Origin of the sequence: Colwellia sp. C2M11, assembly GCF_018860915.1 — a bacterium.
GTDB lineage: Bacteria > Pseudomonadota > Gammaproteobacteria > Enterobacterales > Alteromonadaceae > Colwellia.
The window spans coordinates 57,672-115,342 of the sequence record NZ_JAHKQD010000052.1 but is presented as its reverse complement, the minus strand read 5'-3'; the positions used below and the strand labels follow the sequence as shown (position 1 = coordinate 115,342).

General features: G+C 36.8%; 44 protein-coding genes (2 of these 44 cut by a window edge). 14 read left to right on the top strand and 30 right to left on the bottom strand.

The annotated features are described in order from the left end of the window. The 8 genes from KO509_RS15795 to KO509_RS15760 form a co-directional block, all read right to left on the bottom strand. A protein-coding gene (locus tag KO509_RS15795; protein WP_215974227.1) for an ammonium transporter crosses the window boundary here: on the bottom strand, positions 1–703 show its 5' portion. It extends 578 nt beyond the left edge of the window; only the first 703 of its 1,281 coding nucleotides appear in the window; the start codon lies at positions 701–703; its stop codon lies beyond the left edge, outside the window. Positions 704–849: 146 nt separating this feature from the next. Next, positions 850–1,188, bottom strand: a complete 339-nt coding sequence (gene glnK / locus KO509_RS15790) for a P-II family nitrogen regulator (protein ID WP_159817380.1) — start codon at positions 1,186–1,188, stop codon at positions 850–852. A gap of 198 nt (positions 1,189–1,386) precedes the next feature. Beyond that, entirely contained in the window at positions 1,387–3,549 is a 2,163-nt protein-coding gene (gene ovoA, locus KO509_RS15785) for a 5-histidylcysteine sulfoxide synthase (RefSeq protein ID WP_215974226.1), read from the bottom strand. A gap of 10 nt (positions 3,550–3,559) precedes the next feature. Further along, positions 3,560–4,750, bottom strand: a complete 1,191-nt coding sequence (locus KO509_RS15780) for a hypothetical protein (protein WP_215974225.1) — start codon at positions 4,748–4,750, stop codon at positions 3,560–3,562. Beyond that, positions 4,740–6,686 (bottom strand): diguanylate cyclase, encoded by a 1,947-nt coding sequence (locus KO509_RS15775; RefSeq protein ID WP_215974224.1) that lies wholly within the window; start codon positions 6,684–6,686, stop codon positions 4,740–4,742. Before KO509_RS15775 ends, KO509_RS15780 begins: the two co-directional genes overlap by 11 nt. 108 nt (positions 6,687–6,794) lie before the next feature. Continuing rightward, positions 6,795–7,022 (bottom strand): glutaredoxin family protein, encoded by a 228-nt coding sequence (locus KO509_RS15770; protein WP_215974223.1) that lies wholly within the window; start codon positions 7,020–7,022, stop codon positions 6,795–6,797. A gap of 94 nt (positions 7,023–7,116) precedes the next feature. Next, positions 7,117–7,788: a single-stranded DNA-binding protein gene (gene ssb, locus KO509_RS15765; RefSeq protein ID WP_215974222.1), complete on the bottom strand. Its 672-nt coding sequence runs from the start codon at positions 7,786–7,788 to the stop codon at positions 7,117–7,119. Positions 7,789–7,978: 190 nt separating this feature from the next. Further along, a complete protein-coding gene (locus KO509_RS15760) occupies positions 7,979–8,374 on the bottom strand; it encodes a thioesterase family protein (protein ID WP_215974221.1) in 396 nt (131 codons plus the stop codon). Positions 8,375–8,601: 227 nt separating this feature from the next. Between KO509_RS15760 and KO509_RS15755 the strand changes: the two genes are divergently transcribed. Further along, positions 8,602–10,236 carry a hypothetical protein gene (locus KO509_RS15755; RefSeq protein WP_215974220.1) on the top strand — a complete coding sequence of 545 codons (1,635 nt, stop codon included), beginning with the start codon at positions 8,602–8,604 and terminating at the stop codon, positions 10,234–10,236. Between the two features lie 17 nt (positions 10,237–10,253). Here the strand turns inward: KO509_RS15755 and pssA are convergent, their stop codons facing one another. Beyond that, positions 10,254–11,618, bottom strand: coding sequence for a CDP-diacylglycerol--serine O-phosphatidyltransferase (gene pssA, locus KO509_RS15750; RefSeq protein ID WP_252727644.1), 1,365 nt, complete (start codon positions 11,616–11,618; stop codon positions 10,254–10,256). Positions 11,619–11,916: 298 nt separating this feature from the next. Beyond that, positions 11,917–13,983 (bottom strand): NADPH-dependent 2,4-dienoyl-CoA reductase, encoded by a 2,067-nt coding sequence (locus tag KO509_RS15745; RefSeq protein WP_215974219.1) that lies wholly within the window; start codon positions 13,981–13,983, stop codon positions 11,917–11,919. A gap of 225 nt (positions 13,984–14,208) precedes the next feature. Between KO509_RS15745 and KO509_RS15740 the strand changes: the two genes are divergently transcribed. Then, the gene (locus KO509_RS15740) at positions 14,209–14,706 is read left to right on the top strand and encodes a GreA/GreB family elongation factor (RefSeq protein WP_215974218.1); all 498 of its coding nucleotides are present in this window, start codon (positions 14,209–14,211) and stop codon (positions 14,704–14,706) included. Positions 14,707–14,910: 204 nt separating this feature from the next. Here the strand turns inward: KO509_RS15740 and KO509_RS15735 are convergent, their stop codons facing one another. The 8 genes from KO509_RS15735 to KO509_RS15700 all read right to left on the bottom strand — a co-directional run bounded on the left by KO509_RS15735 (position 14,911) and on the right by KO509_RS15700 (position 28,832). Continuing rightward, complete coding sequence (locus KO509_RS15735; RefSeq protein ID WP_215974217.1) at positions 14,911–17,454, bottom strand: exo 1,3/1,4-beta-D-glucan glucohydrolase; 2,544 nt, start codon at positions 17,452–17,454, stop codon at positions 14,911–14,913. Further along, positions 17,441–18,730 (bottom strand): sugar MFS transporter, encoded by a 1,290-nt coding sequence (locus tag KO509_RS15730; protein ID WP_215974216.1) that lies wholly within the window; start codon positions 18,728–18,730, stop codon positions 17,441–17,443. The genes KO509_RS15735 and KO509_RS15730 overlap by 14 nt, the downstream gene beginning before the upstream one ends. A gap of 116 nt (positions 18,731–18,846) precedes the next feature. Continuing rightward, positions 18,847–21,813 (bottom strand): TonB-dependent receptor, encoded by a 2,967-nt coding sequence (locus tag KO509_RS15725; protein ID WP_215974215.1) that lies wholly within the window; start codon positions 21,811–21,813, stop codon positions 18,847–18,849. A 72-nt stretch (positions 21,814–21,885) separates the two neighbouring features. After that, positions 21,886–24,534 carry a glycoside hydrolase family 16 protein gene (locus KO509_RS15720; protein WP_215974214.1) on the bottom strand — a complete coding sequence of 883 codons (2,649 nt, stop codon included), beginning with the start codon at positions 24,532–24,534 and terminating at the stop codon, positions 21,886–21,888. A 294-nt stretch (positions 24,535–24,828) separates the two neighbouring features. Continuing rightward, complete coding sequence (locus KO509_RS15715) at positions 24,829–25,683, bottom strand: LytTR family DNA-binding domain-containing protein (protein WP_215974213.1); 855 nt, start codon at positions 25,681–25,683, stop codon at positions 24,829–24,831. A gap of 7 nt (positions 25,684–25,690) precedes the next feature. Beyond that, positions 25,691–26,797, bottom strand: coding sequence for a histidine kinase (locus KO509_RS15710; RefSeq protein WP_215974212.1), 1,107 nt, complete (start codon positions 26,795–26,797; stop codon positions 25,691–25,693). A 176-nt stretch (positions 26,798–26,973) separates the two neighbouring features. Next, positions 26,974–27,429: a cyclic nucleotide-binding domain-containing protein gene (locus KO509_RS15705; protein ID WP_215974211.1), complete on the bottom strand. Its 456-nt coding sequence runs from the start codon at positions 27,427–27,429 to the stop codon at positions 26,974–26,976. Then, entirely contained in the window at positions 27,429–28,832 is a 1,404-nt protein-coding gene (locus tag KO509_RS15700; RefSeq protein WP_215974210.1) for an MFS transporter, read from the bottom strand. The genes KO509_RS15705 and KO509_RS15700 overlap by 1 nt, the downstream gene beginning before the upstream one ends. A 503-nt stretch (positions 28,833–29,335) precedes the next feature. Between KO509_RS15700 and uvrA the strand changes: the two genes are divergently transcribed. Further along, positions 29,336–32,161: an excinuclease ABC subunit UvrA gene (uvrA, locus tag KO509_RS15695; RefSeq protein WP_215974209.1), complete on the top strand. Its 2,826-nt coding sequence runs from the start codon at positions 29,336–29,338 to the stop codon at positions 32,159–32,161. 178 nt (positions 32,162–32,339) lie between these two features. Here uvrA and KO509_RS15690 read toward each other — a convergent pair whose 3' ends face one another. Next, positions 32,340–33,104, bottom strand: coding sequence for a CPBP family intramembrane glutamic endopeptidase (locus KO509_RS15690; protein WP_215974208.1), 765 nt, complete (start codon positions 33,102–33,104; stop codon positions 32,340–32,342). A gap of 223 nt (positions 33,105–33,327) precedes the next feature. On the opposite strand from KO509_RS15690, the gene KO509_RS15685 reads away from it, so the two are divergent. From KO509_RS15685 to KO509_RS15660, 6 genes are all read left to right on the top strand, one after another. After that, positions 33,328–33,867 (top strand): GNAT family N-acetyltransferase, encoded by a 540-nt coding sequence (locus KO509_RS15685; protein WP_215974207.1) that lies wholly within the window; start codon positions 33,328–33,330, stop codon positions 33,865–33,867. 69 nt (positions 33,868–33,936) lie between these two features. Beyond that, positions 33,937–34,569 (top strand): fused MFS/spermidine synthase, encoded by a 633-nt coding sequence (locus KO509_RS15680; RefSeq protein WP_215974206.1) that lies wholly within the window; start codon positions 33,937–33,939, stop codon positions 34,567–34,569. A gap of 34 nt (positions 34,570–34,603) precedes the next feature. Then, positions 34,604–35,473 carry a fused MFS/spermidine synthase gene (locus KO509_RS15675; RefSeq protein ID WP_252727643.1) on the top strand — a complete coding sequence of 290 codons (870 nt, stop codon included), beginning with the start codon at positions 34,604–34,606 and terminating at the stop codon, positions 35,471–35,473. A gap of 87 nt (positions 35,474–35,560) precedes the next feature. Further along, complete coding sequence (locus KO509_RS15670; protein WP_215974204.1) at positions 35,561–37,456, top strand: propionyl-CoA synthetase; 1,896 nt, start codon at positions 35,561–35,563, stop codon at positions 37,454–37,456. Between the two features lie 428 nt (positions 37,457–37,884). Then, positions 37,885–38,253: a hypothetical protein gene (locus KO509_RS15665; RefSeq protein WP_215974203.1), complete on the top strand. Its 369-nt coding sequence runs from the start codon at positions 37,885–37,887 to the stop codon at positions 38,251–38,253. A gap of 13 nt (positions 38,254–38,266) precedes the next feature. Next, complete coding sequence (locus KO509_RS15660) at positions 38,267–39,649, top strand: class II fumarate hydratase (protein ID WP_215974202.1); 1,383 nt, start codon at positions 38,267–38,269, stop codon at positions 39,647–39,649. 169 nt (positions 39,650–39,818) lie between these two features. Here the strand turns inward: KO509_RS15660 and rluF are convergent, their stop codons facing one another. After that, positions 39,819–40,631 carry a 23S rRNA pseudouridine(2604) synthase RluF gene (gene rluF, locus KO509_RS15655; RefSeq protein WP_215974201.1) on the bottom strand — a complete coding sequence of 271 codons (813 nt, stop codon included), beginning with the start codon at positions 40,629–40,631 and terminating at the stop codon, positions 39,819–39,821. 121 nt (positions 40,632–40,752) lie between these two features. Between rluF and KO509_RS15650 the strand changes: the two genes are divergently transcribed. Then, complete coding sequence (locus KO509_RS15650; protein ID WP_215974200.1) at positions 40,753–41,445, top strand: glycerophosphodiester phosphodiesterase family protein; 693 nt, start codon at positions 40,753–40,755, stop codon at positions 41,443–41,445. 60 nt (positions 41,446–41,505) lie between these two features. Here the strand turns inward: KO509_RS15650 and KO509_RS15645 are convergent, their stop codons facing one another. From KO509_RS15645 to hutI, 4 genes are all read right to left on the bottom strand, one after another. Continuing rightward, a complete protein-coding gene (locus KO509_RS15645; protein ID WP_303495282.1) occupies positions 41,506–42,780 on the bottom strand; it encodes a hypothetical protein in 1,275 nt (424 codons plus the stop codon). After that, positions 42,777–45,131: an EAL domain-containing protein gene (locus KO509_RS15640; protein WP_215974199.1), complete on the bottom strand. Its 2,355-nt coding sequence runs from the start codon at positions 45,129–45,131 to the stop codon at positions 42,777–42,779. The genes KO509_RS15645 and KO509_RS15640 overlap by 4 nt, the downstream gene beginning before the upstream one ends. A gap of 16 nt (positions 45,132–45,147) precedes the next feature. Beyond that, a complete protein-coding gene (locus KO509_RS15635; protein ID WP_215974198.1) occupies positions 45,148–45,843 on the bottom strand; it encodes a hypothetical protein in 696 nt (231 codons plus the stop codon). A gap of 91 nt (positions 45,844–45,934) precedes the next feature. Then, positions 45,935–47,143, bottom strand: coding sequence for an imidazolonepropionase (gene hutI / locus KO509_RS15630; RefSeq protein ID WP_215974302.1), 1,209 nt, complete (start codon positions 47,141–47,143; stop codon positions 45,935–45,937). Positions 47,144–47,399: 256 nt separating this feature from the next. On the opposite strand from hutI, the gene hutC reads away from it, so the two are divergent. From hutC to hutH, 3 genes are read left to right on the top strand one after another with little or no spacing between them, the layout of a single operon-like run. Continuing rightward, positions 47,400–48,128, top strand: coding sequence for a histidine utilization repressor (gene hutC / locus KO509_RS15625; protein WP_215974197.1), 729 nt, complete (start codon positions 47,400–47,402; stop codon positions 48,126–48,128). A gap of 39 nt (positions 48,129–48,167) precedes the next feature. After that, complete coding sequence (gene hutU, locus KO509_RS15620; RefSeq protein ID WP_215974196.1) at positions 48,168–49,871, top strand: urocanate hydratase; 1,704 nt, start codon at positions 48,168–48,170, stop codon at positions 49,869–49,871. 1 nt (position 49,872) lies between these two features. After that, positions 49,873–51,417 carry a histidine ammonia-lyase gene (gene hutH, locus KO509_RS15615; RefSeq protein WP_215974195.1) on the top strand — a complete coding sequence of 515 codons (1,545 nt, stop codon included), beginning with the start codon at positions 49,873–49,875 and terminating at the stop codon, positions 51,415–51,417. A 75-nt stretch (positions 51,418–51,492) separates the two neighbouring features. On the opposite strand, the gene dusC is transcribed toward hutH, so the two are convergent. From dusC to KO509_RS15595, 4 genes are all read right to left on the bottom strand, one after another. After that, a complete protein-coding gene (gene dusC / locus KO509_RS15610) occupies positions 51,493–52,434 on the bottom strand; it encodes a tRNA dihydrouridine(16) synthase DusC (protein WP_215974194.1) in 942 nt (313 codons plus the stop codon). 371 nt (positions 52,435–52,805) lie between these two features. Next, positions 52,806–53,666, bottom strand: a complete 861-nt coding sequence (locus KO509_RS15605) for an NAD(P)-binding domain-containing protein (RefSeq protein WP_252727642.1) — start codon at positions 53,664–53,666, stop codon at positions 52,806–52,808. An 11-nt stretch (positions 53,667–53,677) separates the two neighbouring features. Beyond that, positions 53,678–54,160, bottom strand: coding sequence for a nuclear transport factor 2 family protein (locus KO509_RS15600; RefSeq protein WP_215974192.1), 483 nt, complete (start codon positions 54,158–54,160; stop codon positions 53,678–53,680). Then, on the bottom strand, positions 54,157–55,086 hold the full coding sequence (locus tag KO509_RS15595; protein ID WP_215974191.1) for a bifunctional GNAT family N-acetyltransferase/hotdog fold thioesterase: 930 nt from the start codon (positions 55,084–55,086) through the stop codon (positions 54,157–54,159). Before KO509_RS15595 ends, KO509_RS15600 begins: the two co-directional genes overlap by 4 nt. 61 nt (positions 55,087–55,147) lie before the next feature. Between KO509_RS15595 and KO509_RS15590 the strand changes: the two genes are divergently transcribed. Further along, positions 55,148–55,930, top strand: a complete 783-nt coding sequence (locus KO509_RS15590; RefSeq protein ID WP_215974190.1) for a hypothetical protein — start codon at positions 55,148–55,150, stop codon at positions 55,928–55,930. Between the two features lie 94 nt (positions 55,931–56,024). Here the strand turns inward: KO509_RS15590 and KO509_RS15585 are convergent, their stop codons facing one another. Then, complete coding sequence (locus KO509_RS15585) at positions 56,025–56,879, bottom strand: hypothetical protein (protein WP_215974189.1); 855 nt, start codon at positions 56,877–56,879, stop codon at positions 56,025–56,027. A gap of 210 nt (positions 56,880–57,089) precedes the next feature. Further along, positions 57,090–57,671, bottom strand: the 3' portion of a protein-coding gene (locus KO509_RS15580; protein WP_215974188.1) for a M3 family metallopeptidase. Its footprint extends 1,611 nt past the window's final position; 582 of the gene's 2,193 nt are visible here — the last part of the coding sequence; its start codon lies off the right edge, out of view; the stop codon is at positions 57,090–57,092.

Genomic DNA, 57,671 nt, shown 5'->3' with positions numbered 1-57,671 from the left:
ATAAGATAAATGTACCTAAGGTAGCCATTGGTAAATTAGCACCCGGGATAGCGTTTATTTTTCCATCTTTAGTATATTTACCTTTACGTGCACCAAGTAATAAAACACCTGCTAAAGCAGCAGAAGCACCAGCCATATGAACAATACCTGAACCAGCAAAATCAGAGAAACCTAGGTCACCTAATGTATATAAACCAAATACAGCATCACCATTCCAAGTCCAGCTACCTTCCATTGGGTAGATAAAACCAGTTAAGATAACTGTGAAAGCTAAAAATGCCCATAATTTCATACGTTCAGCTACAGCACCTGAAACAATAGACATAGCTGTTGCTACAAATACTACTTGGAAGAAAAAGTCAGCTGCATTTGCATAAACCGCACCGCCATCGAAACCCGCTTCGGCAGATTCAGCTAATACCGTACTAACTAAAGCGTCTGCATCAGCAGCACCATCAAGGCCAATACCACTTAAGAAAACACCGCCGCCATACATAATATCGTAACCTACTACTAGGTACATAACACAAGCAATAGCATACAAAGCAACGTTTTTAGTTAAAATTTCAGTTGTGTTTTTAGATCTAACTAAACCTGCTTCTAACATTGAAAAGCCAGCAGCCATCCACATTACTAAGGCACCACAAACTAAGAAATAGAATGTATCCATAGCATATTGAAGTTGAAAAATATTTTGTTCCATAATTGATCCTATAATAATTTTTGTAACAGTAATTGGTCAGGTATGAGCTGTAAGATTAAATTTGAATGAAAACACAAAGCCGAAGTATTTAAGTCTACTAATGTGAATTCATTACCTAGCTTTACAGCAAGCAATATGAATACAGATTAAATAGCCTCTGAATCCTGCTCACCTGTACGAATGCGAATGGCTTGTTCAAGGTTATAGACAAAAATTTTGCCATCGCCAATTTTACCTGTGTACGCTGCTTTACTAATTGCTTCAACTAAGCGTTCAACTATGTCGTCATTAACAGCAATTTCAAGTTTAACTTTTGGTAAGAAATCTACTTGATATTCTGCACCACGATATAATTCTGTATGTCCTTTTTGACGGCCAAAACCTTTCACTTCACTAACAGTTATCCCTTCAACACCGATTTCAGAGATGGCTTCACGAACATCATCGAGTTTGAACGGTTTAATTATTGCGTTAACTATTTTCACTGTAGACCTCTTATTTTTAATTTTAGTTAATATTGAACTATATAATTCAATTCATGTGCCATAAAAATTAAACGAACAATATCAACAATTTGTGTTTTTGTTACACTTAGAAACATTAAACGTTGCACCAAAATTGCACAGCAATTATCTGCTGAGATTATATTTGGTGCAAAAGATAAGAAGAGGAGTATTAATGAGTTACTTTAACTGCCAAATACTTAATTGAGGACGCTTTAAAATAAAATTACGTTGATTGACTTGAATCACCCGCGTTAGTTCTTGTTGGGCAACTAAGTTAAAATGAGGCGCTAATTGCTCCGACAATCCGTCAAAGCCAGTCACATTTTCACCATTAACTTTTACTCCTCCTAACCAGTTATTCTTTGCGGTATGATGTTCACCAAAGTAATAATCAGAAACAATCACAAGCAAACCTTGGCTTTTTATGCGTTGATGAGCTGTTTGTAAAAATTGACGCGGATTATAACTACTCTCGAGTACCTGTTGAGCTAAAATAATATCATAGTTATCAAAACCACTTTTTAGGTTACCCGCGTCTCCTTGGCTAAAATGTATATTATTGTGAGAAGGTAAGCCAAGCGACTTTAAACTAACCTCATAATAATCAACTATATCCCCTTCATTTTCTAAGCAATAGCGAACGGCGTTTCCTTGTTGCAAGCTAACACCATGACGTATATAACGCGCAGAAAAATCAACGCTATCCACTTGATTAAAATACTGGGCTAAAATAAAACTACTTCTGCCCACACTACAACCTAAATCCAAACATTTATCGGCGGCTATATTATATTTTTCCATAGCGCCTAGAATATAGTCAGATATTTGTTGGCTATAATTTTTAATGGGTGCATTAAAAGTTTCATTAATAAATGATTCCGCTTTCAACGAATATTGAGCATGGAGTTGCTGGCAAATATCACGGTCAGTTTCATAATGGTTAGCATCAAGATTTGGTATTCTTTTATTATTGCTTTGCACATAACGAAAGCCAGCATGTTGAAAAAAGTGCCGTCTAAATGCATAACGAGAATATTTTTGAGCTTCGTTTCCTGTAGAAATCCAAGAACCACCTTTAATTAAATTATGCTTACCATCAAAGGTCGGTGTAGAAAAGTCATCATATAATGGATGAACTTCAAAACCTTCAAAGCCATCAATAGTTGATTCAGTCCATTGCCAAACATTTCCAATTACATCAAATACGCCATCATGCTCAAATTCATCTATAGGACAAGAAGATGCATAATGTTCACGGTTTAAATTGCCCGGTGTTTGCTCCCAAGAAGCTAAATCACCATCAACTTTATCACGTAAGCATAACCATTCAGCTTCAGTAAGTAAGCGTATATATTGGCTTTCAGTATCGGCAACCTGGCTGTTTTTCCATTGACAAAAAGCTTTAGCTTCTAAGTAATTAACTTCTACTGGCCAATTTAAAGGTAACGGGATTTCATTCAGTAAATTACGTTGCCAATATAACTTCTCATTAGTTTCACTTCTCTTTTCTACCCAAAAATAGGGCTTACTCGCTTTAGAAAAACGTAACCATTGTTGCCCTTCTTCTGTCCAAAATGTTAGGTTTTGGTATCCTCCAGCATTAACAAATGCTAGATACTCTTGATTAGACACTAAGTATTTAGAAACCTTAAAGTCATCTAAATTGAGGGTGTTATAGCCATATTCATTATCCCATCCGAATGAGTCATCACTTTTAGGTTTACCAAACTCGACGAGCCTACCTTTGATCGATACTAATCTATTTTCGGGCGCATCAGCACTCTTTTTACAGGTAGGCCAGTCTTCACTCTCACTAAGGTATTGCAAAGGTAGCATACGCATAATAACGGATGATGTTTCAATATGAATTCGCTCATGTTCACAACCCATCAGAATAATCCACGCAAGTGAATTTTTTGTTATCGGCAACGATAACTCCATATCATCAATAAGATTTTCAATCAGGATTGCAACTTGATCTCGATAACATTTAACTTCAGCAACTGTCGGCCAATCATAATGCTCATCGTTTAAATCATCCCAACTCATCTCATCAACACCAACCGCACAAATAGCTTCTATGCGATCATTAATACGTGTTGCAATAAACTTACCTAGCATAAGCTTATTAATATAAAAACTAGCCGTGTGTCCATAATAAAAAATTAACGGGTGACGAAGAGGCTCTGGCCTTAAAAAATAAGCACTATCACTATTTATCAGAGAAAATAGTGACTCATATTCTGTCCATGTTTGTCTGAAATAGTTTTTAAGCTCTTGCTTTTTAGCCTTAACATCAGTGCCATTTAATGAAGGAGCCTTTATAGGTTTTATTTCCATAAATCATTTCTTATTTTGTTATATTTACTTGATAAGTATTTAATATTATTTGCTTAATTTTATTACCCAGCAACATTGGGCTTTCAAGTACGAGTGTTGAATTAGTTTTACTGTATTTTTCTTGGACTGTATTTAAACTTTCGCTAAACCATGAACTTGCAGTAAATATATCGATAGCGCCAAGAGAAACGATATCATCGTTATGAGTAAATAATGACTTAGGTAAAGTGCTTGAGACAAACCTCGGCACAGATAAGCACTTATCATTTTCGTAAGCTTCAATAGCATCTACAATATTTAATAAGCCATATATCACATTGACATAGGGATTATAATAAAGGCTGGAAGCACCTAATCTATGTTCAATTCTAGCCGTTTTCTGCCAGTTTTGCTGTACAGAAATAACCTTGTTATATCTGTCAAACAGCAAAGGCTCTTCCCCCATATTCTGATTATGCTTCCCCAGCTTTTGATATAAAGCGATACTTCCTTGATGCCCCCCTGAAATATCGATTGGTGAACATAACTCTTGAGCTAAACCGTAATAACTTTTCAGTAATAAGCGTTCAAAAGCAGCTTCTTCCGGTAAATATAATAAAGAACATTCAAAGCTAGTACGTAAAAAACAAAACTGTAAGTATTCACCAAAGTTTTTTTCTGCAATAAGGTTCATGCCTTGCTTATTAAGCACGCTAGCATTAAGTTGAATAGCATTAGGGATATGAACAGCTCTCGTGTCATCGGTAAAAATTTGACTAGAACCGGTTGCTAACTTACCTTGGTCACCAGACCAAACTACCGGTTCAATTAACGTATTAATAACACCATGTTGACCATACAACCGTTGAAATATTTGTGGCAACTGAATAAGCATTTGATGCAAATTCATTGCTTCTTTTAGCGGACTTTGGCCATTAAATAAAGAAACGTACTCCCATTGGTTTCGCCAATATTCACTGACAATTTCACCGTCTATATCTACACTACGTAAATATTGATTAATAAGATCAAAGTTTAACTTTTGTGTACGACTTTTTACATTATTTACTTGATAGCACCCCTCAAGTTCAAAATGAATTTGAGGCTGATAACCTAACTGTTTTATATAGTCTTGCAGTAACGTGATGGCACAATTGAATAAAGGTACAGACGCTAAAAAAGAGGGTGATGTGACTGATTGACTTAAGTAATTATTTCTCATCAAATGTAGGAATTTCGTAATTTTTTTTGCTGTTATTCATATATTGCATGGACTCTTGATATTGTATAGCACGGTTTTTACCACTACGCTTTGCGTGATAAAGCGCTTTATCTGCTTGCAAATAAAGCTCAGTACTCGTGTTAACCTTTTTAGAGGTTGTTGCTAAACCTATGCTTACGCTCACTTGAATTTTTTGAATACCACCATTATTGCTTTCAGTAATGAACTCGTGCTGATTAACAGTGTTTACAAAACGCTGCGCAATATGCAAACTTTGTACAGCATCAATCCTTGGCAAAACACAAAGAAACTCTTCACCACCGACACGACCAATTACATCTTCTTTTCTTAAAATATTAGCACCTATGTTTGCTACTTGGCGAATTACTTCATCTCCAAAAGGATGCCCATATAAATCATTTACGCGCTTAAAATCATCTATATCTATCACCATAATTGAAATAGTATTTTTTTCATCGTAGTTAGCATCAATTAATTTATGTAGAAAATTAAATACATATCGGCGATTGAATGAATTAGACAGCGGATCTCTAATCGATAACTGTTTTAATTTTTTATTGTGGTGCCATTGAAAATAAGTGAAAAACAGCATAATTAAAACTAGGGTAGCGACAAAAAAAATCACATATACTTGTAACGTATTAGCTTGTTTCTGTTGTTCAAATTCCAACTGCTGTACTTTAGTACGTTGTTGCAATAGTGATATTTCTACATTTTGCCGATCTGCTTCTAGTGTTGCTCTGACATGTAATAGCCGATCAGACATATTTTCTTTTAACAATTCAATTTCATTTTCATTAAATTGTTCCAATAGTTTGTATGCCTCTTTATGATTACCTTGAGCCTCTGCTAATTTAGCCTCAATTTTTAATGTTTCTATTTGCCAGCGAGTTCCAAGTAATTCGGGTAGCGAGTAAAATATTTCTTCTGCTTTATTTAACGCTATTTTTGCCTCATCTAACTTACCTTCTGTAATCAAACATTCCGATTTCCTTTTGTATAATTCAGCTTTGTAATCACTTAATCCTTCAATACTTACAGCATAATTAATAGACCTTAATGCTTGCTCACAACTTCCTCGACTCGCTTCACTCATGGCAATGCCATAAGCCGCAAAAAATTTACCATTAATATTGTTGGGGCTAAATTCAATTATTTTTCGATACCGTTTATAGTACTCGATTGCCAATTCATATTTCCCCCAATAACGATAAGTGACCGCTAAACCGTATACAGCCTCACCTTCATAATATGGATACGCTAATTGTTGATAACTTATTAATGCTTTATGGTAATACTCGATTGATTTAGCATAATCATGCATATAACCATAAATGGCACCATAGACCTCATTAATTCTAGCAATTAAGAACTCATTATTTAACATAAAGGCTTCCATATAAGCCTGTTGTAATTCAGTTAATGGCAATTCATAAACGCCAGTTAAGCTAAGGGTATACGCCAGTTCTTGTTTAGCTTGCACAGCTAAAGCAATATAATCATTTGCTAGTGCGGATTCTTGCGCTTTTTTCAATAACTTTTGTGAGCGAAGGTAGTGACCTTCGCGTTGAAGGATTAGACCACGAAAAATATCAAGGTTAATAAGTATTCTAGCGGGGGTATTTTCATGTACAGCTGCAAGAGACTCTTCAACTGTTGCCTCAAACCTATCAAAGAAATACAATAAATTTTCGGCCTCTGCTTTACGTAATAGCCACCAAAGTTTGTAATTCGGTGACATTTCATCTATTTGATCAGCTTGTTCCAGTAATGATTGATATGTTGTCCATGGTTCTTTATGTAAGGCATGCTCTATATTTTGCAATGCCAAACTATCTGTTAACTTCGCTGCATTAGCCACAAAAAAACAACAGGTAACAAATACCAGAAAAACATATCGAAAAACTAGCTGCAAGGTAATTTATCCTTAAAAATAAATTTTATATACCGCAAGCAGTAAATAGCAGAATTATAAGTAGATATAGCCTAACATGAAGTTAAAGTTAATAACTAGCGGTACTGCTTAACTTTTAAATAGCTTATTAAAGTTAGCGATCGAAAAGCCATTCAATAGTTGATCGCCTATTTTTAATACAGGCACAGATCGCATGCCTATTGCAGAAAACTCTTTTTGACCTTTTGGTGTTTGCACATTACATAAACGATAAGGGATCCTTTGCTCATCTAAATAGCGTTTTGCGGTTTGACAATGCGGACATTTTTCCATGGTATAAAGTACAATACGTTTCATGGGCTTACCTATAAATATATTAAAAACATTACAAAAAACCCTGAATTAACAGGGCCTTGTTTGATTTAAAGTTTACATTTAATTTTTTGGGAAACTAGAACGGTATATCATCATCAAAATCAATTGATGGCTCTTGTGGATTCACTTTAGGTGCTTGTTGAGGTTGTTGTCCCTGTGGAGCAAAGCCACCTTGTGGCTGACCTTGTGGTGCATAACCACCTTGATGTTGAGGCGCTTGTTGAGCTTGCTGATAGCCACCTTGTTGTGCTGGTTTATTATAAGCTTGTTGTGGAGCCTGTTGCTGCCCTTGTGGTGCATAACCACCTTGCTGCTGAGGTGCTTGCTGCTGAAAACCAGTATTTTGAGCTTGACCTTGTTGTTGAGGTGCTTGTTGCTGAAAACCTGTATTTTGACCCGACGGTTTACCGTCTAACATCTGCATTACACCATTAAACCCTTGTAATACAATTTCAGTAGTATATTGATCTTGTCCTTGTGGATTAGTCCACTTACGCGTTTGCAATGAACCTTCAAGATAAACTTTTGATCCTTTTTTTAAGTATTCGCCTGCAATTTCAGCTAATTTACCGAACATAACAACACGGTGCCATTCTGTTTTTTCTTTTTGCTCACCAGTTTGCTTATCTTTCCATGTGTCAGATGTTGCCACAGTGATATTTGCCACCGCACCACCATTAGGCATAAAACGCACTTCAGGATCTTTACCTAAGTTACCTACAATAATTACTTTATTTACACCCGCCATGAAACATCCTATTGATTGTGCTTTTCTAAAACAATTTGTGTACTTAACACACAGTTATTCTAGAGTTTAAAAAATTTGATTAAGAGAGTAATTCTATAGTGAGATACGATCAAATTCGAGTGCTTTTTGCGTTTAAAACGTTATTTATTTTTAGCTAGTTGATTTATATCGTATTAGCGAAAAGTAAAGCCTATTGTTGATATAAATGCTTTGCTAATTCAATACGAATATCATCTGGTATTTTTTCAGAGGCTTGTGTTTGGTAATTAAAGTGAACCATTGAAGCACTACCAGAGGCACATTTTTCACCGTGTTGCCAAACTTCTTGATAAGCATCAAACGAAGAGCCTCCAATTCGACCAATAAAAGTACGTATTTCAACCTCTTGCCCATAAAATAATTGACCGTGATAAGACACTTCAATTTTGGCAATAATTAATTTCCATTTTGATAGATCTAAATCTGGAATAAATAATCTAAAAATGGGCTCTCTGCCACCTTCAAACCACACAGGAATAGTCGTGTTGTTGATGTGACCAAGTGCGTCTGTATCATTAAAACGTGGCATTAACTTTTCTGTGAACATTATTATTTCTCTTTAGTTATAGTCGTTTGTAATGACTAGTAATTTACATCGATTAAAGTATATTTTCTAAAATAAAGAAAAGATTAAATAACATATCAATTAAATACAATAGTTAAGTTATACTGAAATTCGTTGAAACGCTCGTTTATCTTGTTTGTGATTATTTCACTAGACTATACAGAAGGATTCTAATCATTCCTATTAACAGTAAACTTTCATATTTACTATTGATCATAACCACTACCATTCCTTTGGTACTCACTAGTAATATAACTAAGGCTTATGCACAAGAACCTAATAGCAAGAACGAAATTCTCGAAATAGAAGAATGCGGCCTTGAACAGCCAAAGATTATCTTTAATCCACAAACGATTTTTGATGAAAATGAAAAAGGTTTCCTTTTTATACATCGCTGGGCAAATGCAATTCATATAACCACGAAGCAACTTACATTAGAAAATGAAGCTGCTTTTTTTATCAATAAATGTACAAAAACTATCGCTGATATGGCCGAGTTAGAGCGACATTTACGTAGTAGAAAATACTTACGTGCCGCTAAAGTTAGTAGTGATGAAGCGGTAGAAAATATCACTATTACTACTTGGGATAATTGGTCATTAATGCCAACTGTTAGTTTTGGTCGTCAGGGAGGAGAAAGTACCTATAGTTTTGGTATTAAGGAGCGAAATCTTGCTGGCTTAGGCGTAGATGCAGAAATCGAAACTTATAGAAACTCGCAACGTAAGGGCTATAAACTAAGAACCACTATTCCCTTGTTTAGCCAAAAGAATATTGATTTAAAATTACACTTTGCTGACAATGACGATGGTACTCAACAAGCGATATTTTTACAAAAGCACTTTGCTAGTTTTTATACTAACAATGCTTATATGATTGGCTTTGATGAAGAGTCTCGTAATGACACTATTTATCAAAATAATAATAAATTGGCGATATTTGCCCATGACCTTAACTATAAAAATGCCGAATATTCTTGGCTAGGCTTTAACCATAAAAATGCGCTCGCACGATACCATATTGGTGTTACACAAGAACAACATAAATTTTATTATGCTGATAATGCAAACGATAACCCTCATTCACTTTTATTACCTCAAGATCGTGATTTTATCTACCCTTGGGTCGGTTTTGATTACATAGAAAAAGACTTTAAAAAACTCACAAATATTCATTTAATTACACAAATAGAAGATTTTAATCATGGTTGGCAATTTAGTTCTCGTTTAGGTATTAGTGATGGTGAAAGAGAAAATAATGCTTGGGCGCTATTTCAAGCAAAAATCCATAAAGGATTTGAAGTACATGATAATGCTCTGGTGCTACTCAATATAGAATTAAGTGGTGACATATATCATCAACGTGAAGATCGACTATTACTGAATATTGATACTGAATACTTTTATAATTTCAATGACAACTGGGGATATTACTTCAACAACACCAATGTAATCAGTAATAATCAATATCTTGACCAACTTGTTAGTATTGGAGGTGATTCTGGTTTAAGAGGCTTTCCTTTAGAGTATCAGCATGGTGAGCATAGTGTGAAATTTACCAACGAAATACGTTATTATCCCAAAATCAATCTATTTAAGGTATTTGATCTTGCTGGTGCTGCATTTTTAGATACCGCACGAACCTTTGGTGACATTGATGTCGCAGGCATTGAAGCTAATGCTGAAAATGGTTGGCTATATTCAGTGGGTATGGGAGCAAGGTTTTATTCACCACATGCAGCAGGAAATCAACAAGTAATACATGTCGACTTTGCTTTTCCTCAAAGTGATAACCCAAATATTGATACTTTTGAAATTAGAATTGAAGCTAAACAATCTTTTTAATCCAGCTTGATTATAATCTATAAGAACCGCTTTAAAACACGATCAAGTTGAGCGATGCGAATCTTATTCAGTAACTTCTTCGGTTTTGTTGGATAGTCACTTACCGCTTCAAGCTCACTAAAATGATTAATTTTTTGAGTATGCTCCATAATAGTAACAAGCTCAGGTGCAACTTTTGTCATTAAACTTTGTGATGGGTCATCAAGTAGTAAGCCATTTTCAAGATCTAATGTCCATGCCCGTGGATTTAAGTTACTACCTGTTAATAAATGATAACGTTCATCACTAATAATTCCCTTTAAATGAAAGCTATTATCTTCGTGTTGCCATAAATATATATTCAATAACCCTTGTTCAATATAGTTTTGATAGCGTTTAACAAAGCGCTTTAAGAGCATTTCATAAATATAAGGAACGATACCAATAGTACTAAACTCCGATTCATCAGCAATATAAAAATCATTAGCCTTTTTATCACCAACAACTAAGGTGATATTCACACCACGTTTTAATGCATTAACAACATCTTTTGCCAGCACAGGAGGTAAATTAAAATAAGGCGTAAAAATTAATAACTGCTTTTGTGAATTACGAATTGTTTTGCGAATAACTTTGTTTAGGTGATTTTTTCTTCTGCCAAATCCTACTAAAGGAGTTATTGATATAGGGTTATTAATAACTCCCGAATTTTTGTTGGTACTCGTGGAGTCTATTGCGTAAGCTGATTTTTTCAATAATAATTTTAACGCTAAAATATTACGTTTTTGATCAACAGAACTCGGTAAATCAGGCTCATTAAGTAATGGCGCTAGATTTGAATGAATAAAAGTATTACTTAAATACTGACAAAAGCTGTTCGTTAATGAAGAACACTGAATTTGATAATATCTGTCTAAACGATAGCGAGCACCTTGATGCATGTATATGTCATTAATACTTGCACCGGTATAAAAAAGATTATCATCAAAAACCATACCTTTTAAGTGTAAAACACCAAATAGCTCTTTTCGCTTAACAGCAATACCGTATATTGAAATTTTTTGCTCATATTGTGCAGCTAAATCAAGATATAAAGCACGATTACCTAAACTATCTTTTTCTCCAATTAACCCTCGTTGACCTCGATGAAAATCGACAAAAATATTAACTTCTAGCTCAGGCCTAATTCCTTTAGCTTTGTACAAAGCATGCAATATTTCTCTGCCAGCCTCGTCATCCTGTAGATAAAGTGCTGTTATATATATACGACGATGAGCATTAGCAATTAATGATAATAGTTGTTGTTTATATTGTTTCGGAGTAGAGAATATTTCAATATCGGAATTACTGATCACTAAATTTTTCATTTCAAAGGTCAAAGGTTGAGGGGCTTTACTATACATGCATTTTCAGCAGTATACGTCAGTTTTTATTTTTCTAAAATAAATTCTGCTAATTGTCTCGATAAACTATTAGCGAGTTGTAACAGTTTTTTACCAGTTCACCCTATATTTTGAACATCTGAATAACTTCAGCCTCATTGATGAAATACTTTAGGTATGTTTTTAATACTCTCATTTAAGCAAGCCACAACAAAGAATATTCATTGCTATTCCTTTTTACTTACCGACTTTCAAAAGAAATAGCATATAAATATAGGGTGGAATAACAATGAACAACGACTTGTTTCTATTGAAAAACTTATATTATCATCGCTAATTCAGCAGCTTGTCGAATAGCACGCTTAGCATCAAGTTCAGAGGCTACATTAGCTCCACCAATTAAGTGTACTTTTAAGCCGCCATTTTCAAGCGCTTGTTGTAAATCACGATTTGATTCTTGTCCTGCACAAATAATAATATTATCAACATCAAGCAGTGTTTCTTCGCCATTTACTTCGATAATTAATCCTTCATCAGTTATCGACTTATAACTCACACCGGGTACCATTTTCACACCATGTTTAACTAAATTAGCACGATGTACCCAACCCGATGTTTTCCCTAAACCTTTACCGACTTTTGTGGCTTTACGCTGTAACAACGTAATTTGTCTCTCTGGTTTATCAGAAGACGCTGCGCTCGGCTCTAATAATGCCCCCGAACTTTGATAATTCTTATCGACCCCCCAATTTTTTAACCACGCATCAAGGTTAGTTGTCAGTGACTCGTTCGACTCCACTAGGTAAGTAGCAACATCAAAACCAATGCCACCAGCACCAATAATTGCGACCTTTTCTCCTACAGGCATCTTCTCACGCAACACTTGTAAATAGCTCAGCACTTTAGGATGATCAATGCCCTCAATATCTAATTTTCTAGGTTTAATGCCTGTCGCTAGAACAACTTCATCAAAGCCCGCCGATAATAGAGATTCTGCGCTTTGTTCGTGATTCAAATGTACCGGAATATTATGTAATGTAAGTTGCTTATTAAAATAACGTAATGTTTCATAAAACTCTTCTTTACCTGGAATTTGTTTGGCAACATTAAACTGCCCGCCAATTTCACTTATTTTGTCAAATAACTCAACTTGATGCCCTCGCTCAGATGCATAAACACTAAAAGCTAAACCTGCAGGCCCTGCGCCAATAACAGCTAATTTTTTACGATTATTTGTGGGTTCAAAATTTATTTCTGTTTCATAACAAGCTCTAGGGTTTACCAAACATGACGCTCTTTTTTGTTGAAACACATGATCTAAACAAGCTTGATTACAACCAATACAGGTGTTAATTTCATCTGATTTATTGGCCGCTGCTTTATTAACAAAGTTTGCATCAGCTAAAAATGGTCTTGCCATTGACACCATATCCGCCTGCCCTGTTGCTAATATTTCTTCAGCCACTTCAGGGGTATTAATACGGTTTGTAGTTATTAACGGTAGCGATACTTCTTTTTTCATTCGCTCAGTAATCCAAGTAAACGCTGCTCTTGGTACAGAAGTCACTATCGTAGGGATACGTGCTTCATGCCAGCCAATACCGGTATTGATTAAGGTAGCCCCCGCTTTCTCAACAGCTTTTGCCATTAAAACTACTTCATCCCAAGTATTACCACCTTCAACTAAATCCAGCATAGATAATCGGAAGATAATAATGAAATTTTCACCTACTTTTGCACGCACCGCTTTTATTGTTTCAATGGCTAAGCGCATACGGTTTTCAATGCTACCGCCCCAATCGTCATCTCGTTGATTAGTACGAAGACAAGCAAATTGATTAATTAAATAACCTTCACTACCCATTATTTCAACACCATCATAACCAGCTTTATTAGCTAAATGAGCGGCGTAAGCATAATCTTTTATCGTGCTTCGAATCTGACCATCAGACATTGCTTTAGGAGTAAAAGGATTGATTGGCGATTTAATTTTACTCGGCGCTACACTAAAGGGATGATAAGCATAACGACCTGTGTGTAATAACTGTAAACAGATCTTTGTTGGGTATTTATGAACCGCTGCTGTCACTTCTTTATGCTTATTTACATGCCAAAAATGGCTTAATTCACTGCCCAAAGGGGCAATTGTGCCACGCTTGTTAGGGCTAACACCACCTGTAACAATTAGCCCAACACCGCCTTTTGCACGCTCTTCATAGAAAGCCGCTAATTTTGAAAAACCCCCACGCTCTTCTTCAAGCCCGGTATGCATAGATCCCATTAACGTGCGGTTAGCTAATTGAGTAAAACCTAAATCCAAAGGGGCTAATAAGTGAGGAAAAGCCTGCTCTATAGATGAATTATTTATTTCATTTGGTGCTGTCATATTATTTCCTATTGGTCAAACCAGATAGTATAGTTGCTGTTAATTTACTCATCTTCAAACAAAAATACAAGCATATTTTGACACCTGTCAGATTAATTTTAAAATATTAATAATGCATTAATATTAGTAGTATATATACCTAAAGGTAATATACTTATTTCATCTAAGTGTTTAGCCCTTAAATACCCTCATTATCAAATACGATTAACTACAAAAATAATTAATATGAATCAAGCAAAGATTGATAAAATAGCTTTAACTTCGTTAGTAACAAATGAGCTAAAGAAAGAATTAAATCAAGCGATTAATGCCGCAAATGAGGCTCATGCTGCCGCAGTAGACGATCAAAGTGTTGCCGAAACCCAATATGATACGCTAGCGATTGAGGCCAGCTATTTAGCTGAAGGGCAATCTCGACGTGTGCAAGAATTACAAACGGCACTTAAAGCGTATCAAGACTCGAATGTGCTAGTTTTTGATGAAGACAAGCCAATAAAATTAACAGCATTAGTGCAACTTGCTAAAGACAGCACTAAACAACATTGGTTTTTTATCGGCCCTGCAGCAGGTGGGTTTCGTTGTGAATTATTCGGGCAACATATTACGGTAATCACACCGCAATCCCCAGTGGGATTAGCGTTACTTGATAAATATCAAGGTGATGAGGTCGATATTACACTTGGTACTAATAAGCTAAGTGATTATATTTTTTCAATACAATAAAAAGCCTTATTCATTAAGATATTCAAGCTTTATACTACTGATTCAAGAGATTTCCTATCAATATAGCGATAAAATGACGAGGATATATTGACCGTTATTTTGAGAAAATAGCACTATAATTTTCAAAAAAACCTCATCATGAACTTAGTTCAATATGAGGTTTTTTAAGTCAACAAAGTAAGTTACATAACCCTGGTCACAAGGCTAGTTACATTGAATATTAGCAGATTCTCCAGCCTTAGCTTCAAAGTAAACATCACTCATTGATAATGTTAATTTACTTTTTGACATTAATTCAAAAGGTTTAACAAGTTTATCAAACTTTAAACCTTGGTTAGCAAAACAACTGACATCTATTGATAATTTTGCCCATTCACCATTAGGTAAATTAGCTAACGCTTGTGAAACATCAACACTCGCTATACATGATTCAGAGTTCAATTCACTACCGTCACAAGCCATTGAAATACTCACAGGTGCAGTCACATCACTATTTCTTTTAACCGTTAATACCAGTGCAGACATTTCTTTTGATACAATAGAAAGATCGGCACTGATTGCATTAATTGCAGAAAATCTAATACCTGCTGTAGTACTGCCGTCAAGTTGGATCTGAAAAGCATCTTCTTGTACATTTTTATCAATGGTGCGATAAGCAATGCCAGGTAATGATGAACTGTTAGATTGTATATTCAGTGTTTGCTCTTCTGAAATTAATAGCATTTCCCATGGCTTCATGACTTTACCAGCAAAGATTTGAGTGTCTTGTTGATTATTGTGGGAGAAAGTAAAACCTTCAGATAAGTTATTTGCTAACGTGCTTTTTTCACCATATTTCAAACCAAAACCATAAGGTAATAAAGGCTTATTATCTTTATCAAAACGATTCACTGTTTGTACTGGTGAATTCGGCCAAGAAAAAGAAAGTTTCCCCATAAAATCGTGTTGTACTTGGTTATTAACATCTGTCAATAAAACATCAGCAACAGCTTTCCCTTCAGAACCCGGCAACCAAGCAGCAACAAAGGCATCACTGGCATTAAACTCAGCATTCATCCACATAGGTCTGCCGCTAATAAATACTGAAACAACAGGTATTCCTTGTGCTTTCAAGCGTTTTAACAAAGCTAAATCAGATTTGTGACTTGCTTGATAAGCTAGATTCTCTCTGTCTCCCTGCCCTTCAGCGTAAGGCTCTTCACCAAACACCACCACGGCAACATCAGGTTCTTTAGTAAATTTACCTTCAACATTAAGTTCTATATGACCACCAGCAGCGTTTACTTGTGCACGTAAACCATCATAAATTGAACTACCACCAGGAAAATCGCTATTTTCATTATTAGTACCTTGCCAAGTTATCGTCCAACCACCTGACTGCTTACCGATATTGTTAGCTGCATCGCCTGCCACTAAAATATTCATTTTAGGTGATAAAGGTAAAATTCCAGCTTCATTTTTTAATAGCACTAATGATTCTCGTACTGCTTGGCGAGCTATTTCTCGATGCTTTTCGCTACCAATAAGTTCAGTTTTTCCTGAAAATTGACGATTAGCGGGACTTGGTTTGTCAAAAAGCCCTGCTCTGAGTTTTACACGTAATATACGACTGACTGCATCATCAATACGTGACTCAGCTATTTCGCCACGACGTACTTGCACAATAGTGTTTTCATAAAGAGGTTTCCATGCATCCGTAGGCACCATAAAAATATCTAAGCCTGCGTTAATAGACTGTGGACAACTTTCATTTGTACAGCCTTTAACTTGTCCATGACCATTCCAATCACCAACAACAAAGCCGTCAAAGCCCATCTTTTCTTTTAACACTTCAGTTAACAGGTAATGGCTACCGTGAATTTTTTCACCATTCCAACTGTTAAATGATGCCATAACCGACTGAGCGCCAGCCGCTAAACCACTGACATAACCTTGAGCATGTAATTTATACAGGTCTTGCTCTGATGCTTGATTATCCCCTTGATCATCCCCATCTTGAGTGCCCCCATCACCAACAAAGTGTTTAACTGTACTAATAACACGATCATCACCTAAGAAATCATCATCAGCACTTCCTTGTAATCCTTTAACAACAGCACTAGCATAAAGCTTTACTATTTCAGGATCTTCTGAGTAACCTTCATAGGCTCTCCCCCAACGATCATCTCTTACCGTAGCAACCGTTGGCGCAAAAACCCAATCAATACCAGTAACCATTACTTCTGTAGCCGTTGCTTGAGCGATTTTAGTCATCAGCTCAACATTATTCGCTGCCCCCAAACCAATGTTATGGGGAAATAATGTTGCACCAATCACATTGTTATGACCATGAACAGCATCAGTGCCCCACATTGTAGGAATTGCACTACCATCTAGTGAATCATCAATAGACGCTTGATACATAGTTTCAGCAAGCTCAATCCAATCTTGGGGGGTTGAATGTTTATTGTTCTTAGGAAAAGCCCCGCCGCCATTTAAATACGAGCCAAAACCGTACTTACGCATATCTTCTGGAGTAATATCACGTATTTCAGGTTGGATCATTTGTGCGACTTTTTGTTCTAACGTCATCGTACTCAATAATTCACTGACTTTAGCTTCAATAACTGGATCTTTTGTCACTTCAGATTTTATTGGTGCCCAAGTCTTCGACTCTTCTGTATTGATAATGTCAAATGATTCAACTGAACAACCTGCAGCTAATAAAACAAATGAACTCGATAGTAATGTGCTTTTAGATAGCTTCATGTTTGCCACCCTCTTGAAATTGAATTGTAGTAACATCGGGCTTAGAGCCAATTAATGCGTAATAAACGATATATGCATAACAAAAAATAGGTAGAATAAACGAAAGCTGAATACCAAGTGCGTCAGCTAAAGCGCCTTGTACTAAAGGTAATATAGCACCACCTACAATAGCTAAACATAAAACACCAGCGCCATGGCTAGCAGCATTACCTAGTTGGTTAATTGCTAAAGTAAAAATAGTAGGAAACATAATGGAATTGAAAAAACCTACAGCAAGGATCGCCAGCATAGCAATTGAACCATCGGTCACCATAGCAACAAATACTAAAATGGCAGCACAAACAGCATTGATAAATAAAACTTTATTAGCTGATACAAGTTGCATCACGCCTGCTCCGATAAAACGCCCAACCATAGCTCCGCCCCAATAATAAGAAATATATTTAGCGGCTTCAGCTTCAGTAATACCTGCAATAGTAGGCTCTGCTAAAAAGTTAATTAAAAAACTACCAATAGCAACTTCAGCACCAACATAAACAAAAATACCTACAGCACCTAAACGTAAATGTTTAAATTGCCATGCCTTGCTTGGCGATATTTGTGCTTGTGCATTTTGACCTAAATTAGGTAGCTTCAATAACGCAAATATACCCGCAAGCACCATCAAGGTTAATGCAATAGCAATATAAGGAATTTGTACTGAGCTTGCATCTACCGCTTCGCTCGACTCAACACCACTAAAAATAAGCCAAGCACCAAAAAATGGGGCAACGGTTGTGCCAAATGAATTAAAAGCTTGTGTTAAAGTAAGTCGTGAAGATGCCGTTTTACTTGGACCTAAAGCGCTTACATAAGGGTTTGCAGAGACTTGTAAAATAGTAATACCCGTTGCTAGAACAAATAATGCTAATAAAAAAACCGCGTACACACCGATTTCAGCCGCAGGATAAAACAATAGACAGCCAAGACTAGCAATGGATAATCCCGTCACTATACCTTTTTTATAACCTAAGCGACTCACTAAAGCGCCCGCAGGAAGAGAAACAATAAAATAGGCGCCAAAAAAACAAAATTGAATCAGCATAGCTTGGGTATAACTAAGATCAAACATACCTTTTAAGTAAGGGATTAAAATGTCGTTAAGGCAAGTAATGAACCCCCACATGAAAAATAATGAAGTAAGCGATACTAAAGCGAACATACTATTTTGTGGAGGATTACTTGATGAGTTTTCTGAACTATTCTGTGTATCGATAATAACTGCAGAACTAGCCATAAATATATTCCTATATAAATTAAGTTAAATCACATAACCGAACAGATATTAGTGTTAGGATATGCTTAAAATAAAAGCCTCGTTATAACATTCAACAAGGCTTTATTTGGGCTTAGTTAAAAGCTATATCGAGCACCTAAGCTATAACGAGGTCCGTATTGTCTAGCAAATAAAAACTGCTCTTCATAACGGCCAAAGCCCTGCTCTGTTTCATTATTAATATTTACACCTTCAACAAACACAGTGAGCTCCTCGGTAACATCATAATTGACACTCATATCCCACTGTCCAAAAGCTTTAGCAAATTGTGGCGGATTATCAGATGAGCCTTGATCTTGTCCTACACCAATCAGATATTCATCACGCCATGCATAGGTCACTTTTACCGACAGACCATCTTTTTCATAAAAAGCCTGAAAGTTAGCAGAATCACTTAACCCTGTTAGCGGTGTTTGTTGGTCTAAACTTTCAACGTCAAACTCTACATCGCCATCAACAAATGTCGCATTAACACCTACACCAAAGCCTGACTCACCAAATAAATGTTGTACTGCCAGCTCAAAACCATCAACAGTTTTTTCATCAGAACTATTGAATGGTCTGCTTATATCCCAAACAATCAATGGATCATCACTATTTGGCTCTAAATAACCTTGAGCATTTAAACTAGAACCATTGGCCTGGATTTGTGCAAAAATAGCATCACTTGTTGCTTGCTCACCATTAGCAATTAAATCAGCTTCAGCTTGCTGCCAGCGAGGACCTTGGTAGATATCGTGAAAACCATCAATAGTGGTTGATACAATTTGATTTCCAATAAAGTTTTTAACGTCTTTTTTGAAATAACCAATCGACGCATAACTTCCTTCGTCGCTGTAGTAATATTCAAGACTAAGATCTAGGTTAGTAGATTCATATGGTAAAAGGTTAGTGTTACCTTCATTACCATTACGAGAACCTATTTTAGGACTACCAGATAAAACACGTCCCCCCGCTAAATTACCTAATGGTGCTCTAGCGATTGTCTTACCCCACGAAACGCGCCCAACAAGTTCATCAGTTAGATCAACTCGGAAGTCAAACATAGGTAAAAATACATCATGCTCACCCGTTAAAGATAAAATATTACTATCACCACTCAAATATTGAGTATGCCATTCACTGCCACCTTGCCACCAAACACTTGTTGGGACGTCTTGTTGAACATTACTCGTAACATCTGTCTCTTCATAACGTACACCAACACTCAATTCCATATCAAAACCGATTAACTCAAACATCCAGTTTGTTTGAAGGTAGATACTTTTCGTTTCTTCTTCGACTGAGGATTGCGAAAAAGTACCAGCAAAATCATGATATGGAGTTGCTGCAAAATAATCACCATTACCTAAAGCTTCTTCTGTTAAAAAGGCTTCTGAGCGTGTAACCACTTCATCAAAATCAAAAGTATAATAATGATCCGGAGTTAAACTGCTTCCCCCACCATTAATTTGATCTAAGAAGTTATTAGTACTCTGTTTTGTAAACATACCGTCTGGAAATATTTCAGTCCAAGAAGGGTTAAATCCAAAAGCACCGATTAATCCACTCCATGCACTAGAGCCGCCAATAGTTTGCTTAGTGCTAGCTACACCAAACTTTATGTCGACTAACGGGATATTATAAGTATTTTCCCACATGCCACGTAGTTGTATTTGCTCTACATTAGCTTCACCCGGTGAATGAATGAATTGACTAAAATGTGAGTCTATTTCTCCTGGCTCTAAAGTTGTTGTGCCGTTATTCCAAAAAATCTGCCCTGATGGAACATCACCAGTACGATAATCGTACGTTTTAGTGATTAATTGATCTGATCCTAAAACAAGCGTACCTGCACTATTAAGACCAGCATCTTTACCATTATCTGTTTTACTGGTTGAATCATGGAAATCTAATGCTAAATGCAATGTATCTGTTGCTTGCCAAGCTAAGTTAATACCAAATGAATCTTCTTTAACTTCAGTTGTATTGCGAGAAGCAGTATATGAGCCATCATTGCCACTAATATCGGCATAAATTGCTGTTCCATTTTCATCCAATTCATAGGCATTTATATTGCCTCCATAGTCATTCCACATTCCCCACCCAATAGAGTTAACCCCAGTGGTTGCAATAGTTGCTGTGTAATCCAAGGTTACAATAAGATCTTCAGTCGGTGCATATTGAAAGGTAATATTTCCATTTGTTCTTTCACGGGCAATATTTGCAATGTTGTAACCTAAATCACGAGGGAAAAAGTAATCACCAACACGCTCACCTTCCTCATTAATAGGGCGAGGATCAATCACATTTTCATCAGCAAGGTTAGTAGGTAACGCTACATTGGCTTGCCAGCCTTGAATACTCGCAGATTGCTGTTGAAAATCTCTTCGTTGATGGCTTGCAGAAACTGAAAAACCTAAGGTATCGTCATTGAAAGTATTGCTATAAATAGCACTCAACTCAGGCGTAATATCATCACCTTCTACATTAGAAGTATCGTGATTAGCTTTTGCTGAAACAGAAATTTTTTGTCCAGGGCTGTCAAAAGGCTTTAATGTAGAAATATTAACAGTCGCGCCTAATCCACCTGTTGGGTTTTCTGCACGTGCAGTTTTAAACACTTCAAGAGAACTAACACCTTCAGATGACAAGTTTTCTAAACTATATGAACGGCTATTACCTGTACCAGGCATTTGACGTCCGTTAAGTGTTAATAAGTTAAACTCAGAGCCAAAACCACGTACTGTAATTTGACTTCCTTCACCATTTGAGCGACTTACTGAAACACCCGTTATACGTTGCAAAGACTCAGCTAAATTAGTATCAGGGAACTTCCCCATCTCTTCTGATGAAATAGCATCCATCACACCTGAAAAGCCACGTTTCATTGAAGATGCACGCATAATACTTCCGCGAATACCTGTCACTTCAATCACTTCTATTTCAGCTTTTTGCTCAGCTAATGGTGCTTCTTCAGCTAATACATTATGACTTACACCTGAAGCTAAAATTAATGAGATACATGTAGCTATATGTTTTTGTTTAAATTTAATATTTTTCATGTTGAACCTACTTTTAAAAATTTTTTATAATTGAGCAATTGAAAAGCTCGATTTTTAATCACAGCTTTTAGGCTAAGGATTACTGATAAGTACGTTATCGATTCGGTACTCAGCACCCTCGCCTGTAGCCCATGCAGGGAAAAACATAACAACGTCTATTTGACTAATATCTAAGCCAGCATCAAATAAACTTTGTAGAGAAAAAGTATAGGTTTGCCATTCACCCGTTACAGGTACAACGCCTTCTTGACTCGCCGTGATAGGTAATTCAACAGCAGTCTCTGTATCACCTGACTCTATTTTGAAAATCCAAGTAGACTCTGGATCAGTTGGTGCAGTAATCACTTTCATATCAAATTTAACAACACCACTTGCTAATAGATGAGATGCATCTAAATAAACATCATCATCAGCTAACAACCCCATCACAGTAGGTGTAGCACCAATAACGAACTGAGCAGTCATGCCATGTTCGGTACCATCATTTTCAAGTGTTGGAGTTGAACCACCACAACAATCCCAAACACTCCACATGTCTTTAGCTTGTTCATCAAATAATACAAAACCACCAGAGTTAGTTTCTGCTGTAGGATCATAGATTTTTACGTTATCAATACGATAAACTGCACCTTCACCTGCCCCCCATGCTGGGAAAATCATCAGAACATCAATAGCACTTACATCTAAACCAGCAGTTGCTAAGTCAGATAAATTAAAGGTATAAGTTTGCCATTGCCCTTCAACAGGAGCAGCAGCTTCAACACTTGTCGCTACAGAAACTTCAACAGCAGATGCAGCATTATCGGCTTCTACTTTAAAAATCCAGTCAGTACTCGAATCGCTTGGCATAGTCACCACTTTCATTTCGAACTGAATAACACCATTAGTAAGGATACCTGTTGCATCAAATGGCGAAGGTTGAGTTGTATTAGGGTCTCTTGAAATAAAGCCCATTACTGTTGGTTCTGAACCAATAGAAAACTCTGAAACATTAGTATGAGCATCATCGTCTAACTCAACCGTTGGCGTTGAACCTCCACAACAATCCCACATTGGCCAGCTTGGGTTTTCGCTTTCTTGAAAAATAACAACCTCAGGTGAAGTTGAGTCAGCAGCAATACTTAAGTTAGTAATTTGATATACAGCACCTTCACCGGCTCCCCATGCAGGAAATACCATAACAACATCAAGAGCACTAAGATCTAAACCTTTATCTGCGAATGATTTTAATGAAAAAGTATAGGTTTGCCATTCCCCAGTTACAGGCTCAATAGCTTCAGCACTTTCAGTTAAAAGAAAGTCTGCAGCCGTTGAACCTTCAGAGCTTTCCATTTTCACATACCAAGGAGCGCTTATATCATTCGGCGCTGAAACAACTTTCATGTCAAAACTTAACGTACCTGTTTCAGCAAGTGGCGATGCATCAAATGGACTTGCAGTGCCAACTTCATTATCAATAAACTCAGCACGTGAAATAAAGCCATTTACTGTTGCTGTTGCACCAACAGAAAACTCCATCACTTCGCCTTTATCTGCATCAGTGTTTAAAGAAGGTGTAGTGCCACCACAACAATCCCATGCAGGCCAATTAGGATTAACTGCGCCTGAAAAAATAATTAAGTTTTCTGCAATACCTGTAGATGGTGGCGAAGGAATTGGCGCTTTCCCTTCAACTAGAGCATCCTCTAAATTGTCATAACCACCGCGAACAGTTTCACAGCCTTTACCTGTATCTGGATTTTGTTGACACTCGTACACGCGCACATAATCAATTTCAAATGACTGACCATTTGCAAAAGCTTCAGTATCTATGCCTAAGTTATTTACATTTTCAGGCCAATCGCCACCTACAGCGAAGTTTAAAATAAGAAAGAAATCTTGATCGAATGGGGCGTTCTCCCAGAAAGTGGTTAGTTCACCAGTAACACTGTCAAAATTTTCAGTGAACCAACCTCTGTGTGATAAGCCAACAGCCTCATCTCTACTGTTAGTTCTAACTTCAGATTTACGTTGTGTAGCATATAAATAATCATCCACATACCAACGGATCTCACCTTCTTGCCATTCAACAGCATAAGTATGAAAATCATCAGCAGGATTTATGTTATCGGGAAGTGTGTAAGAAGTTCCTGAACTAGAATTGTCAGGCCATGCTTTACCATAATGCAATGTACCGTGAATGTTAGCTTCTACATTGCCATCAGCATCTACAGTATTAAGATTTACGGCTTCTAAAATATCTATTTCGCCAGATTTAGGCCAGCCGCCATAAACTTCATCAGTTGGTAGCATCCAAAAAGCAGGCCAGCTGCCTTGTCCGCTAGGTAACTTAGCGCTTATTTCAAAACGGCCATATTTAAAATCTGCTTTATAACGTGTGATAAGTCTTGCAGAAGTATAAGGAAGATCTGCATCATCAGCAGCAGGAAGTGCAACAATGCTTAATTTCCCATCGCTAACAAAGGAATTATCTGCACTATCTGTATAACATTGTTTTTCGTTATTTCCACCACCATCACAATTAACTTCATGAGTCCATTTTTTAGTGTCTATGGTTGTATTGTCAAATTCATCTTCCCAAACTAATTTCCAATCACTTACTGGTTGAGAAGGGTCTACAGCATTATTTTTTGTTTCAGTTTCTACTCCGCTTCCACATCCTAATAACGTCAATGTTGAAGCTAAAGCAAGTAACTGCGTAGCTTTATATGTCTTGTTCATAAATGTCCCCAATGTTTCATTATGGTTCGTTTTAACTTTGATATTTCGTGTGGTTGTATTATTTTTGTTGATTGTTTTATAAGACTTTTTATCACGAAAATACTGAAGTAAACGATTTAGATAGCTACTCTGATATAATTTTAATATGAGTAGTATCTTAGAAACATATTGATTCAAAAAAAATCAACTAACAATTGAAATGCGACATCATGGTTAAACCATGCGGCAATAATCGATTTACTGAAAGCAAAGAGATAACACGAGACAAAAATAAGCTGAAAGGTTTAATTGCCTTTAATATTGTTTAGACTCAACAATTTGTTGTATAGCTGAGCTGTAATTACGACTTACTTTTAATTGAACGTCGTTACCTAAATCAAGAATGCCTTCGCTATTACGCATAGGCTTAATACTCTTAATATAGCTAACATTAACTAAAGTAGATTTGTGAATACGAGTGAATATCTTAGGATCTAACTGGCTTTCAAGCTTTTTCATAGTAATGCGTACAATATGTGTTTCATTATTTTCATGAATACACATGTAATCACCAGCAGCATCTATCCATTGTATGTCTTTAACAGGTAAAAACACTTTTTCATGATCGTTATTTTTAATCACTAATTCTTGTATGTAGAGAGAAGGTAATGGATTATCCGACTCCAACCAATCTTCTAGTTCAGACACTGAAAGGCCTGATGTTTCACCTAGTGCTTTAAGTAATTTGAATTTTTCTTTAGTCGAATCTTTCTCAATATTATTTTCCGACTGACTAATGCTAACGCGTTGCATAATACGCTCAACTGTCTTTTGTAAACGCCCTAAATTAGCAGGTTTTAATACATAATCAATTGCGTTAAGTTCAAAAGCATCAATAGCGTATTCACCATAAGCGCTGACAAAAACAATCATGGGTAAAGTATCAGATTGTAATGCTTGTACAACCTCAATACCATTAAGACCAGGCAAACGTAAATCTAAAAACAATACATCAGGTGTTAAGGTATTGCACAAATGAATAGCTTGATCACCATCACTTGCTTCGGCAATGACTTTTAGTTGAGAGATTTTTTCTAATCGAAGACGAAGCCCTTCTATCGCAAGAGGTTCATCATCAACAATAATTGCCGTTAAAGGTTTTTCACTCATCTCTCAATTACTTCTTAAAAGGAATAGAAATTAACACGGTTGCTCCGCCATTTTCGCTGTTAGCAAGATTCACATCGAAGTCACCATTAAACATAGCATCTAATCGTGCTTTTGTATTCGTCATACCAATACCAAAACCTTCATTCAATTTTTTATTTAAACCTTGCCCGTCATCAATAACGTGTAACATTAATCTGTCATCAATAATTTGCGCTTGAATAATGATAGACCCGCCTTCTTTGCGCAACTCTATTGCATATTTAATCGCATTTTCCACCAAAGGTTGCAACAACATACTAGGTACTCGACAACCCAGAGCATTATTATCAATGGCAAGCTCGACATGTAAACGATCACCAAACCTGACTTTTTCGATAGATAGATATAAATCTAACAACTCCAACTCTTTTTGGAGGGTAGTTTTACTTTTGTCGTTTTTATCTAATGAATATCTAAAAAAATCACATAATTTGTCAAGCATTTCATTGGCTTTATCATTTTCGTTTTTATAAATAAGCGTAGAAATAGCATTCATGGTATTAAACATAAAATGAGGATTCAGTTGGTAACGCAACATTTCTAATTGTGCTTCTTTTGCCGATGTTTGTGCTCTAAGTAACATTTCATGTTCTTTTTGTAACTTGTTGTTATACAACATAATAAAAAATATTGCTGTCCATACAAACATAGTAGCTAATGAAAATAATAACCAACCACCAAATTCGAGTGTACTCCAAGACTCATTCCATTGTTGTTGATGCACAATAGCTTTGAATGTACTAAGTTTAATAATATTGTAAATTAATCCAAGTACTGCCGCCGCAGAAAAACTGAACAACAACATTTTATTCAACGGGAAGTGAGTAATACGGCGAATAAAACACCACTGCAAGTAAGACAGAAAGAAACCACTCATTGTTTCTACTAATAAATTAAGGATCTGTCCTGAAAAATTGAAATTTGGCTCAGAAATCTGAGGGCGAACGATTGCTAAAAAAACAAAAAGAGCATAGCCAAGCCAGCCAACAATTTGTAATGTCCAAAATTGATGACTTTGCTTGGAAAAAGCTTGAGATTCTGTTTCAAGAGAGGGATCTATTTCTGATTCATCCATGGGATTTAGTATATTAGTTCAAATTAGCGTTTCAATACTGTCCTACACTAGGTCATAATTGGCCTAACCACAATATAATAAATACCCAACAAAACAGAATTTTTTCGATAAGGCGTGTGTTTTTTGAGGTAACTCATTACTAACAAGCGATATTCAATTGAATTGCTATCGATAATTTAAGGAAGCTGTTGAATGTTTTCTGTTAAATAAGCAATTCTACTCGCCATTCCTTCGATAATAGCATCTTTACATTTATCTTTAATTTTTAGAGGTAAATCACGTAAAGCATCTTGATCTATACAAAGTATAATTGAGTCATCCACCGCTTTTGCTGATGCGCTTTTACGACTTTTATTGATAAAGCTACTTTCACCAATAAATTCTCCGACAGAAATATAACCCACTATATTATCGGTATTGTTTTTTGTAATAGCTATTTTACCCGATAATACAATATAAAAATTACTATTATGATCATCTTCAGTTTGCACAAACTTATCTTTATAACATTTGTAGCAAGCTGACGAGTTTAATAACAACTCGCGCTCTTGAAGCGTTAATCGTTTAAAAAAATTAATACGCGCAACAATTTCTAATAACTTTAAACGTGATATGTTTTTTAAGGGTAACATTAGCTCACATCTTGATGTAACAGGGCTTTAACCGCAAGTAAATCAACGAGCTTTTCATCAACCTTTAAATAAGCCACCGCATTATTACTTTCTTTATCGCCCATTTTAGCTTCATTTTGAACAAGTGTTGCTTCAATAATACCCGGCATACTAATCAAAATTTCAGAAATTTCTTCTACTTTTTCGGCAGTTTTAATATTAGTGATAAAACTAAAATTTTTAGATTTTTTAAGCTTCTGCATACCAAAGCTAACGGCTAACCAAATCAAGCTAAGTAGCGCCATAACTAAAAATATACTTTGTTCGCCATAACGACTCGCCACTAAACCACCAATAATACCACCAGCAAAAGCCCCTAAGAATTGACTGCTAGAATAAATCCCCATAGCACTACCTTTCACACCCGCTGGGGCAAGTCGAGATAAAATAGAAGGCATCGTTGCTTCTAAATAATTAAAAGCAGTGAAGAAAAGTACCACTGAAAAAACTAAACTCCAAAGCCCTGTAGGTAACAACCATAGTAAAAATAGCGCAACACTTAACAAAGCAACAGCGCCACTAAACATAGGCTTCTCCTGTTCTTTTTTCATGGCGATAATCATAAAGGGTACCATCAAAAAGAAAGAGCCTAGCAAGGTTGGTAAGTATAATTGCCAATGATTTTCTAGGGCTAAGCCACTGGCAACAAACTGCTTAGGTAAAGTGACAAAACAGGCTGTTAACGACATATGTAAAATAAATACCCCCCAGTTCAAACGTGACAACTGTGGGTTTTTAATTAACTTAGATATTTGTTCAGGTAAAGCAACATTATCACCACGAGGGGCTTTACTCACAGAATAAGGCACCATAAATTGGATCATCAACATAGCTAAAATAGTTAAAAAACCGGTAAACCAAAACAAGCCACTTAAACCAAAAGCATCTGCCACTATAGGCCCCAAAATCATTGCAAAAGTGAAAGACAACCCGATAAACATACCAATTGTCGCCATTACTTTAGGCCGCTGTTCTTCTCGGCTTAAATCCGCAGCTAAGGCAAGAATGGCACTTGCAATAGCGCCCATACCTTGAATTGCTCGGCCAATAACAACGCCATAAATAGTAGTAGATAAAGCAGCAATAACACTGCCAATAAGAAACACCACCAGGCCCGCTAATATCACAGGTTTTCGGCCATATTTATCTGATAACATACCCATTGGTATTTGAAATAATGCTTGCGTTAAACCATAAGCGCCAATAGCAAGACCTAACCATAATGGACTATAACCTGCTAACTGTTCACCATAAATAGCAAACACCGGCAAAATCATAAATAGCCCTAACATACGCACACCAAAAACACTGGCAAGTGAGAATGCAGCTCTTTTCTCAATACGGTTTAAACCTGAAACGCTCATGAAAATGTTTACCTAATAGGAAATAAAGGAAGAAATAAAAAACTGTAGTAGTTTAGCACGCTATTATCAGCAAAAAAACACTCGCTGAGACTACGCCTATTAAGAGTAAAAATAAAGTTTATATTAGTCAATATCGCTCTATACATCATTATGCTGAACTTAAAGCCACCATCTGAACTGGATTCATAATTTAAACCATGACACTGATCCCTCAATAAGATTCCGTATTAAGTAAACTACGCAATGACAACTTATTTATCACGCTGAACTTGATTTAAAATCTCACACGTTGCACTGCTCCTAAAATGCAACCGTATTAAGTGATCTACGCAATGACAGCTTATTTGTCAATCACCTGTCTATACTCAGACATATCTTCCTAAACAAGATCTAGAAGAATCACAAAATAAAAGCGTTTAATAACTGAACATCATTTTTCTTTATGTCCCTCTTTATGCCATAATGTTTCGCTGTAATTTTGACTATAAATTAATAGATAAAAAATGAAAAGTATTGAAGTAAGAGGCGCACGTACCCACAACCTAAAAAACATTAACTTAACTATCCCTCGTGATAAATTAGTGGTTATTACTGGGCTTTCCGGCTCAGGAAAATCATCACTGGCTTTCGATACTTTATACGCTGAAGGTCAACGTCGTTATGTTGAATCTTTGTCAGCCTATGCACGCCAGTTTTTATCGTTAATGGAAAAACCCGATGTCGATCACATTGAAGGTTTATCGCCAGCTATTTCTATTGAGCAAAAATCAACGTCACATAACCCCCGTTCTACAGTGGGTACCATCACTGAAATTTATGATTATTTACGTTTATTATATGCACGTGTGGGTGAACCGCGCTGTCCTACGCACAAACAACCTTTAGCAGCCCAAACCGTTTCCCAAATGGTAGATAGTGTTTTAGCACTTGAAGAAGGTACTAAAGTGATGTTGCTGGCGCCGGTATTGCAAGATCGTAAAGGTGAGCATGTTAAATTACTCGATAACCTAGCTGCACAAGGATTTATCCGTGCTCGAATTGATGGAGAAGTCTGTGACTTATCAGATCCGCCAACATTAGAGCTCCAGAAAAAACATACCATTGAAGTGGTGGTTGATCGTTTAAAAGTACGTCCAGATATTCAGTTACGCTTATCAGAATCGTTTGAAACAACACTTGCGTTAACATCCGGTACGGCAAAAATAGCCTTTATGGATGAGCCAGATAAAGAAGAGTTATTATTTTCAGCTAACTTTGCCTGTCCACATTGTGGTTATAGCATGCAAGAGCTGGAGCCGAGATTATTCTCCTTTAATAACCCTGCCGGTGCTTGCCAAACATGTGATGGCCTAGGTATAGAACAATTTTTTGATAGCAGCCGCATAATAGCAAACGAAGACTTAAGCCTTGCCGGTGGCGCTATACGTGGTTGGGATAAACGTAACTTTTATTATTTCCAAATGTTACAGGCCTTAGCTGAACACTATGATTTTTCAATCGACAAACCTTTTAAAACGTTAACCGAAGATTCCCGTAAAGCAATACTGTACGGTAGTGGTAAACAAGAAATTGAATTCAAATATATGAATGACCGTGGCGATGTAGTGCTACGTAAACATCCATTTGAAGGGATTATTAACAATATGCAACGCCGCTATAAAGAAACAGAGTCGAATGCGGTACGTGATGAGTTATCAAAGTATTTAAATAGTCAACATTGTCCTGACTGTAACGGAAGCCGTTTACGTTTAGAAGCTCGTAATGTTTTTATTGCTGATACCCCACTAACGGTTGTTGCTGAATATGCTATTGCTGATGCTCTTGAGTTTTTTCAAAATTTAAAATTAACAGGACAAAAAGAGCAAGTTGCAGAAAAGATTTTAAAAGAAATTAATGAACGTTTGGGCTTTTTGGTGAATGTTGGACTAAATTATTTAAATTTATCTCGCGGTGCAAATACTCTTTCAGGTGGAGAAGCACAACGTATTCGTTTAGCAAGCCAAATTGGTGCTGGCTTGGTTGGCGTAATGTATGTGCTCGACGAACCTTCAATTGGTTTACATCAACGAGACAACGAACGCTTATTAAGCACACTTATTCACTTACGCGATTTAGGTAATACAGTCATCGTTGTCGAACACGACGAAGATGCCATTCGTGCTGCCGACTTTGTCATCGATATCGGCCCTGGTGCTGGTGTTCATGGTGGAGAGATTATCGCTCAAGGTACGGTAGATGACATTTTAAAATGTAAGGACTCACTTACCGGTAAGTACCTATCTGGTGTTGAGTGTATTGAAATCCCTAAAAAGCGCCATCCATTTGATAAGAAAAATGTCATTACACTAAAAGGTGCTAGCGGCAACAATTTAAAAAATGTTGATTTAGTGATCCCTAACGGACTGTTAACTTGTATTACTGGCGTTTCGGGATCAGGGAAGTCGACTCTCATTAACGATACTTTATACAAACTCGCTCATATTGAACTTAACGGTGCAACGCTCGATGAACCTGCCCCATATAAATCTATTAAGGGATTAGAGCATCTTGATAAAGTTATTGAGATTGATCAAAGCCCAATTGGTAGAACACCTCGCTCAAACCCTGCCACTTATACTGGTATATTTACTGCTATACGCGATATTTTTGCTGCGACACAAGAGTCTCGTTCTCGAGGATACAAATCAGGTCGTTTTAGCTTTAATGTTAAAGGCGGCCGTTGTGAAGCTTGCCAAGGTGATGGGCTAATTAAAGTAGAAATGCACTTTTTACCTGATGTTTATGTACCTTGTGATGTATGTAAAAGCATGCGTTATAACAGAGAAACACTAGAAGTCTTATATAAAGGTAAAAATATTCATGAAGTCTTAGACATGACAATTGAAGATGCTTTTGAGTTTTTCAATGCTATTCCAGCGATAAAACGTAAACTTAACACCTTACTTGATGTTGGTTTAGGTTATATAAAACTCGGGCAATCAGCAACAACACTTTCAGGTGGTGAGGCACAACGCGTTAAATTATCTAAAGAGCTATCGAAACGAGGCACAGGACAAACATTATATATATTGGATGAACCAACAACCGGTCTACACTTTCATGATATAAAGCAATTAATGCAGGTAATTCATCGCTTACGCGATGATGGTAATACTATTGTCGTGATAGAACATAATCTTGATGTGATTAAAACCGCTGATTGGATTGTCGATTTAGGTCCTGAAGGTGGTTCAGGTGGTGGTGAAATATTAGTAACCGGTACGCCAGAACAAGTAGCACAACATGAAGGTTCACATACTGCTCGCTTTTTAAAACCCTTATTAAGTTAACAATTAATACTTTTAAAAATACCCAATAGTCAAAGAAGGACGATAGTTTCCGCCCTCCTTTGACTATTGCTACACTATGCTAAATAATTTAAACCAATGAAATTAATGAAAATATCTTAAATCAAGTTCAAGCTAAATAACAAAAAATAAGCTTAAACCTTTCTTGCTAAATCAAAATTTACATAAAGAAAAACATCACGACAATCCCTAGGCTATTAAAGAGTATATGAATTGCAATGCTGTAACTAACATTGCCGGTTTTATAACGAGTAAAAGCTAATACTAATCCAAGCAGAAGTATGATGAAAAAAGTAATCATATTGTCATACTGAGTATGAATAATAGTGAAAATAATCGAGGTTGCAATCAATGCCCCCGTGTTACCTAACTTGGTTTGCGCTATTTTACTGTAAAGCCAACCGCGAAAAATCAACTCTTCCATAACAGGAACAACGAAACACACAGTAACTATCACTAATATAACGGCTATCACACTGTCACTGGCAGCTTTTACATCCAGCATAAACTGCTCAATGGGTACATTAAGCCAATCACCTACTAATGAAGACACTCCCCAGAACATAAAACCTACACCTAACCACATAAACAAATTTTTAGCTATTACAGGCTTTAGTGCCCAAAAATCAAAGCGTTCTCGCCAATTACTCGCCTGAGTTGCTGCGTTCAATAATGGTATAGTCATAATCGGTGCAATTAGCGTCATCACTAACAAAGTCAATACAGAAGTCATCTTGGCATCAATAGCTTCGTCACTAAAACCAGCATCTTGAACCCCGTAAAAAATTCCTAAGCCCAAAAACATCAATATTTGAGGGACAAAAAGTAATACAGCTAACCACAACAGTACTTTAATTAGACTTGAATTAGGCTTAACAGTTTCTACATCAGTTTTTTCAGTAAGAGTGTCCATATCTAGAGGCATGTTAACGATTCCTTTTTAATTTATTCATTCCATTTGATATCGAACTATTTATTTTAGAAAAGATTAAAATTTTACTCACATTTAAATATTCGACAGAATAAAGATAGCAAAATAAAATAATCTCATCCATCTTCCCAATAACTATTAAGAACACTCTTAACCCATTGATTCAATAAATAGGCATACCTTACAATACACAACTAACAAATACAGGTGCTTCATCATGATAATTAAAAACTCTGCACGCTTAAGCTTCCGCCTTATGGAATCACAAGATGCACAATTGTTATGGCAACTAGATCAAGATCCAGAAGTTATGCATTTTCTTAATGGTGGACAACCTACTAGCATGACAAGCATTAACGAGGTTTTTATACCACGTATGAATGCTTATAGAGATTCAGAAAAAGGCTTTGGTCTTTGGCACGTTTCTGACAAAAATAGTCGAGAATATTTTGGCTGGATATTAGCCAGGCCAATGGATTTCTTTAGCGATAAACCTGACTTAGCTGATATTGAATTGGGTTGGCGTTTTTTCAAAAAAACATGGGGGAAAGGTTATGCGACTGAAGCAGCTATAGCCATTAAAAATTCCTTAGCTACACAGGCTAATATACAGTCTTTTTCAGCTTTAGCTTTGGAAGATAATATCGCCTCTATAGCAGTGATGAAAAAAATGGGTATGTGCTTTAAAAAAAAATACGATCATCACACCCCTTTGGGCAACTTTATCGCTGTACACTACCAAATGGCGATAAAATAGCTTACTCTGGTATTTATCATAATAACGATAAGGGCTAAGCTACTGAAAACTTCAACTAATAATCAATATATGGAAAAAAATTATCCCAATATTTTAATTTATTTACTCGCCTTTACCAGCGGCTTCTCAATCATGGGTATAGAGTTGTTAGGTGGCAGAATTTTAGCACCATTTTTTGGTAGTTCGGTGCATATTTGGGGCAGTATTATTACCGTCTTTATGCTGAGCTTATCCTTAGGTTATTTACTTGGAGGTAAGCTTTCAACACGCTCTCCTTCACTTTCAATATATGGCCAAATCTTCTTTATTGCGGCCATCATGGTGTTACCTATTGCCTTGTTTGGTCAATGGTTAATGGAAACTGTTTTTCTCAATGTAGAAGATTCTCGTTACGGCTCTTTATTAGCATCTATGGTACTCTTTTTTATCCCCACGGTTATCCTTGGTATGCTATCCCCTTACTCTGTACGTCTGTTAGTCACCAACTCTGATGAAAGTGGTCAGGTGGCGGGCAAGCTTTATTTTGTATCAACCTTAGGTAGCGCATTAGGTACTATTGTTACCTCTTTCTACCTAATTTTATGGTTTGATATTAACACCATTATTTATAGCTTTAGCGGTATTCTTGCGAGCTTAGGTTTATTGGCTATTCTTGTCCATAAATTACAGCCATCAACTAAAATTGAGAACAATTATGCTTAAATCTATTACTTCATTGCTATTATTAGGATTATTAATGACTAGCACCTTAGTTAAAGCAGAAGTCATACACCAAGAGCGCTCGCTTTATCGTAATATTTTGGTCGAAGATAATAACGATTTACGCTGTTTAAAATTTAATACCAGAAGCACGCAAACTCAACAAAGTTGTTTTTTAAAAAGCCAACCTGATCACCTAGTCTTTAATTATACTAAATTATTAATGGCGAGCTTATTGTTTAATACTCAGCCAAAGCGCATTTTAATTGTTGGCTTAGGTGGAGGTACTATGTCAAACACGTTGGCACAACTTTACCCGCAAAGTGAAATTAATAATATAGAAATTGATCCCGCTGTAATCAAAGTAGCACGTGATTATTTTGGCTTTTTAGAGAGTAACAAAATAAAAACTTATGCCCAAGACGGCCGTATTTTTATTAAACGTGCCCTACTCAAAAAAGAAAGTTATGACTGGATAATTCTTGATGCTTTTAACGGTGACTATATTCCTGAACATTTAATGACAAAGGAATTTTTACAGGAGGCTAAGGCATTATTAAGCGATAACGGCATATTAAGCGCCAATACTTTTTCATTAAGTAAACTTTACGCTCATGAATCTGCAACTTATAAAGCTGTGTTCGGTGATTTTTATCAAGTCACCAATAATGCTAATTCAAATCGCATTATTGTGGTAAGTAAAAATGGCTTTTCTAACAATCGTATTAACAATAGCCTAAATAAACAGAATATCGACAAACTTGATAAAACCTTATCCTACTATGGCGTTGATATTCCATTACTTTATCGAAAAATGATCAATACTAAAAATAATCAAGACTGGCCAAATGATACACGAGTACTCACCGATCAATTCTCTCCTGCCAATTTATTAAATGTAAAGTAGCTATAAAACTAGCCGAAAGTCTAATTGGTTTATTTTGTCGACACTTCTATAGTGTCGGTATAAATAAAAACTTACGTAGGACAGATCATGAACTTTGCAGACCAACAAGAAGAGGCAGTTAAATCAACAAAAGCTTACTGGGAAAAGCAATCAAGGCTTGTTTCTTGGTTTACAAACCCCAAAACAATATTGTCGACAAATGATAATGACTGGACTGATTGGTTTGCCGATGGAGAACTTAACACTAGTTACCTTGCCCTTGATTACCACGTAGAGCAAGGTCGTGGCGATCAAGTGGCCCTTATTTATGACTCTCCTGTAACAAAGACTAAACAAAAATTCACTTACTCAGAGCTAACAGAGCTAGTTGCAAAATTTGCCAGTGTACTGCAAAGTCAACAGGTAAAAAAAGGCGACCGTGTTCTTATTTATATGCCAATGATTCCTCAAGCGGCTATTGCAATGCTCGCTTGCGCCAGAATTGGTGCTATTCACTCTGTGGTATTTGGTGGCTTTGCCGCAAAAGAGTTAGCAGTACGAATTGACGATGCAGAGCCCAAAGTCGTTGTAAGTGCTAGCTGTGGTATTGAAATTGAGAAAGTAATACCTTACAAACCCCTGCTTGATAAGGCGATTGAACTAGCACAACATAAGCCAAGTAGTTGTATTATTTACCAAAGAGAACAGTTAAGTGCACCAATGATTGCTGAACGCGACTATAATTGGCAGACACTTATGGAAACTGCAAACGCCATTGCACCTGTAAAACTTAAAAGCACTGATCCTCTCTATATCCTTTATACGTCTGGCACCACTGGTAAGCCTAAGGGTGTTGTTAGAGATAATGGCGGGCATGCCGTTGCTATGCTTTACAGTATGAAAAATATTTACGGCATGAACACCGGAGATACCTTCTGGGCTGCTTCAGATGTTGGTTGGGTTGTTGGTCATTCATATATTGTCTATGCCCCATTAATGGCTGGTTGTAGCACCATTTTATATGAAGGAAAACCAATTAAAACACCTGATGCAGGAGCTTTTTGGCGTGTCTGTGAAGAATACAAAGTTAATGCTCTGTTTAGTGCGCCAACTGCATTTCGTGCTATTGCTAAAGAAGATCCTGATGGCGCATTAATGAATGACTATGATTTATCACATTTACAGCGCCTCTACCTTGCTGGAGAACGCCTCGACCCTGCAACTTACCATTGGTTAAGCGATAAATCTCAGCTACCTGTCATTGACCACTGGTGGCAAACAGAAACAGGTTGGGCAATCGCTAGTACACCATTTACTGATGAAAGCTGCACCGAATTAATGCCAACAAAAGCAGGCTCCGCTGGCTTTCCTGTACCAGGGTTTAATGTTGAAATTTTAGATGTTTACGGCAAAGCACTTCATGCAAATCAACAAGGTACTGTCGCAATAAAACTGCCAATGCCACCGGGTTGTTTAGCTGCTATATATCAAGATGAAGAGCGTTTTAAATCAAGCTACTTATCAACCCACCCTGGTTATTATGTTACTGGCGATGGTGGCTATATCGATGAGTCAGGTTATTTATTTATTATGGGCCGAACAGATGATGTCATTAATGTTGCTGGACATCGCTTATCCACAGGGGAAATGGAAGAGGTTTTGTCTAGTCATAATGCTGTCGCTGAATGTGCCGTTATCGGTATTAATGATGCATTAAAAGGGCAAGTACCTTTTGGCCTAGTCGTTATCAAAAATGGCATCGAAGAAAGTGATGATAGTTTATGTGCTTCACTAAAAGATAAAGTCCGAGCAGAAATAGGCGCTATTGCATCTTTAAAAGGATTGATCATTGTTGAGCGCCTGCCAAAAACACGCTCAGGAAAAATATTGCGTAAAACCCTAAGACAAATGATTGATGGACAAGCAATAGATATCCCATCAACCATTGATGATCCACAAGTATTAGATGAACTATCATCAAGACTAATAGGTATTGGAAATTAGTTGTTAATATCGGTAGCTTAAAGCTAAATAAAATTGATTACTTACCCATCTAGCGGCCAAAGCTTGTGACTAAAAATAAGTTTAATATCCAGCCAGGTGGGTAAGTCATTTAATAAATAAAACAACACCCACTTCCAAAAATGAAAACTTAATACTAGCTTTCATGCTGTGCGTCATTTCAATAATAATAGTCTATCGCCTAAAAATAGCAGTCCATACTTAGGCAATAGCCTATGATGAAAGTGAGTTATAAAAACATACCTTTTTGAGCAGATCTGCTTATATCACACCTTTCATTTAAAAATATCGTTGTAAAACCTTTAAACTTATCCTTACATTAATAAGTAACCCAACCATCACAAATAGAAATCATTTGCATTAATATTTGACCTTGTAATTAATAACTGCAATAAATATTTTAGTCTACTATGCAAATTTCACCGCCTTCTCATAGCCCTTCAGCTACTCAGCTGCTAGAACAAAAAATTCGTACTGGCACAGAGCCTGATAATATTATGTTACTAAAACTATGGTTAAGTATTGGCCAAAGTGACAACTTATCAACTAAGCTATTACGCGAGCGATATACTGCACAATTCTATTTATTGTTAGAAACTATAGTCGATGATTTAGTACCATGCCATTGGCGCTGCACATGCCTAGACAATATTTATCTTCCTCTTAGCTCACTGAAAAAAATAGCGAGTGATAATAAATCGGAGCAACATCTACAATACCTATTTAATGAACTGGCTATTTCTACATATTATGTAGAAAAAAGCCTATCTTCTTATTAACAATGGAGTCACCATGGAAAAGTTTCGTATTGAAAAAGATAGTATGGGAGAGCTACAAGTTCCTGAAAATGCACTATACGCCGCCCAAACACAACGTGCGATTAATAACTTCCCTATCAGCGGTCAGCAAATGCCGAAAGCGTTTGTGAAGGCACTATTACTTGCAAAATATTCGGCAGCAAAGGCAAATGGTGAATTAAAACAGATACCTCTACCAATGAGCGATGCAGTTTGCCAAGCCGTTGATACACTATTAGCTGAAAATTTTATGCAACACTTCCCTGTTGATATATTCCAAACAGGCTCTGGTACTAGCTCAAATATGAATGCAAATGAAGTGTTAGCTACACTAGCCACGAGGAACTTGGGTGACGATGTAGGTGCAAATGATCATATTAATTATGGACAAAGTAGTAACGATATTATTCCAACAACCATTCATATTAGTGCCGCGCTGGAAGTAGAAAATGAACTATTACCAGCATTGTGCTATTTACGTGATGCAATTAATAATAAGGCCGATGAAGTCAGCCACTTTATTAAAACTGGTCGTACGCATTTAATGGATGCAATGCCAGTAAGCATGGCACAAACCCTTCATGCATGGGCAGATCAAATACAGCAAAATATTGAACATATTCAAAGAATTCAACCTAGCTTACAAACATTAGCACAAGGTGGTACAGCAGTAGGAACAGGCATTAACGCGCACCCTGAATTTGCGACCACTTTTAATAACGCTTTATCAAAGAAAACGGGGATTAAGTTCAAACCTGCAAAAAATTTCTTTACTCATATCGGCTCACAAGATATTGCGGTAACACTGTCTGGCCAATTAAAAGCTATCGCAGTAACTATGATGAAAATTGCTAATGATTTACGTTGGATGAACTCAGGCCCCTTAGCTGGTTTAGGAGAAATAGAGCTAGAAGCATTACAACCAGGGTCATCAATCATGCCTGGTAAAGTTAATCCTGTTATTCCAGAAGCTGCAACTATGGTAGCTGCACAAGTGATAGGTAATGACACCACGGTCACAATAGCTGGGCAGTCAGGTAACTTTGAACTGAATGTTATGCTACCCCTTGTTGCCAAAAACCTCTTAGAAAGCATAGAGCTACTCAGCAATATTAGCCGTTTGATGGCAGATAAGGCGATAACTACCTTTAGAGTGAATGAGACAAAACTTTCAGAAGCGCTTGCTCGCAACCCCATTCTGGTTACAGCATTAAATCCAATTATAGGTTATTTGAAAGCGGCTGAAATTGCCAAGCTGGCCTATAAAGAAGGACGACCAATTATTGATGTTGCGGCTGAAAATACAGAGCTAAGTCGTGACGAACTAACTCGCCTGTTAGACCCTGCTAATTTAACGAAAGGTGGTATTCAAGGTTAATTTATACAGGAATGATCTAAGCGACTCATAAATAATGATAAAAAGACCTAACATTTACCTGTTGGGTCTTTCTTTATGGAAGCGATTTACCTTGGTTAATTACTGCTAAACAGTTATAAAATTTCAACTAATAACTTATTTTGATAGTAAAATTTATAGCTCACTACGCTTATTTTATTAAATCGCTGTATGTCTTTTTCGCTTTCACTTTCGCAACATTTTCTGTCGCTGTTTTGCTTGAACCACTGACCGCTTGATTAATCTCATCCATTTCAGCTGCCGTTAAATCACGCCATTGGCCCGATTTTAAATTACCTAACTCAACATTCATAATACGTGAACGTTTTAGCTTCTTAACTTCATAGCCTAAATATTCACACATACGACGAATTTGACGATTTAATCCTTGTGTTAAAATAATAGTAAACACAAAACGACTTTTTACGCGCACAATACAAGGCTTAGTTATAGTACCTAAAATTGGCACACCTCGAGACATTCGCTCAACAAAACGCTCACTGATCGGTTTGTCTACGGTGACAATATATTCTTTATCATGTGCATTTTCCGCACGGAGTATTTTATTAACAATATCGCCATCACTTGTTAAAAAAATTAACCCTTCTGATGGCTTATCTAAGCGACCGATAGGAAAAATACGCTCTTTGTGACCTATGGCATCGATAATATTGCCACGTACGTGCGCCTCTGAAGTACAAGTAATGCCGATAGGCTTATTGTAAGCAATATAAATACGATCTGACTTATTTTTAGCACTAGCAGAAATTAACTTACCATCAACTTTGACTTCATCACCTGCCTGAACTTTAGTCCCCAATTCTGGTAACTTGCCATTAATAGTTACGCGATTAGTTTCAATTAATTTATCTGCACCACGGCGAGAGCAAAAACCAGACTCACTAATATATTTATTTAAACGTTTTCCAGTCGTTGAACTAGTAGATGTTAAGTTATCAGTCATTAAATTGTTGGCCATTGTCTTTTAAAATATATTAAATTAATTTAGTATCGGAATTCGGTATTATACTAAATCCCGATACTAAAACCCAATAGTATAACGATCACCTAAAGCGAGACCTATCATGTTAATTTTTGCTCATCGTGGTGCTAGTGGTACAGAGCCTGAAAATACATTACGCGCAATTCAGGCAGCACTTGATATGGATGTTGCCGGCATTGAAATCGATATACATGAAGTAGATAACACACTCTATGTTATTCATGATCGATGGCTAAATCGCACGACCTCAGGAACAGGAAAAATATCTCAACATACTATTCAATATTTACAAGGTTTAGATGCTGGATTAGGCGAAAAAATTCCGACGCTGGATGAAGTGTTATTATTAGTTGCCGGAAAATGCATTATTAATATAGAGCTTAAAGGTATTAGCAACATAGAATTACTGTTTTCCTATCTTGATAATGCACTAGAGAATTCAGCATTAACTGTCGATAATATTTTACTGTCTTCGTTTAATCATCATTTACTTTATCACATTAATCAACAACGACCAGAATTTGCTATTGGCGCTCTCACGAGTTGTATTCCTCTAGAATACGCAAAATTTGCAACACAACTTAATGCCTATTCAATTCATGCTAGTGTTAACTTTATTAATCAAGCGTTAGTAAATGACGCACACAAGCGTGGTTTAAAAGTATTTGTTTATACGGTTGATGAACTCGATGATATTGACGAGATGCAAGCACTAGGTGTTGATGGTATTTTTTCTAACTTTCCCACCAGAACAAAAGGTGTATCACCTTTTTAAATGATGACATAAGTTATCATCACTAATAATTAAAAACACCTTAAACCACGTTCAGATTAACTAGAAAAAGTAACGTGCAGATAATTGAATTTGCTTTTCAATCAAGTTGGTTGAATTATCTAAATATGTACGGGCAGGTCTTTGGCTATCTATATAATTAAACTCTGCCGCTATAAACCAATGACTGCTAAAACGATAAGTATGATTTAAAGTAAATGCTTGGCCGTTTTCGTTATTATTATCTCCCACAGTATCATCATTATCTGTCACAGAAAAATCTTCTAATCGTACAGTACTCTTATGTTTTCTGTTTCCTACAATATCTTGCCATTTATATGTTAGTGAGACAAAGCCATTACTGTAATCATTATTGACAACATCCACTCCAGGACTACTTTGCATTAAAGTGTCGCCAGACAAATATTGTGAAACAAGCATAAGATTTTTTGAAACATGCCAACTCATACCTAAATGATAAAAACGCGTGCGCCAACCATATTGTCCGTTAACAACATCATAAGGTGTCGCTTTATTATTATAGTAACCGGCTGACAGCGCAATTTTTTTATGTAAAGACCACTCACCTCTAAGGTGATAGCCAATATCATCATCAATCTCTAAAAATGGCTTAGACTTATCCGCTTGTGCTGAAAGCTCTTCTCCTTCGGCTAGTGCTGGTAACCAAGGAAAAGCCCTAGCTTCTCCCCATAATGTTTGCCGACTACTAGTAGCCCAACCATGCCAAGCAAGTAAAGCACCTGAAGGGTCATTATTAACAAAAGCGGTTGCAGAGAAAGACAAATCATAGGCATCATTATTTATTCGCCCTAAGCGTGTAATTTTAAATTCAGAGCCTAGTACACGTATTTCTTCACCAATCCAAGTATTTAAAGAAGACGAATTAAGGGTATCTTTACTTGCCCATGCAAACGCATTATTTTCTAATGATATTTCAGGGTAAAAAATTCCCCCTTTAACTTGTACACGATAGCCAGCTTCATTAGGCAAACTGCGATATTTAACATAGGCTTCGGTAATTCCAACTGCGCTATCTTCCTGATCTAAAAAACTATTTAAAACACCATGAACACTCAAGCCATTATCCCATTGCGCACTAATGTCCATTCCCGCTTGAGCGACATAAAGTTGTTGTCCATCACTTACGCCAAACTTTCCTTGCCCGCCAGCAACATAACCATTATCTAAAGAATCGCTACTGCTAACCCTAAGATCGACGATGCCATGAAATTTATACTCAGCCGCTTCACTTAATTGCACAAAACACAATAAAAGTAAGCTGATATAACGATAAAAAAGAGTAGTCAGCTTAATCACGTATTAGTCTCATTATTAGTTATTGGCGCTTTAGGCTTTTTCTGTTCTAACAGCCAAGTTGTTAATTCATTCGCAGGCTTTGGCTTACTAATATAATATCCTTGTGCCAACTCACAACCATGTTCAGCTAACCAATTCAGAGAAAACTCATCCTCAATACCTTCTGCAACGACATAGAGCCCCATATTATGAGCTAACTCAATTGTTGAACGGACGATAATTTGATCATCTAAGTCATGCTCAAGTCGTTGTACAAAAGATTTGTCTATTTTTAATTCATGTACCGGTAACTGCTTTAATTGTGCCAAAGATGAATAACCTGTGCCGTAATCATCAATTGAAATTTTAAAACCATGTTCTTTAAATGCACTTAATAACTTGATTGCTGATTCAGGGTTATCAACAACCGAGCTTTCTGTCACTTCAAGTGTGACTTTCTCTGGAGGTACATTGGCGTTCATTAATGACTGACATATAAATTGATGAAAATCAGCTTCTTTTAAATTTTCTGCTGAAATATTTATCGCCACATTCAATTCAAGATCTAATGTTTTCCATGTATTAAATTGAGCTAAAGCCGTCGTAAAAACCCAACGAGTTAATGCTTTAATTTGTCCTGTTTGTTCGGCAATATGGATGAAATCATCAGGAGGCACCATACCTAAGTGAGGGTGTTGCCAACGAACAAGCGCCTCCACATGCGTGATTACTCTAGATTTCAAGTTCATTTTAGGTTGAAAGTGCAATTCAAGCTCACCTGCAGGAATTGCTTGCTTTAAATCGTTAATTAAATTTAAACGCTCAACGGTATTCACATCTAGATCAGATTGATAGACCTGTACCAACTTACCGGTATCACGCGTGTGATGTAATGCAGTGTCGGCCATTTGTACTAATGTTTTTGCATCATTAGAATGTTCGGGTGATGCAGCAATCCCCATACGAGCTTGTAATTGTAGACTGATACCTTGGTAATCAAATGTTGACTCTAACGCTGCTTGTATTTTAGCGACAATAGTATCTAAGTCTAAGTCGGTAACCAGCAAGATAAACTCATCAGCTCCTAAATGCACCAAATTTTTAAATTGATTTGTTTCACATAACAATTGTAAACGACAAGCGAATTCTTTAATCACTTCGTCACCAACATCATGCCCTAAAGTATCATTCACATCTTTTAAACGACTTAAGTTTAAATGTAATAAAACAAAAGCTTGTTGTTGTTCTGTATATTTTTTTAATATTTTTTTAAGTACATTTCGATTAGGTAGGCCAGTTAAGGAATCATGATTACCGTGGTGCTTAATTGCTTCTTCACGTTGTAATACCGCTGTCTGCATATGATTAAATTCGTCAGCCAACTGTCCTATTTCGTTATTATCGTTTAATGTTACTGTTTGTTGATAATCACCACTAGCAATAACTTTAGCTTGAGCAACTAAGCGCTTAATAGGCCGACTAATTGATGCTGCAATAAAATACGCACTGGTTAATGATACGAACAAAGTTAAGGCTGCCAGTATTAAAAATCGCCACCACTGCTCTTGTAGTAAAGCGACAAAATTAGCACGCAGGCCATACATCACCACACCAACTTCTTGCTCATCAAACTCAGTAATTAATGAATGAGTTGCAATATATTTTTCCGGGATAATTCCTTGAATCATTCTTTCAGCTAATGCTAACTCTTCAGAAGATTCCTCATCATTAGTAGAAGAAGCAATTAAGCGCCACTGACCGTTATCTTTAACAATAAAGTCTGTACTTAAGTTAGTTATATTCATAAATTCGATAGCTAATCGTTGATCTATTTGAAAACCAAAAGCAACCCAACCTAAAGTCTTTGTGCCAACGGTAACCGGAGACAAACTGACTTGATAAAGGTCTTCATCTATTGTGTATAAATGTGAAGATTGCCCTGAATCAAACCACTGTGTAAAACGAAATGCTGTACCACTTTCTACACCCTGCTGTATTTTATTACGTTCATCATCAAGAAAATGTCGTTGTAGTTGCCCTGTAACAACGCCATCAGCTGAAATCGTCATCGCTAAATCAGCATCAATACGTTTTCTATGGTTGTTTAACGCAACTAATAAACTACGTGTATCATCATTAAAAACTTCTTTTAGCCCATAATCTTTCGCAGCTGTTTCTGCAAACGCCACAAGATATTCAGAACGGCGCTCAAATAATTCAGTAAAAATAGTTTTTGCCGTGGTTAGGCGATTATTAATTTCAGCGGCTTCTTGATTTTTATTACCACTGTATAAAGTCCAAAAAGCTATTGCTTGAACCATAAGTAATAACAATACGAAAAATAAAAATATTTTATTTTGTAGGCTTCTCACTGGCTAATGTCCTTCATTATTCATAGTCTGACAAAAAATCAAAATCATCATCACTTTCTTGTAAAGGTATTCCAGCCATTTCATTCTTTAATTTAAACGAAAACTGTGAATGCGGTAAAACACTTGCTTCTTGAATCATACGATTATCGGTACTTTTCATTTGCGGATGCCAAACAACAATTTTATATTTTCCTAATTCAGTAATATCAAAATAAGCATACCCTTGCGTATTTGTTTTGGCAAAATAAGGAGTATTAACGACTAATAAATATCCACTCATCCAATCATGAATATTACAGCCCATAGCAACTTCAGCAGGCTGATTAAATTCAACCGAAGCATTGGTTTCTCCTGATTTAATTTTAAATGAAAACTTATTTTCACTTCCTGCTGAATATATATGGTGAGTTATATCATCTTTATTGACAAAATTAACATCAGAATTGACTTGAGAAACGCTAATATAAGGAGAAAAGGCTCTGCCTTCTTGATTAATGACTAAATGCTCTAGGTTCGGTTCTAACAATTGTCCATCAAGGGGTTCAAGGTATACAACAAGGTCTTTTAATGCTTGCCCAGTATTACTTTCAACCAAAATTTGCACACAATTTTTGTTCGAACTAGCATCGTTACAACGATTTTCACTGTAGCCTTTGGTAGATAGCAATGCTAGCCCCAACAACAGAAATAACTTAATACTCTTATTATTCAAGGAAGTACCTTAGTATAAATTAATTGAACCTATTATATTAAGTGTATACCAAAAAGGTCAGGTTACGAATAGTTCTTTTAAACTAATATCACTAAATCACTTTTTTCCCGTTCTTCACTAAAGCGTTTAATGGATTAACACCAAATTGATAACATAATTCTGCAGGTTGAGTTATATCCCATAGCGCTAGATCAGCATCAAAACCAATCGCAAGCTTTCCTTTTGTTGTTGCTAAACCTAATGCTTTAGCAGCATTACAAGTAACACCAGCAAGTGCTTCACTTGGCGTTAACCTAAACAAAGTACAGGCCATATTTAACATTAATAAAATAGAACAAATAGGCGACGTACCAGGATTAACATCGGTTGCTACAGCCATCGCTACACCATGTTTTCGTAATAATTCAACTGGCGGTAATTGTGTTTCACGTAAAAAGTAAAAAGCCCCTGGCAATAAAACAGCCGTCATATTCGCGGCACTCATCGCCTTGATACCTTGCTCAGATAAAAACTCCACATGATCAGTTGATAACCCATTATATTTAGCAGCTAGCTCAGTGCCACCTAAATTAGATAATTGCTCGGCATGAGCTTTTATTGATAATCCATGCTTTTTTGCAGCATTAAATACTTTTTCTGTTTGCGTAAGGTTGAACCCAATACTCTCACAAAAAACATCTACCGAATCTGCTAGTTTTTGTTCTGCAATAATAGGGAGCATTTCATCACACACTAAATCAATATAACCATCGGCATTATCCTTATACTCTGCTGGTAAAGCATGGGCTCCTAAAAAAGTACGCTTAACCGTTATAGGTAAAGTTTTCTCTAATTGTCCGGCTACTTTTAACATTTTCACTTCATTAATAAGATCCAAACCATAACCTGACTTAATCTCAACAGTTGTGACCCCTTGTTGATGAAGTGCAGTTAACCTTGGTAGTGCACTCGCCAGCAATTCCGCTTCAGTGGCGGCTCTAGTGGCTTTAACTGTGGAAATAATACCGCCACCAGCCTCTGCTATTTCTTGATAACTTTTTCCTTGTAAACGCATTTCAAATTCATTGGCACGATTTCCTCCATAAACAAGGTGAGTATGGCAGTCAATTAAGCCCGGCGTTAACCACTGCCCTTGCCCGTCAATCACTTTAACATCATTTTTATTATAATGAGGTAAATCGTCTGCCTTGCCCAACCATACAATTTTGCCATGACTAATTGCTAACGCTCCATCAAGGATTTCACCATAGTTATTCTTAGCATTACTTTGAGCGCCATTGCTTTCATGGTCACAGGCCATAGTCACTAAATTGACATTAAGCCACAGTGTTTGCCATTTACTCGGATTAGTTTCTAAGCTATTTGTTACTGCTGAATTCGTTGCTGTTGAAGAAGGAGTCATTAATAATCACCAAAAATTTACGCATTAATTGCGAATAACTCTAGCCGAGAAAAAGTAAATTAGCAATAGTTGTATATACAACTATTGCTTTGAAAGAGGAATTATGAGAACGTATATATAAGGTAAATCATACTTAAAATCGATTGGCGATATCATGGGCGAGACAAAATCAAAAAACAATAAAAAACCAGCTAAATATAGTGTTATAAAAAAACATATCTGCCATAAAATAGAATCAGGACAATGGCCTCAGCATTATAAAGTTCCCTCAGAAAATGAACTTACACAACAATTTGATGTAAGTCGTATGACTGCTCGTAGAGCGCTACAAGAATTAACTGAACAAGGGATCCTTGTTCGCGCCCAAGGCTCAGGCACCTTTGTGGCGACTTTTAAATCACAATCATCCCTGTTAGAAATTCGTAATATTAGTGACGAAATAAACGAGCGTGGTCATAAACATCATGCACAACAGCTTAAACTTGAACCTGTAGCCGTGACTAAAGAAGTCACTATTTTATTAAATTTAAAAAACAATGAACAAGTGTTCTTTTCTCAAGTTTTACATTTCGAAAATAATCAACCGATTCAATTAGAACAACGTTACGTTAATGCTAGCTTAGTACCTGAATATTTATTGCAAGACTTTACTCATATTACACCCCACGAATATTTGTCGGATGTTGCACCATTAACGGAAGCAACTCACGAAGTTGAAGCTATTTTAGCAACGGATGATGTTTGCCAGTTGCTCGACATAGATAACCACATCCCTTGCTTGCAAGTAAAACGCAGAACTTGGTCAAGTAAAGGCGTGGTGAGTTTAGCCATATTAACAACACCGGGCAATAAATACCGACTAGGTAGCCACCTCAAGTTTTAATCCTAATTATAAAGCGATTCAAAGTAATAAAGAGATAACATGACTATTAATACAACTAACACAACCAAAACTGACTTACGCCTTGATACCTCAAGAAGAATTCGCGCTGATCGTGGTACTAAAATCACGACAAAAAGTTGGTTAACAGAAGCGGCAAAACGCATGTTAATGAATAACTTAGATCCAGATGTTGCTGAACATCCGCAATCATTAGTTGTTTATGGTGGTATCGGTAGAGCAGCACGTAATTGGGCATGTTACGACAAAATTATTGAAGTACTGAATCGCCTTGAAAATGATGAAACTTTAATGGTGCAATCAGGAAAACCTGTAGGTGTATTCAAAACCCACGAAAATGCACCACGTGTATTAATTGCTAATTCAAACCTAGTACCGAATTGGGCTAACTGGGAACATTTTAATGAATTAGATAAGAAAGGCCTAATGATGTACGGCCAAATGACAGCCGGATCTTGGATTTACATTGGCTCGCAAGGTATTGTTCAAGGTACTTATGAAACCTTCGTTGCTATGGCAAAGCAGCACTTTGGCGGTAGCGCTAAAGGCAAGTGGGTATTAACCGGTGGTTTAGGCGGTATGGGTGGTGCGCAACCACTGGCAGCAACTATGGCAGGTTTTTCAGCTTTAGTAGTTGAATGTGACGAAACACGCATCGATTTTCGTATAAAAACCCGATATGTTGACAAAAAAGCCAAAACTTTAGATCAAGCACTGACCATTATTAATGAAGCCAACGCAAAAGGTGAAGCTATTTCAGTTGGCCTATTAGGTAATGCCGCAGATATTTTCACTGAACTAGTAAAACGCGGTGTAACGCCTGATGTTGTTACCGACCAAACTTCAGCTCATGATCCCCTTAATGGTTATTTACCTCAAGGTTGGAGCATGGAATATGCCGCTGAAATGCGTTTAACCGATGAAGCTGCAGTAGTTAAAGCCGCTAAAAAGTCGATGGCTGTGCAAGTACAAGCGATGCTTGATTTGCAAGCTGCAGGTGCGGCAACAACAGATTATGGCAACAATATTCGTCAAATGGCGTTAGAAGAAGGTGTAGCCAACGCATTTGATTTCCCAGGTTTTGTGCCTGCTTATGTTCGCCCATTATTCTGTGAAGGTATTGGACCTTTCCGTTGGGTTGCCCTTTCTGGTGATCCTGAAGATATCTATAAAACAGATGCCAAGGTAAAAGAACTTATTCCTGACAACCCACATTTACATAACTGGTTAGATATGGCGCGCGAACGTATCGACTTTCAAGGTTTGCCAGCTCGAATCTGTTGGGTTGGTTTAAAAGATAGAGCACGTTTAGCCTTAGCATTTAACGAAATGGTTAACACTGGCGAACTTTCAGCCCCTGTAGTTATTGGTCGTGATCATTTAGATTCTGGCTCAGTCGCTTCACCAAATCGTGAAACGGAAAGCATGTTAGATGGCTCGGATGCTGTTTCCGATTGGCCACTACTTAACGCTTTATTGTCAACCTCTGGTGGTGCAACTTGGGTTAGCATACATCACGGTGGTGGTGTTGGTATGGGCTTTAGTCAACATTCTGGAGTGGTTATTGTCGCTGATGGCACTGATGACGCTGCCAAACGTATTGGTCGTGTGTTGTGGAATGACCCAGCAACAGGTGTGATGCGTCATGCAGATGCAGGTTACGATATCGCTATAAATTGTGCCAAAGAGCAAGGCTTAGACTTACCAATGATCAATGAGAAATAAAATGAACCCAATCACTGAGTTAAATATTATCCCTGGCCAACTCACACTAGCACAATTACGCAGTGTGAGTCGTTACGACGGCATACACTATAAATTAGATGAAAGTGCTTTTAATGAAATAAATAAAAGTGCTGAAGCCGTTCAACAAGTCATTAAAGATAATCGTGTCGTTTATGGTATTAATACTGGTTTTGGTTTGTTAGCAAGTACCCGTATTAAAAACGAAGAATTGGAGCTATTACAACGCTCTATTGTACTTTCACATTCAGCAGGTTTTGGTGAATACATGGAAGATACTACCGTAAGATTAATGATGGTATTAAAAATCAATTCATTGTCTCGTGGCTATTCCGGTATTCGTTTAGAAGTCATTCAGGCATTAATTACTTTACTAAACGCACAAGTTTACCCCTGTGTACCTAAAAAAGGCTCTGTTGGCGCTTCGGGCGACTTAGCGCCACTTGCACACATGGTTTTACCTTTATTAGGTGAAGGCGAAATGTCATACCAAGACCAAGTAATTCCAGCAACAGAAGGATTAAAAATTGCAGGTCTTGAACCGATTACATTAGCTGCCAAAGAAGGTTTAGCACTACTTAATGGTACACAAGCTTCAACAGCCTTCTCTCTTGAAGGTTTATTTCATGCCGAAGACTTATACGCTGCCGGTACCGTTATTGGGGCAATTTCAGTCGAGGCTGCGCTAGGCTCTCGTGCACCGTTTGATCATCGTGTGCATTTTGTTCGTGGTCAAAAAGGGCAAATTGATGCGGCAATGGCTTATCGTGCAATATTAACGGATAGCTCTGAAATATCACAATCACATATTGATTGTGAAAAAGTGCAAGACCCTTATTCATTACGCTGCCAACCACAAGTTATGGGTGCTTGTTTAACGCAAATTCGTCAAGCAGCAGAAGTACTTCACGTAGAAGCCAATGGCGTTACCGATAACCCTTTAGTTTTTGCTAACGAAGGTGACTTTATTTCCGCTGGTAACTTCCACGCCGAGCCTGTTGCGATGGCTGCTGATAATTTAGCCTTAGCAATTGCCGAAATTGGCTCATTGTCTGAACGTAGAATGGCCCTATTAATTGATTCAAGCTTAAGCAAGTTACCACCATTCTTAGTCGATAATGGCGGCGTAAACTCTGGTTTTATGATTGCACAAGTGACAGCTGCTGCATTAGCATCAGAAAATAAAACCTTAGCGCACCCTGCTTCTGTCGATAGTTTACCAACATCGGCAAACCAAGAAGATCATGTGTCTATGGCTTGTTTTGCTGGGCGTCGTTTAGCGGATATGAGCGAAAATACGAATGGAGTGCTTGCTGTTGAGTACTTAGCTGCCGTGCAAGGATTAGATTTTAGAGCACCACTTAAAGGGTCGGCAATAATTGAGCAAGCTAAAGCCATGTTACGTAAAACCGTGAGCTTTTATGATCAAGACAGATACTTTGCCCCTGATATTGTTGAAGCGTCTGGAATTATCAGTGAGGGTGACTTAAACCAATTTATGCCTGAGCAGTTACTGCCAAGTTTCTAAACCACCTGAACTCGGTTTAATAATCTTATTATTGCTATTCTTTAGCGACAAAGCGGGAAATAAATCAGCAAGCGATTAGTTACATGAGAGTGTATCTATTATCGCTTGTGCTGTTTTAAGGGTACGAACTTCTTGAAATAAAGTATCAGCTTCTGTGTATTCTAACTTTAAGTATTTAAGCCATTGTTTAATTCGGTTCGGGTAATATTTGCTTTTATCACCGTAGGTTTCACAACGCGTATAATCAACCAGTAACTTTTGTACTTCAGACCATGGCATAACATTAGCTTGTTCTTTAATAACTTGCGCTAAATTAGGCATCATTAAAGCACCGCGACCTACCATTATATCCTGACAGCCTGATACTTCTCGGCACTTTATCGCGTCATTTAGGCTAAAAATATCACCATTAGCAATTACAGGAATATTAATGCTTTGTTTTATTTTACCAATCCATTCCCAGTGTGCAGGTGGTCGATAGCCTTCTACTTTTGTTCTAGCATGTACTGTTAGTTCATTGGCGCCAGCGGCTTCAACAGCTTGGGCATTTTCTATCGCTAGGCTTTTATCTTCATAACCAAGGCGGATTTTAGCACTTACAATAGTTTCTTCAGGAACCGATTTTCTAATAGCACTAACGATTTGATAAAGATTTTCGGGATCTTTTAATAATATTGCGCCACCACGGTTGTTATTCACCATCTTGGAAGGACAACCAAAATTAATATCGACACCATGTGAGCCAAGTTCAATTACTTTAGCAGCATTATCAGCCATACATGTCGGGTTTTGGCCTAATAATTGTACACGTACAGGCGTTCCTGCTTGGGTAGTAGAGCCATAAACGTTCGCATTATTTAGTTCAGGACAATAACGCAAAAAAGCTTTTTCTGAAATAACCTGATCAACTACGCGTATAAACTCAGTAATACATAAATCGTAACCACCAACCTTAGTCAGTAATTCACGCATTAAATGATCAAGAACACCTTCCATAGGTGCTAACACAACTCGCATAGTTACTTAGTCTTCTTGGTTATATTATTTACATAGTCGTCGGGCTTAACATTCAAATTCCCTTTAGACTTATTCTTGATATAGTTACTTATTAGCCAACACACAAATGTCGTAGCTGTGGCAATAAATAAGTGAACGAATATGGTAAGAAGCTGAGTGTTTTCTTTCCACAAAAAAACTGGCCCACGATAAGTAAAAAAAACTAAATCCAGCACTGATATATGTAACCAAATAAGAACAAACAATAATTTTAAACGATGGCGTTCAAGAAAGGTTTTAGAAAATAATTTCAAACGATAAGCCAATAACAGATGATTAACGCCATTATACTTAATCCATTTAAAGATGCGAGTTTCAGCTTACTTGTTCAGTTAAGTATTCAACCAAGCAAGTAAATCTGGGTAGAAAAATTGATAGCCTAAAGCGCGTTGAGTTTTATCACCCAACACCATTTTAGTCGCTTCATTTTTATTTTCTTGTTCAACAGCAGGTGGCTTTAAACCTAATGATTTTGCCGCCACTTGATAATATTCTGCTTTAGTAACATGTGTATCACTAACTCCCGTAAAAATAGCTGGTGCAACGGTCTGCTCGAGCAATGCTGCAATTAGGCCAACAGCGTCTTGTTGATGGATTAAATTAACCGGAGCCATAGCATTGCTTAACATTTTATTCGCTAAAATAAATTTACCTGGATGACGATCTGGACCAACTAAACCTGCCAATCTCAGCACAATTCCTTGCTTAACTGCTGATGCAGGCTGGTGCTTAGAAAAGCTTAATACTGCTTGCTCAGCCACGTTCAATATTTTTACTTTTTCTATTGTTAAATTAAGTACGCTATCTTCATCAACGTCACCGTCTAATCCGTCATAAACTGCCGTACTCGATAATAGAATAATACGCTCAACCACACCAACTTGTTGTGCCGTATTCACTAGTTGAGCTATTTTTTCAGCGTAATCTACTCGCCCTTGCCTAAGCTGTGGGGTAATGGCAATAACCAAGCTTTGCATGGTAAACACGTCATGGCGAGCAAGTATTGCTGCATCTGTAGGTAGGACTAATTGCTGAGTATTAATGGCTTGTTGATTTAACTTATCAACATTTTCTTGCTTACTACTTGTCGCCAGCACTGTAATGTTTTGCTTAATTAACGTTTGCGCTAACGCTTTCCCTAACCAACCACAACCAATAATGCCAACAGAATATTTACTGTTAAATTCATTCATATCTTTAACCATTATTGTGTTTTCTGATAAGTTTGGATTGTTTCAGTTACCTGCTCAACAATATCGTTTGGCACTAAGAAAGTTAAATTATACTGACTTATTTTCCAGCCCTGATCTGTTTGGACTAATACGCCCGATCCTCGACAATAGCCATATTTTTTGTTTTCTAAAACCTCATCAAAAAAAGCGACTTTATGCTGACTTAAGAGACTAACATTTCTTTCTTTAGCTATATATACCCAGCCTTTTCCTTGATTAAAATACGGTAAAACAAAATCAGTAAATTGCGTTTTTGTCCAACGCTCGGTAGCGTCTGTACCTAAAAATATAGCGTCATCAGTCAGTAGATTTAAATATAGTTTAGCATTTGCATCGGCTGCAGCTTGATGAAACTCGCTTAATACCTTATCGATAGCTTGTTCTTCTTTAGCATGCTGCGCTTGTGCAACAAAACTCATGCAGGTAAATATTACCCATAAATATTGAATTTTCATTGTATTTCCTTTTCTTGTTTACATGTTGGCAAAATAAAGTAACTACCAGTAAATGTAGCAGCAATATTCTCACCACAATAGACCTTTGCTACGAGATTAATACGCGCTTTTTTACCTTGTAACAAATTATCAAATTGTCCTGAAACGTCTTGTTCCACTACTTGTCCGTAGGCTAACTCTTTAATAGGAGAATGATAACGAATATTAGCCTCAGCCAAAACAATATCGCCGTTTAGATGAGCATTGTTTTGTTGTTGCTCTTGTAGCGCCAAATAAACCCAGCCCCACCCAGTTAAAGTTGCTAAGGTATAAATACTGCCAGCAAACATTGTGTGATGTAAGTTCTGATTAAAATCGGCATTACAAATTGTGATTAATTTAGTGCCATCGTAATAGCTTATTTGTAAATCCATCGCTTTACTTAACGGAATGGTTTTATGCCAAATAGCTTGTAAAGCCTCTGCTTCTGCTACTTTATGTTGAGTTGCAGCAACTAAATTTTTAACCATAGTATAATGCTTAACATCTGCAAAAAGTGTATGGGAATAGCCTTGTACTTGATAACCTAGTTTTTGATAAAATTTGATTGCACTTTCTCTAGCATTTAACGTTATTTCACTCATACCTAATTGAGTAGCTTGCGCTTCTAGGTTGTTAACTATTTGTTGACCTAATCCTAGCCCCTGAGAATTATCATCAACAGCCATAAAGCGAATTTGTCCCTGCTTTTCAGTAACTCTTTCTAAGCGCCCAACAGCCAGCACATTATCTTGCTCATCAACAACCATTCGATGAATACCGTATTTTTCATGTGCATCTTGCTCACTTCCAAGCACTTGCTGCCATGGTTTCCTTAATATTTTCCACCGTAAATGGTAATATTGCGAAAACTCCGCTGCTGTAATAGGTGCTCTTAAGGTGTACATTGTCTATCCTTATTATTTATTTTAGTAATAGTTGTTCTTTTCATTAACCCATTGGAGAATTATGCAATTAGCAAAGCACGTTGCACAAGGAAAATTAACTTATTTGAGTCAAGACAAAGAAGCTATATCAGTAAACGAGAATGAACACTATCGTTGGCTTGCTTTTGGCTGTAGCAATGAGCATAGCGAGCAAGTGATTCAAAGCGTCATGCTTAAGCGTAAACCTTGGAAATTAACCCTGCCTCACCAAACAGCAATGATGTTACCGTTATTGTTTTTTAAACCTAACAGCATGATTGAACTTGGTTTAGGTGGCGGTAATATTCAGCGCTTTATTCACCACATATCAAACAACATTAACCTACAGAGTATTGAGCATAGCAGCACAGTAATAGATTGCTTTAATCAATATTTTAATCCGCAAAATAACCAAGCTAACTTAGTGTACAACGATAGTAAAAAATGGCTACAAGAGAATACTCGTGATTATGATTGGTATGTTTGTGATGTTTATCAGCAAGAAATTCAAAGTTACAATAATACGGTCGATCAATTAGAGCATTTAACGGCGAATATAACGCCTAACACGTGTTTGTCTATCAATTTACCTGACGCCACTGATTACGAAGTTAATTTATTATTAACGTTATTAAAAGAGCTATCTTCAGATCACGAAATAATCTATTTTCATATTCCAAATTACTTAAATATTGTTATTCATTTAATACCAAAACAATGGCACATTTATAAACGAATAAAACGTAATAACCACAGCTACTTACCTAAGAATATTTTTTCTCGGTGGAAGAAGTTTTGGCGACACGGTAAAAAACTGCCTGATTAAAGCCTGTAGTTAATGTTAACTGCTTAGCGCTACTCTGTAATTCACATTAATGAATTGCAAAGTAACGAGAACAAGCCATGTAAGACACTGCCTATCATTTTGTAGGATTCGTTAAATTAATACCTTTACTCATATAAATGTCGTCATAAGCCAAGCCGCCATTACCATAAGGCTTTTTATGTGAACCAGTATTACTATTAGCAAAAAAAGTGATTAAGGCCTGCTCTCTTTTCATTCTAAACGCGGCATTTTTATAGACTAAGGTTTGTTTTGTAAATTCGCCGCCTTGCAAATAGACATCATAAGATTGTCCTCCTTGATCAGTTCGGCTGTTATTAACGACATACCAAATTTGATACCAAACATTCGTTTGCATAGGATTGGCTGAACGACCATCACGAAAATTTTGAACATTACTGTACTGACGATACTTGTTATCGCTGTCGATTTTCACCATTAAAGTACCATCATTTTTAAAGCCATTCGACTCAAATTTATCAGTAACTCTTAATGTCGGCTCAAATGCATTATAACCGGCGTCTTTAACCTGTGCTGGCGTTAAGTTACTAATGCCAAAAGCATGGTTATTAGGAAAGCTTTCTACCAGAATACGGGTATAAAAAGTATAAGTTTCTCCTACTGCCACAGGCTCTGGTAATGTTTTAATACTAAGTGCCTTACGGTTTCCGATAACGCCATCTTTGGCCGGTTTTTTAATCAGGTAATGGTTATTGTTCATCGTATCATTATCAAGACGAATTTCTGTTATTTGCGGCTTAGCAACATAAGGCTTAGTATTATTTTGCGTATCCGCATTCTGCCAGCCGCTTAAGGTTTGCTGCTCAAAGTTGTCAATTAATAACCAAGGGGAATTTTCTTGGCTAACGGAGCAAGCGCTGAGTAATACGGTAAAAGATATGATGAGTGATAACGCCAATAAATTTTTCATAAAAATGTTGTTAACCATCTTAATTATTCAAGTAAGTACTAGTCTAACAAATTTTAGCTAAATCAAAAAATGATGACATGTGTATCGCTAAATCATCTGCCAAATACAAGCAAGCAAAAACAAAAAACTCGCCGAAGCGAGTTTTTAAATCAAGACTTAACACTTAATTTTTATTTAAGCCGAGCTTAAGTTGTTTAAACCTAGCTCCGGTTATTTGGTAACAGGAAAACCACGGTCACGCATTAATGCTTTTACATCAGCGTCACGGCCTCTAAAGGCACGGTAAGCTTCTGCTGGATCTACTGCGTTACGAACACTAAATAAATGCTCAACAAGTTTAGCCGCTACATCTTTATCGTAAAAACCACCTGGTGATTGCTCAAAAGCTTCAGCCGCATCAGCCGTTAATACTTCTGCCCACATATAACCGTAATAGCTTGAAGCATAACCTTCTGAACTAAATATATGACCAAATTGGGTTGAACGATGACGCATCACCATAGATTCAGGCATATTTAACGCAGCTAAGGTATCACGCTCAAATTTTTGTGCGTCTATACCGGTAGGGTCAACTGTATGGAATTTCATATCAACTAACGCTGACGCTAAGTATTCAGTTGTTTTAAAGCCTTCGTTAAACTTCGCAGCTTGTTTAATTTTTGTAATCAACTCTTTTGGCATCGGCTTACCTGTTTTGTAATGTACCAGGTAGTTGTTGATTACTTCATCCGTTGCTAACCAGTGCTCTAACAGCTGAGATTGAAATTCAGTGTAATCTCGAACGCCACCATT

What these genes read in the sequence shown, in the direction of transcription:
- KO509_RS15690 (WP_215974208.1), bottom strand. Translation starts at nt 33,104, where the DNA reads ATGCCTCTAGATATGGACACTCTTACTGAAAAAACTGATGTAGAAACT.
- pssA (WP_252727644.1), bottom strand. Translation starts at nt 11,618, where the DNA reads ATGTATAGTAAAGCCCCTCAACCTTTGACCTTTGAAATGAAAAATTTA.
- hutU (WP_215974196.1), top strand. Translation starts at nt 48,168, where the DNA reads ATGACTATTAATACAACTAACACAACCAAAACTGACTTACGCCTTGAT.
- KO509_RS15685 (WP_215974207.1), top strand. Translation starts at nt 33,328, where the DNA reads ATGATAATTAAAAACTCTGCACGCTTAAGCTTCCGCCTTATGGAATCA.
- KO509_RS15725 (WP_215974215.1), bottom strand. Translation starts at nt 21,813, where the DNA reads ATGAAAAATATTAAATTTAAACAAAAACATATAGCTACATGTATCTCA.
- KO509_RS15715 (WP_215974213.1), bottom strand. Translation starts at nt 25,683, where the DNA reads ATGAGTGAAAAACCTTTAACGGCAATTATTGTTGATGATGAACCTCTT.
- KO509_RS15650 (WP_215974200.1), top strand. Translation starts at nt 40,753, where the DNA reads ATGTTAATTTTTGCTCATCGTGGTGCTAGTGGTACAGAGCCTGAAAAT.
- KO509_RS15595 (WP_215974191.1), bottom strand. Translation starts at nt 55,086, where the DNA reads ATGTACACCTTAAGAGCACCTATTACAGCAGCGGAGTTTTCGCAATAT.
- KO509_RS15665 (WP_215974203.1), top strand. Translation starts at nt 37,885, where the DNA reads ATGCAAATTTCACCGCCTTCTCATAGCCCTTCAGCTACTCAGCTGCTA.
- KO509_RS15710 (WP_215974212.1), bottom strand. Translation starts at nt 26,797, where the DNA reads ATGGATGAATCAGAAATAGATCCCTCTCTTGAAACAGAATCTCAAGCT.
- KO509_RS15780 (WP_215974225.1), bottom strand. Translation starts at nt 4,750, where the DNA reads ATGAGAAATAATTACTTAAGTCAATCAGTCACATCACCCTCTTTTTTA.
- KO509_RS15675 (WP_252727643.1), top strand. Translation starts at nt 34,604, where the DNA reads ATGACTAGCACCTTAGTTAAAGCAGAAGTCATACACCAAGAGCGCTCG.
- KO509_RS15740 (WP_215974218.1), top strand. Translation starts at nt 14,209, where the DNA reads ATGAATCAAGCAAAGATTGATAAAATAGCTTTAACTTCGTTAGTAACA.
- hutC (WP_215974197.1), top strand. Translation starts at nt 47,400, where the DNA reads ATGGGCGAGACAAAATCAAAAAACAATAAAAAACCAGCTAAATATAGT.
- rluF (WP_215974201.1), bottom strand. Translation starts at nt 40,631, where the DNA reads ATGACTGATAACTTAACATCTACTAGTTCAACGACTGGAAAACGTTTA.
- KO509_RS15730 (WP_215974216.1), bottom strand. Translation starts at nt 18,730, where the DNA reads ATGGCTAGTTCTGCAGTTATTATCGATACACAGAATAGTTCAGAAAAC.
- KO509_RS15590 (WP_215974190.1), top strand. Translation starts at nt 55,148, where the DNA reads ATGCAATTAGCAAAGCACGTTGCACAAGGAAAATTAACTTATTTGAGT.
- KO509_RS15670 (WP_215974204.1), top strand. Translation starts at nt 35,561, where the DNA reads ATGAACTTTGCAGACCAACAAGAAGAGGCAGTTAAATCAACAAAAGCT.
- dusC (WP_215974194.1), bottom strand. Translation starts at nt 52,434, where the DNA reads ATGCGAGTTGTGTTAGCACCTATGGAAGGTGTTCTTGATCATTTAATG.
- ovoA (WP_215974226.1), bottom strand. Translation starts at nt 3,549, where the DNA reads ATGGAAATAAAACCTATAAAGGCTCCTTCATTAAATGGCACTGATGTT.
- KO509_RS15735 (WP_215974217.1), bottom strand. Translation starts at nt 17,454, where the DNA reads ATGAAGCTATCTAAAAGCACATTACTATCGAGTTCATTTGTTTTATTA.
- hutI (WP_215974302.1), bottom strand. Translation starts at nt 47,143, where the DNA reads ATGGCCTGTGACCATGAAAGCAATGGCGCTCAAAGTAATGCTAAGAAT.
- KO509_RS15660 (WP_215974202.1), top strand. Translation starts at nt 38,267, where the DNA reads ATGGAAAAGTTTCGTATTGAAAAAGATAGTATGGGAGAGCTACAAGTT.
- KO509_RS15705 (WP_215974211.1), bottom strand. Translation starts at nt 27,429, where the DNA reads ATGTTACCCTTAAAAAACATATCACGTTTAAAGTTATTAGAAATTGTT.
- ssb (WP_215974222.1), bottom strand. Translation starts at nt 7,788, where the DNA reads ATGGCGGGTGTAAATAAAGTAATTATTGTAGGTAACTTAGGTAAAGAT.
- KO509_RS15585 (WP_215974189.1), bottom strand. Translation starts at nt 56,879, where the DNA reads ATGAAAAATTTATTGGCGTTATCACTCATCATATCTTTTACCGTATTA.
- KO509_RS15605 (WP_252727642.1), bottom strand. Translation starts at nt 53,666, where the DNA reads ATGAATGAATTTAACAGTAAATATTCTGTTGGCATTATTGGTTGTGGT.
- KO509_RS15600 (WP_215974192.1), bottom strand. Translation starts at nt 54,160, where the DNA reads ATGAAAATTCAATATTTATGGGTAATATTTACCTGCATGAGTTTTGTT.
- KO509_RS15720 (WP_215974214.1), bottom strand. Translation starts at nt 24,534, where the DNA reads ATGAACAAGACATATAAAGCTACGCAGTTACTTGCTTTAGCTTCAACA.
- KO509_RS15770 (WP_215974223.1), bottom strand. Translation starts at nt 7,022, where the DNA reads ATGAAACGTATTGTACTTTATACCATGGAAAAATGTCCGCATTGTCAA.
- KO509_RS15680 (WP_215974206.1), top strand. Translation starts at nt 33,937, where the DNA reads ATGGAAAAAAATTATCCCAATATTTTAATTTATTTACTCGCCTTTACC.
- hutH (WP_215974195.1), top strand. Translation starts at nt 49,873, where the DNA reads ATGAACCCAATCACTGAGTTAAATATTATCCCTGGCCAACTCACACTA.
- KO509_RS15745 (WP_215974219.1), bottom strand. Translation starts at nt 13,983, where the DNA reads ATGACAGCACCAAATGAAATAAATAATTCATCTATAGAGCAGGCTTTT.
- uvrA (WP_215974209.1), top strand. Translation starts at nt 29,336, where the DNA reads ATGAAAAGTATTGAAGTAAGAGGCGCACGTACCCACAACCTAAAAAAC.
- KO509_RS15700 (WP_215974210.1), bottom strand. Translation starts at nt 28,832, where the DNA reads ATGAGCGTTTCAGGTTTAAACCGTATTGAGAAAAGAGCTGCATTCTCA.
- KO509_RS15760 (WP_215974221.1), bottom strand. Translation starts at nt 8,374, where the DNA reads ATGTTCACAGAAAAGTTAATGCCACGTTTTAATGATACAGACGCACTT.